General features: G+C 68.7%; 45 protein-coding genes. 25 read left to right on the top strand and 20 right to left on the bottom strand.

Going from position 1 to position 43,654, the window contains the following annotated elements; translation table 11 throughout:
• Positions 1–89: 89 nt before the first annotated feature.
• The 5 genes from ACZ5IK_RS40530 to ACZ5IK_RS40510 form a co-directional block, all read right to left on the bottom strand.
• On the bottom strand, positions 90–1,337 hold the full coding sequence (locus tag ACZ5IK_RS40530; RefSeq protein ID WP_465492555.1) for an ATP-grasp domain-containing protein: 1,248 nt from the start codon (positions 1,335–1,337) through the stop codon (positions 90–92).
• Positions 1,330–2,595 (bottom strand): acyl-CoA dehydrogenase family protein, encoded by a 1,266-nt coding sequence (locus tag ACZ5IK_RS40525; protein WP_101609038.1) that lies wholly within the window; start codon positions 2,593–2,595, stop codon positions 1,330–1,332. The genes ACZ5IK_RS40530 and ACZ5IK_RS40525 overlap by 8 nt, the downstream gene beginning before the upstream one ends.
• The gene (locus ACZ5IK_RS40520; RefSeq protein WP_465492554.1) at positions 2,592–3,917 is read right to left on the bottom strand and encodes an ATP-grasp domain-containing protein; all 1,326 of its coding nucleotides are present in this window, start codon (positions 3,915–3,917) and stop codon (positions 2,592–2,594) included. The genes ACZ5IK_RS40525 and ACZ5IK_RS40520 overlap by 4 nt, the downstream gene beginning before the upstream one ends.
• Positions 3,914–5,179, bottom strand: a complete 1,266-nt coding sequence (locus ACZ5IK_RS40515) for an MFS transporter (RefSeq protein ID WP_465492553.1) — start codon at positions 5,177–5,179, stop codon at positions 3,914–3,916. The genes ACZ5IK_RS40520 and ACZ5IK_RS40515 overlap by 4 nt, the downstream gene beginning before the upstream one ends.
• Positions 5,180–5,550: 371 nt before the next feature.
• Positions 5,551–5,925: an ArsR/SmtB family transcription factor gene (locus tag ACZ5IK_RS40510; RefSeq protein WP_233224276.1), complete on the bottom strand. Its 375-nt coding sequence runs from the start codon at positions 5,923–5,925 to the stop codon at positions 5,551–5,553.
• A gap of 108 nt (positions 5,926–6,033) precedes the next feature.
• On the opposite strand from ACZ5IK_RS40510, the gene ACZ5IK_RS40505 reads away from it, so the two are divergent.
• The gene (locus ACZ5IK_RS40505; protein WP_465492552.1) at positions 6,034–6,453 is read left to right on the top strand and encodes an arsenate reductase/protein-tyrosine-phosphatase family protein; all 420 of its coding nucleotides are present in this window, start codon (positions 6,034–6,036) and stop codon (positions 6,451–6,453) included.
• Complete coding sequence (arsB, locus tag ACZ5IK_RS40500; RefSeq protein ID WP_465492551.1) at positions 6,450–7,508, top strand: ACR3 family arsenite efflux transporter; 1,059 nt, start codon at positions 6,450–6,452, stop codon at positions 7,506–7,508. The genes ACZ5IK_RS40505 and arsB overlap by 4 nt, the downstream gene beginning before the upstream one ends.
• On the opposite strand, the gene ACZ5IK_RS40495 is transcribed toward arsB, so the two are convergent.
• On the bottom strand, positions 7,495–8,829 hold the full coding sequence (locus tag ACZ5IK_RS40495) for an FAD-dependent oxidoreductase (protein WP_465492550.1): 1,335 nt from the start codon (positions 8,827–8,829) through the stop codon (positions 7,495–7,497). The two genes, arsB and ACZ5IK_RS40495, sit on opposite strands and share 14 nt — an antisense overlap.
• Before the next feature lie 104 nt (positions 8,830–8,933).
• Between ACZ5IK_RS40495 and ACZ5IK_RS40490 the strand changes: the two genes are divergently transcribed.
• A complete protein-coding gene (locus tag ACZ5IK_RS40490; RefSeq protein WP_465492549.1) occupies positions 8,934–9,743 on the top strand; it encodes a helix-turn-helix domain-containing GNAT family N-acetyltransferase in 810 nt (269 codons plus the stop codon).
• A 208-nt stretch (positions 9,744–9,951) separates the two neighbouring features.
• Here the strand turns inward: ACZ5IK_RS40490 and ACZ5IK_RS40485 are convergent, their stop codons facing one another.
• Positions 9,952–10,557 carry a MarR family transcriptional regulator gene (locus tag ACZ5IK_RS40485; protein WP_465492548.1) on the bottom strand — a complete coding sequence of 202 codons (606 nt, stop codon included), beginning with the start codon at positions 10,555–10,557 and terminating at the stop codon, positions 9,952–9,954.
• 36 nt (positions 10,558–10,593) lie between these two features.
• On the opposite strand from ACZ5IK_RS40485, the gene ACZ5IK_RS40480 reads away from it, so the two are divergent.
• From ACZ5IK_RS40480 to ACZ5IK_RS40465, 4 genes are all read left to right on the top strand, one after another.
• Entirely contained in the window at positions 10,594–11,991 is a 1,398-nt protein-coding gene (locus ACZ5IK_RS40480) for a hypothetical protein (protein ID WP_465492547.1), read from the top strand.
• 275 nt (positions 11,992–12,266) lie between these two features.
• Entirely contained in the window at positions 12,267–12,635 is a 369-nt protein-coding gene (locus ACZ5IK_RS40475) for a roadblock/LC7 domain-containing protein (protein ID WP_465492588.1), read from the top strand.
• A 37-nt stretch (positions 12,636–12,672) separates the two neighbouring features.
• Positions 12,673–13,044 (top strand): hypothetical protein, encoded by a 372-nt coding sequence (locus tag ACZ5IK_RS40470; protein WP_465492546.1) that lies wholly within the window; start codon positions 12,673–12,675, stop codon positions 13,042–13,044.
• Positions 13,045–13,064: 20 nt separating this feature from the next.
• Positions 13,065–13,772, top strand: coding sequence for a hypothetical protein (locus tag ACZ5IK_RS40465; protein ID WP_465492545.1), 708 nt, complete (start codon positions 13,065–13,067; stop codon positions 13,770–13,772).
• Here the strand turns inward: ACZ5IK_RS40465 and ACZ5IK_RS40460 are convergent.
• Positions 13,766–14,509 (bottom strand): TetR/AcrR family transcriptional regulator, encoded by a 744-nt coding sequence (locus ACZ5IK_RS40460; protein ID WP_465492544.1) that lies wholly within the window; start codon positions 14,507–14,509, stop codon positions 13,766–13,768. The genes ACZ5IK_RS40465 and ACZ5IK_RS40460 overlap by 7 nt on opposite strands.
• Before the next feature lie 78 nt (positions 14,510–14,587).
• Here ACZ5IK_RS40460 and ACZ5IK_RS40455 point away from each other — a divergent pair, with 78 nt between their 5' ends.
• Positions 14,588–15,700, top strand: coding sequence for an FAD-dependent oxidoreductase (locus ACZ5IK_RS40455; RefSeq protein WP_465492543.1), 1,113 nt, complete (start codon positions 14,588–14,590; stop codon positions 15,698–15,700).
• 42 nt (positions 15,701–15,742) lie between these two features.
• Here the strand turns inward: ACZ5IK_RS40455 and ACZ5IK_RS40450 are convergent, their stop codons facing one another.
• On the bottom strand, positions 15,743–16,867 hold the full coding sequence (locus ACZ5IK_RS40450) for a S1 family peptidase (protein ID WP_465492542.1): 1,125 nt from the start codon (positions 16,865–16,867) through the stop codon (positions 15,743–15,745).
• A 366-nt stretch (positions 16,868–17,233) separates the two neighbouring features.
• On the opposite strand from ACZ5IK_RS40450, the gene ACZ5IK_RS40445 reads away from it, so the two are divergent.
• From ACZ5IK_RS40445 to ACZ5IK_RS40420, 6 genes are all read left to right on the top strand, one after another.
• Complete coding sequence (locus tag ACZ5IK_RS40445) at positions 17,234–17,854, top strand: DUF6801 domain-containing protein (protein WP_465492541.1); 621 nt, start codon at positions 17,234–17,236, stop codon at positions 17,852–17,854.
• A 75-nt stretch (positions 17,855–17,929) separates the two neighbouring features.
• A complete protein-coding gene (locus tag ACZ5IK_RS40440) occupies positions 17,930–19,579 on the top strand; it encodes a fatty acyl-AMP ligase (protein ID WP_465492540.1) in 1,650 nt (549 codons plus the stop codon).
• A complete protein-coding gene (locus ACZ5IK_RS40435) occupies positions 19,572–19,835 on the top strand; it encodes an acyl carrier protein (protein WP_168214359.1) in 264 nt (87 codons plus the stop codon). The genes ACZ5IK_RS40440 and ACZ5IK_RS40435 overlap by 8 nt, the downstream gene beginning before the upstream one ends.
• Before the next feature lie 5 nt (positions 19,836–19,840).
• Complete coding sequence (locus ACZ5IK_RS40430) at positions 19,841–20,152, top strand: hypothetical protein (RefSeq protein ID WP_465492539.1); 312 nt, start codon at positions 19,841–19,843, stop codon at positions 20,150–20,152.
• Entirely contained in the window at positions 20,152–23,196 is a 3,045-nt protein-coding gene (locus ACZ5IK_RS40425) for a WXG100 family type VII secretion target (protein WP_465492538.1), read from the top strand. The genes ACZ5IK_RS40430 and ACZ5IK_RS40425 overlap by 1 nt, the downstream gene beginning before the upstream one ends.
• Positions 23,197–23,217: 21 nt before the next feature.
• Positions 23,218–23,619 (top strand): hypothetical protein, encoded by a 402-nt coding sequence (locus ACZ5IK_RS40420; RefSeq protein ID WP_465492537.1) that lies wholly within the window; start codon positions 23,218–23,220, stop codon positions 23,617–23,619.
• A gap of 8 nt (positions 23,620–23,627) precedes the next feature.
• Here ACZ5IK_RS40420 and ACZ5IK_RS40415 read toward each other — a convergent pair whose 3' ends face one another.
• Positions 23,628–23,930: a hypothetical protein gene (locus tag ACZ5IK_RS40415; RefSeq protein WP_465492536.1), complete on the bottom strand. Its 303-nt coding sequence runs from the start codon at positions 23,928–23,930 to the stop codon at positions 23,628–23,630.
• 251 nt (positions 23,931–24,181) lie between these two features.
• Between ACZ5IK_RS40415 and ACZ5IK_RS40410 the strand changes: the two genes are divergently transcribed.
• Positions 24,182–24,763: a hypothetical protein gene (locus ACZ5IK_RS40410; RefSeq protein ID WP_465492535.1), complete on the top strand. Its 582-nt coding sequence runs from the start codon at positions 24,182–24,184 to the stop codon at positions 24,761–24,763.
• On the opposite strand, the gene ACZ5IK_RS40405 is transcribed toward ACZ5IK_RS40410, so the two are convergent.
• Positions 24,717–25,205 carry an ATP-binding cassette domain-containing protein gene (locus ACZ5IK_RS40405; RefSeq protein ID WP_465492534.1) on the bottom strand — a complete coding sequence of 163 codons (489 nt, stop codon included), beginning with the start codon at positions 25,203–25,205 and terminating at the stop codon, positions 24,717–24,719. The two genes, ACZ5IK_RS40410 and ACZ5IK_RS40405, sit on opposite strands and share 47 nt — an antisense overlap.
• A 170-nt stretch (positions 25,206–25,375) precedes the next feature.
• On the opposite strand from ACZ5IK_RS40405, the gene ACZ5IK_RS40400 reads away from it, so the two are divergent.
• Positions 25,376–26,446 carry a tartrate dehydrogenase gene (locus ACZ5IK_RS40400; RefSeq protein WP_465492533.1) on the top strand — a complete coding sequence of 357 codons (1,071 nt, stop codon included), beginning with the start codon at positions 25,376–25,378 and terminating at the stop codon, positions 26,444–26,446.
• A gap of 67 nt (positions 26,447–26,513) precedes the next feature.
• Here ACZ5IK_RS40400 and ACZ5IK_RS40395 read toward each other — a convergent pair whose 3' ends face one another.
• The 3 genes from ACZ5IK_RS40395 to ACZ5IK_RS40385 all read right to left on the bottom strand — a co-directional run bounded on the left by ACZ5IK_RS40395 (position 26,514) and on the right by ACZ5IK_RS40385 (position 28,921).
• Positions 26,514–27,761, bottom strand: a complete 1,248-nt coding sequence (locus ACZ5IK_RS40395; RefSeq protein ID WP_465492532.1) for an HNH endonuclease signature motif containing protein — start codon at positions 27,759–27,761, stop codon at positions 26,514–26,516.
• Positions 27,762–27,956: 195 nt separating this feature from the next.
• Positions 27,957–28,382, bottom strand: a complete 426-nt coding sequence (locus tag ACZ5IK_RS40390; protein WP_465492531.1) for a pyridoxamine 5'-phosphate oxidase family protein — start codon at positions 28,380–28,382, stop codon at positions 27,957–27,959.
• Positions 28,383–28,411: 29 nt separating this feature from the next.
• The gene (locus ACZ5IK_RS40385; RefSeq protein WP_465492530.1) at positions 28,412–28,921 is read right to left on the bottom strand and encodes an arylamine N-acetyltransferase family protein; all 510 of its coding nucleotides are present in this window, start codon (positions 28,919–28,921) and stop codon (positions 28,412–28,414) included.
• Positions 28,922–28,925: 4 nt separating this feature from the next.
• On the opposite strand from ACZ5IK_RS40385, the gene ACZ5IK_RS40380 reads away from it, so the two are divergent.
• Entirely contained in the window at positions 28,926–29,150 is a 225-nt protein-coding gene (locus tag ACZ5IK_RS40380; RefSeq protein ID WP_465492529.1) for a hypothetical protein, read from the top strand.
• Positions 29,151–29,162: 12 nt separating this feature from the next.
• Here the strand turns inward: ACZ5IK_RS40380 and ACZ5IK_RS40375 are convergent, their stop codons facing one another.
• Both ACZ5IK_RS40375 and ACZ5IK_RS40370 read right to left on the bottom strand, forming a co-directional pair.
• Positions 29,163–30,224, bottom strand: a complete 1,062-nt coding sequence (locus tag ACZ5IK_RS40375; protein WP_465492528.1) for a hypothetical protein — start codon at positions 30,222–30,224, stop codon at positions 29,163–29,165.
• 107 nt (positions 30,225–30,331) lie between these two features.
• Positions 30,332–31,288, bottom strand: coding sequence for a zinc-binding dehydrogenase (locus ACZ5IK_RS40370; RefSeq protein WP_465492527.1), 957 nt, complete (start codon positions 31,286–31,288; stop codon positions 30,332–30,334).
• 79 nt (positions 31,289–31,367) lie between these two features.
• Between ACZ5IK_RS40370 and ACZ5IK_RS40365 the strand changes: the two genes are divergently transcribed.
• Positions 31,368–32,030 (top strand): TetR/AcrR family transcriptional regulator, encoded by a 663-nt coding sequence (locus tag ACZ5IK_RS40365; RefSeq protein WP_465492526.1) that lies wholly within the window; start codon positions 31,368–31,370, stop codon positions 32,028–32,030.
• On the opposite strand, the gene ACZ5IK_RS40360 is transcribed toward ACZ5IK_RS40365, so the two are convergent.
• A complete protein-coding gene (locus ACZ5IK_RS40360; protein WP_465492525.1) occupies positions 31,996–32,637 on the bottom strand; it encodes a TetR/AcrR family transcriptional regulator in 642 nt (213 codons plus the stop codon). The two genes, ACZ5IK_RS40365 and ACZ5IK_RS40360, sit on opposite strands and share 35 nt — an antisense overlap.
• A gap of 43 nt (positions 32,638–32,680) precedes the next feature.
• On the opposite strand from ACZ5IK_RS40360, the gene ACZ5IK_RS40355 reads away from it, so the two are divergent.
• From ACZ5IK_RS40355 to ACZ5IK_RS40335, 5 genes are all read left to right on the top strand, one after another.
• A complete protein-coding gene (locus ACZ5IK_RS40355; RefSeq protein ID WP_465492524.1) occupies positions 32,681–33,043 on the top strand; it encodes a nitroreductase/quinone reductase family protein in 363 nt (120 codons plus the stop codon).
• A gap of 99 nt (positions 33,044–33,142) precedes the next feature.
• Positions 33,143–34,312 carry a serine hydrolase domain-containing protein gene (locus ACZ5IK_RS40350; RefSeq protein ID WP_465492523.1) on the top strand — a complete coding sequence of 390 codons (1,170 nt, stop codon included), beginning with the start codon at positions 33,143–33,145 and terminating at the stop codon, positions 34,310–34,312.
• Positions 34,313–34,342: 30 nt separating this feature from the next.
• Positions 34,343–35,152, top strand: coding sequence for a hypothetical protein (locus ACZ5IK_RS40345; protein ID WP_465492522.1), 810 nt, complete (start codon positions 34,343–34,345; stop codon positions 35,150–35,152).
• Between the two features lie 74 nt (positions 35,153–35,226).
• Complete coding sequence (locus ACZ5IK_RS40340) at positions 35,227–35,916, top strand: hypothetical protein (protein WP_465492521.1); 690 nt, start codon at positions 35,227–35,229, stop codon at positions 35,914–35,916.
• A gap of 1 nt (position 35,917) precedes the next feature.
• Complete coding sequence (locus ACZ5IK_RS40335; protein ID WP_465492520.1) at positions 35,918–38,842, top strand: CHAT domain-containing protein; 2,925 nt, start codon at positions 35,918–35,920, stop codon at positions 38,840–38,842.
• A 2-nt stretch (positions 38,843–38,844) separates the two neighbouring features.
• Here the strand turns inward: ACZ5IK_RS40335 and ACZ5IK_RS40330 are convergent, their stop codons facing one another.
• Positions 38,845–39,759: a LysR family transcriptional regulator gene (locus ACZ5IK_RS40330; protein ID WP_465492519.1), complete on the bottom strand. Its 915-nt coding sequence runs from the start codon at positions 39,757–39,759 to the stop codon at positions 38,845–38,847.
• A gap of 72 nt (positions 39,760–39,831) precedes the next feature.
• On the opposite strand from ACZ5IK_RS40330, the gene ACZ5IK_RS40325 reads away from it, so the two are divergent.
• The gene (locus tag ACZ5IK_RS40325; protein WP_465492518.1) at positions 39,832–40,800 is read left to right on the top strand and encodes a DMT family transporter; all 969 of its coding nucleotides are present in this window, start codon (positions 39,832–39,834) and stop codon (positions 40,798–40,800) included.
• On the opposite strand, the gene ACZ5IK_RS40320 is transcribed toward ACZ5IK_RS40325, so the two are convergent.
• Both ACZ5IK_RS40320 and ACZ5IK_RS40315 read right to left on the bottom strand, forming a co-directional pair.
• Positions 40,714–41,193: a universal stress protein gene (locus ACZ5IK_RS40320; protein WP_465492517.1), complete on the bottom strand. Its 480-nt coding sequence runs from the start codon at positions 41,191–41,193 to the stop codon at positions 40,714–40,716. The two genes, ACZ5IK_RS40325 and ACZ5IK_RS40320, sit on opposite strands and share 87 nt — an antisense overlap.
• Positions 41,190–42,767 carry an MDR family MFS transporter gene (locus tag ACZ5IK_RS40315; RefSeq protein ID WP_465492516.1) on the bottom strand — a complete coding sequence of 526 codons (1,578 nt, stop codon included), beginning with the start codon at positions 42,765–42,767 and terminating at the stop codon, positions 41,190–41,192. Before ACZ5IK_RS40315 ends, ACZ5IK_RS40320 begins: the two co-directional genes overlap by 4 nt.
• A gap of 87 nt (positions 42,768–42,854) precedes the next feature.
• Here ACZ5IK_RS40315 and ACZ5IK_RS40310 point away from each other — a divergent pair, with 87 nt between their 5' ends.
• Positions 42,855–43,436 carry a TetR/AcrR family transcriptional regulator gene (locus ACZ5IK_RS40310; RefSeq protein ID WP_465492515.1) on the top strand — a complete coding sequence of 194 codons (582 nt, stop codon included), beginning with the start codon at positions 42,855–42,857 and terminating at the stop codon, positions 43,434–43,436.
• Positions 43,437–43,654 lie beyond the last annotated feature (218 nt).

Genomic DNA, 43,654 nt, shown 5'->3' with positions numbered 1-43,654 from the left:
CCTGTTTCATGAAAGGCACGCCGAGCGCGTGAAGGCCCCCTTCCCTCGGCTGAACCGAGGGAAGGGGGCCTTCACGCGCTAGAGCAACGTTACGGACGGACCTCGATGCGGATCAGGCCCGCGGCCTTCTCCGCGCGCCGCAACGCTTCGGCCGGGCTGTCCGCGACGGCCATCACCAGCCCCGTCCGGTCCCACGAGCTGCGCAGCCCGGTGAACCGGTGCCCGGGTTTGACCTGGATGTCCACCAGGAACACGCCTTCCGCCTGACGGGCCTCCTCGAGTCCCAGCACGGCGTCGATCACCCCCGGCTCCATCGGGACGAACCGGACGGCGGCTCCGCCCGTGGCGCGGCGAGGCAGCTCGGGCAGCGGTTCGCCGCGCATCATCATGAAGTACGAGCGCAGCAGTTCCATCGAATAGGCGCGGTCGATGACCTCCATGATGCCGTCCCCGGCGATCCGGCCCGCGCATTCCACCAGATACGGCACACCGTCGGAGACGATCCACTCGCAGTGCAGGATGCCGTCGGCGAACCCGACGGCCGCGACGACCCGATCGGTCTGCTCCGCCAGTGTCTCGGCGAGGTCGCCGGGAATGTCGGCCGGGACGATATGCGCCAGCTCCACCGGCCGCGGGCCGGGGTAGAGCTGCTTTCCGGTGACATTGGCGAACAGCCGCCGTCCACCGCGGACGAGCATCTCGACGCTGTACTCGGGCCCGGGCACGTACCGCTCGACCAGCATGGACAGTTCCATCGGCCGGTCGGGTACGAAGATGCCCTCGTCCTGCTCGACACAGCTCGTCCAGGCCTGCTCGGCTTCGGCCGGGTCACGGACGATCTGCGTGCCGACCGCGGCCTGCCGGTTCGCCGGTTTGAGCACCACCGGGCCCGGATGGGCGGCCATGAACGCCAGCACTTCCTCCGGGCCGGTCACCGTTGCGCACTCCGGATTGGCCAGCCCGGCGGCCGCGCTGACCTTGCGCAGCAAGGCTTTGTCCCGCAGGATCTGCGCGGCGCCGAGGCTCGCGCCCGGCAGGCCGTAGCGTTCGGCGAGCCGGGCGGCGAACGGGGTGGCGTACTCGATCAGCGGCACCACCGCGACCGGGTCGAGGTCGCGGTGGGTGGCGTAGAACTCGTCGGCCGTACCGGGACTGGCGTATTCCCAGCCGATCAGTTCACGGACCAGCGGGGACCCGTCCAGTCTCGCGCGCAGATCCCGTTTCCGGATCACGTCCGGCTCTTCGACGAGGATGACCGAACCGTCGGGTTCGGCGCCGGTGAGTGCCATCAGCACCGGCGTCACGAACCCGACGATCAGGATGGGTCGCTCACGCATCGAGCTCGGACTCGGTCTTGGGCTTGTCCACGATGCCGAGCATGAACCGCATGGAAGGCTTGGCACCGACCAGATGCGCGCCGACCGTCTGGGTGACCCGGTCCCTCGCGGTCGGGTGCATGGCCATCGTCATCGAGTCCCGGAGCCACCGGTTCATCGGGTCGCCCGACCTGATCGCCGCGGTGCCGAGCAGATCGCAGAGCCGCTGCACGACCCGCTTGGACATCTGGAACGCCTGCCAGCCGGTCAGTGCCGGCGCGACCCGCTCGTCGGGCGTGAGATCGTCCAGCGTGCCGATCCCGTCGGCGGTGACCTCCCACTGCCGTTCCAGCGCCCGGTAGACCCCGGCGCGCGTCGTGCTGTAGTCGGCTTCGCATTCGGCCAGCGTGATCTGGATGTGCTCGTTGTCCTTCCAGGCGACGCCGCTCATCCGCCAGGGCGAGCCCTTCAGCATGTCGACCCGTTCCATGGTGAGGCCGCGGACGTAGTCCAGCGCGGCCCTCGCCACGCCGAGCGGCACCCCGCACATGCTGCGCTGGATCACGTCCGGCTGCACGTGCGGTCCGTTGGGGACCTTGGGGTTGTCGAAGGTCAGGGTGTGGTTCTCCGGGACGAACACGTCGGTGATCTTGTAGTCACTGCTGCCGGAACCGCACAGGCCGAGGGTGTACCAGTTGTCGACCGATTCGATCTGGTCGCCCGGCACCATGAACAGGCGCGACTCGTGCGGGTTGCTGCCGTCCGGGCTGGCGTAGGGCTCGCCGTTCTCGAACACCATGGCGCCGGAGGCGACCCATTCGGCGTGGGTCGAACCGCTGCCGAAGCCCCACCGGCCGGTGAGCCGGTAGCCGCCGGGAACGCGCTCCGCGTGCCCCGTCACCGGCAGCACCCCCGCGGAGTGCATGTCGATGCTGGTGAACATCCGGCGCGCCTCCTCCTGGTCGAGGAAGTTGGCGTGCAAGCCGATGTCCGAGCCGAGCTTGGCGCACCAGCCGACGGACGCGTCGCCCCAGGAAAGGGCTTCGATCACCTCGGTCTGCTCCATCGAGGTCATGTGCGGGCCGCCCCATTCCCGGGTGAAGCCGATCCGGAACGCGCCGGAGTCGCGCAGCAGCTCGACCACGTCCGCGGGCAGGCTCCGGTTCTTCTCGATCTCCGCGGCCCGCTCACGCAGGATCGGCGCGAGCGCTTTCGCGTTCGCGAGGATCTGCGCGCCGGTCAGCGGCACATCGGTGCGGACGGGCTCGGTCATGGTCATGCGGAAACTCCCTCGTGTTCGTCGACGTCGAGCAGCCCGGCGGGCATCTCGAACGCGGTACCGGGTTCTGGTGGGTCCACCGGATCGGCGTCGACCCGCACCAGGGCGGCGGCCGTATCCAGTCGCTGGGCACAGGTTTCACGGTCTTCGGCCTCGCACACCACGAACGAGTGCCGGGCGAGGTAGCCGCCGGGTGGCAGCCGCAGGGTGGTGCCCGGATCGATCATCGGTGACGCGAAGACCAGGCCCGGCACCGTTTCCCGATCGGACGGGACGGTGACCTCGTTGACAAGGCAGTCGTGGTCCGGGTAGCCGAACCGGATACCGGCGACCACGTCCCGGGTGGGGGCGATGACCGGCCGGTGCCCGGTCGCCACGGCGAACAGGATCTCGCCGGGGTCGAGACCGGTGGCCGTCCTGCCGAGGAACGGGATCAGGTCGCCGCCGAGGCGGCCGTTGATCTCGATGATCAGCGGGCCGCGGTCGGTCAGCCGGACCTCGGAATGGGTGATGCCGTCCTCCACGCCGAGCGCGCGGTGCGCCTTGGCCAGGACGTCCATCAGGACGGTGTCGTGCAGCAGCGGATCGCCCGCGTCGACGACGTGCCCGATCTCCTCGAAGTACGGCTGGTCGCCGGTTTCCTTGCGGGCCACGAACATCGGCAGGTACTCGCCCTTGTACACGGCGGCGTCGATGCTGATCTCCGGCCCGGAGACGTAACCCTCCACGATCGCGCCGCCGCCGTAGCGGCTCTGGTCGACGGTGGCCGCGCCCATCGCGACACCGAACGCGGCGTCCACTTCGGACTCGTCGGCGGCGTACACCACGCCGATGCTCGCGCCCATCGCCCTCGGTTTGAGCACCACCGGGTACCCGATCCGGGCGGCCGCCGCACGTGCCTCTTCGAGGCCGGTGGTCAAGGCGTAGCCCGGTTGCAGCAGCCCTTCGGCGGTCAGCACGGCGCGGGTGCGGTTCTTGTCGCGGCAACCGCGGACGCCGTCCACGCTCAACCCGGGTACCCCGAGTTCGGCGGCGAGTTCGCCCGCGGCGAGCACGACCGGCTCGTCCCAGCACATCAGGCCGACGATCCGGTGCCGTCCGGCGACCTCACGGGCGGCGGCGAGCATCTCGTCCGCGTCGAACACGTCGGTGTGGACGATCTCGTCGAAGTAGGCGTGCTGCCAGGTGGGTTTGAGATTGTTCAGCAGCACCAAGCCGATTCCGGCCGCGCGGGCGCACCGGTGGATGGACGAGACCAGGTATTCGCGATACAGCTTCAGCCCGCTGCCGATGACCAGCAGCACGCCGTTCGATTCGTTCATGGTCGCTCTCCCACGACTTCCGGCTCGGGTTCGGCCACAGGCTCCGGCACGGGAGGCTGTTTGAGGCCGTAGATGTGCATCGATCCGGCGATGACGGACAGCACCGCGCAGAAGCCCCAGAACGCCGGACCGCCGAACTCGCTCCAGAGGAACAGCCCCAGGATCGGGCCCAAGGTCGCGGCCACGCCGGACAGCGTTTCCTTCGTCGCGATGTACCGGCTTCTCACCTCGACCGGGAACGTGGCGGGATGGGCGGCCGTGCTCGGTCCGTGGATCATCAGCCCGGACACCGCCAGCAGGGCGCCGGCGACCACGAAGAACGGATGCTGCGCGATCAGCCCGTAGAGGGTGAACGCCACCGCGCTGACCAGGTTGCCGAACAGTCCGGCGAGGTATTTCGGGATCCGGACGATATAGGTGGTGATCTTCAGTTCACAGGTGATCAGCACGACCGAGGAGATCACCAGGACCGTGCTGTACAGGCCGACCGGATGGCCGGCGGCGACGATGTTCAACGGCAGCACCGCGACCGACCCGGCGTAGATCATCATGCCGAACACGCCTGCCACCAGGTAACATAGGAACCGGGTGTCCCGGACCAGCTTCCCGTACACCTCGCGGGCGCTCAGGGCCGGAACCGGTGTGCCGCCGGGCTCGGCGTCGTGGCGGGCCGCGGTTTGCTTCGGCAGCAACACGAACGCCAGCAGCGCCCACAGCGCCGCGGTCGCTCCGTCCAGCCAGAACAGCAGGTCCCAGTTCACCTGGATGACCACGGCGGCGATCAGCGGTGCCACGGCCGCGCCCATGTTCAGCGCGATGCGCATCATCGAGAAGCCCATGACCTTGTGCTCTTCCGGCATGAGCTCGGCGAGCAGCACCGCCGCCGCCGGCCGGTACGCCTGGATCGACAGCCCGGACAACGCGATCACCGCGAGCAGCAGCGGAGGCGTGCCCGAGACCAGCGGGATCGACGCGACGAGCGGTGCCGCGCACGTCATCACCGTCACGATCGTCGCGCGGCCGCCGAACCGGTGGGTCAGCTCGCCACCGAGCATGGCGCCGAAGATGGCTCCCACGCTGTACGCGGCGAGGCAGACGCCGGCGAAGCCGACCGAGGTGCCCCGGAAGGTCAGATACAGGATCAAGAACGTCTGGACGAACGCGCCCAGCTGGTTGACCAGCATGCCGCCGAGCAGATACCTGACCGGGGCGGGGGTGGACCGCAGCACCGCGAAGACGCCGGTCCTCGTGTCGCCGGTCATGCCGCCGTGCCCGTCATCGAACGCTCGGCCTGGCCACGGCCGCATCGGCCGACCGGCGCCGCGCCGATCGCCGGTACGCCGATTCCTTGGTCAGTCACACAGCCACCTCCATTTGTCCGATACCCGCGGTGGTTCACGAAACGCACCGGCGCGGGCCCAGTCCATGGGAGGGACAGCGAGCGTTGCCGAGATGGCCGACCGGTGCCCAAAGGCTAGGTTCGGATCTTTCCCGGCAGGTAGGGGAACTCTTCCCGACGGCTGGGGAAATACGGGGCGGGTGGCTGTGTCGCGAAAGCCACTTTCGGGACATCAGACGTCGCGAAAGTGGCTTTCGCGACATCCAGGGTGGCGGTCAGCGCTGGGCCGGTTGTTCAGCACCCCGCGTCGGTGAGGCGGGCCGGCCGGTCGGCGAGCGGGCCGCCCGCGCGGAGCAGGGTTCCCAGGGTTTCGAGCGGTTCGGGGACGACGGTGTACCAGCTCCAGGTCCCGCGTCGTTCCCGCACGAGGATTCCGGCGGAGACCAGCACGCGCAGGTGATGGCTGAGCGAGGGCTGGGGCATGTCGAATTCTTCGGCCAGGTCGCAGAAACACGCCTCGCCGCCAGGGGAGTGCCGCACCAGTGACAGCAGCCGGATCCGCACGGGATCCGACAACGCCTTGAACAGCTTCGCGGCCGTCTCGGCGTCGCCGGGATCGACGACCGCGGCGGGGGCGGCCATCAGCAGGGTCAGTTTCTCGCTCGTCACGACCCTCCCTTCACACCTGGCATCCCACCATACCCGTTGAATTGACAAATCTCGATCCAGTCTCCTAGGTTGGATCGGCGAACTTCGATCCAGTCTCGAGGAGATGACATGACCCGCACGCCTGAAGTGCTGTTCGTGTGCGTGCACAACGCCGGAAGGTCGCAGTTGGCCGCCGCGCTGGTGCGGCACTACTCGCTCGGCCGGATCGCCGTCCGGTCCGCGGGTTCCGAACCCGCCGAAGCGGTGAACCCCGCCGCTGCGGCCGCGCTCGCGGAGTGGGGTTTGGACATCACCGCCGAGATCCCGGTCAAACTGTCCACTGAGGACGTCGAAGCCTCCGACGTGGTGATCACCATGGGCTGCGGCGACACCTGCCCGGTGTTCCCCGGCAAGCGCTACCTCGACTGGCCGCTCGAAGACCCGGCGGGGCGGGGAGTGGACGCCGTCCGCCCGATCCGCGACGAGATCGACCGCCGCGTCCGCCGGCTGATCGCCGAAATCCTCGACACTCCCCAGGATCCCGCGTGACCCAAACCACCGACGTCGTGCGCAAACTGTCCTTTCTGGACCGTTATCTGCCGGTGTGGATCGTCGCCGCCATGGTGGCCGGACTGGTGCTGGGCGGCGTGATCCCCGGTCTGCAGGGGATGCTGGACGCGGTGAAGATCGGGCAGGTGTCGCTGCCGATCGCGCTCGGCCTGCTGCTGATGATGTACCCGGTGCTCGCGAAGGTCCGCTACGACAAGCTGCACACCGTCACCCGTGACCGGCGCACCATGGTGCTTTCCTTGGTGCTCAACTGGATTCTCGGGCCGGCGCTGATGTTCGCGCTCGCCTGGCTGATGCTGCCGGACCTGCCGGAGTACCGGACCGGGCTGATCATCGTCGGTCTCGCCCGCTGTATCGCGATGGTGATCATCTGGAACGACCTCGCCCGCGGTGATCGCGAGGCCGCGGCGGTGCTGGTCGCGCTGAACTCGGTCTTCCAGGTGATCATGTTCGGCGTGCTCGGCTGGTTCTACCTCGACCTGCTGCCCGGCTGGCTGGGCTTGGACACGACGACGCTGGACTTCTCGCCGTGGGAGATAGCGCTCAGCGTGATCATCTTCCTCGGCATCCCGCTCGCCGCAGGCTACCTGTCCCGACGCGCCGGGGAGCGCGCCAAGGGCCGTGAGTGGTACGAAGGGAAGTTCCTGCCCAAGATCGGCCCGGTCGCGCTGTACGGCCTGCTGTTCACCATCGTGATCCTTTTCGCGCTGCAAGGCGAGAACATCACCTCGCGACCGCTCGACGTCGCCCGGATCGCGCTGCCGCTGCTGGTGTACTTCGCGGTCATGTGGGTCGGCGGCTATGCGCTGGGCAAGGCTTCGGGCCTGTCTTACGAGCGAACGACGACACTGGCGTTCACCGCCGCGGGCAACAACTTCGAACTCGCGATCGCCGTCGCGATCGGTGTCTTCGGCGTGACCTCCGGGCAGGCTCTCGCCGGTGTCGTCGGCCCGCTGATCGAAGTGCCGGTGCTGGTCGGCCTGGTCTACGTCAGCCTGTGGCTGCGGAAACGCTGGCCTGTCAGCGGTTCGTGACCCCGAGCGAGAGGGCCACCGGCTCCGGGGCCGCGCAACAACCTCCGGTGGCCGGTGCGTCGTCCGGCTCGTCGAACAGGCCCGCGCCGCCGCAGACTCCGGTTTCGGCCATCCGGAGCTCCACGCGGGCGGCGGCTTCGTGGTCGCCGGCGAGCTCGGCGGCGATGCTGCGCACCTGTTCGTAGCCGGTCATGGCGAGGAAGGTCGGCGCCCGGCCGTAACTCTTCATGCCCGCGAGGTAGAAGTCCTTCTCCGGATGGGCGAGTTCCTTGGCGCCGTGCGGGTACACGGTTCCGCACGAGTGCACGTTCGGATCGATCAGCGGCGCGAGCGCGACCGGCGCCTGCAGGGTCGGGTCCAGGTCCAGCCGGATCTCCGAGAGCCAGGTCAGATCGGGGCGGAACCCGGACAGGGCCACCACTTCGTCGACCTGGCCGAGCCGCTGCCCGGCGGAGGAGAGCAGCGACAGCCGCCCGTCGCCGTCGCGTTCGACCGCCTCGGTGCGGAACCCGGTCACGACCGTGATCAGTCCCGCGTCCACCGCGGCCCGGGCGCGCAGGCCGAGAGCGCCCCGGGCGGGAAGCTGGTCGGCGTCGCCGCCGCCGAAGGTGTCGCCGACCGAACCGCGGCGCAGCACCCAGCTGATCCGCGTGCTCGCCGAGTCCTTCGCCAGGCCGGACAACGCGACCAGCGCGGTCAGCGCCGAATGCCCGCTGCCCGCGACCACCACGTGCTTGCCCGCGTAGCGCGCCCGCGCGGTCTCGTCGCCCAGATCCGGGACCCGGTAGCCGATCCGGTCCGTCGCGGTTCGCTCTCCGGCGGCGGGAAGTCCTTCCCCGCCCAGGGGATTCGGGGTCGTCCAGGTCCCCGACGCGTCGATCACCGCCCGCGCCGCGGTCCGCTCCTCCGAACCGTCGGCGGAGCGGACGTGCACGGTGAACGGCTCGTCGTCCCGGCCGCTGTCCACCACCCGGTCCCGGCCGCGGCGTGCCACTCCGATCACCTCGGCGCCGAACCGCGCCCGGTGGGACAGCGCTTCCGCCAGTGGCCGCAGATACGACTCCGCCCAGTCCGCGCCCGTCGGATAAGCCTCAGGGGCGGGCCTCGTCCAGCCGGTCGTCTCCAGCAGCCGCCCGGCCGCCGGAGCGACGAGCTCGGACCAGGAGGAGAACAGCCGGACGTGATTCCACGCCGCCACCGCCGCGCCCGCTCGCGGGCCGCGTTCCAGTACGAGTGGCTCAAGACCCCGTTCCACCAGCTCGGCGGCCGCGGCCAGCCCCACCGGTCCCGCTCCGACCACCACGACAGGAAGCTCGTTCATCCCCATGTCCCTTTCATCGATCACGCTCGATTGAGCCGATGCGGAGGACTGTATCGATGGCCATCGATTGACGCAACCATCGATTCGGGTCGATACTGTGCGGTATGACCTCGGTGGTGCCCGTTCCCCTCGCCGGCCTCCTGCCCGAACAGGAAGCCACGACCTACGCCGGCTGGTTCGCCTGCCTGGCCGAGCCGATGCGCGTGAAACTTCTGCACGCGGTCGCGACCTCGCCCCGCGGCCTGACCGTCGGAGCCCTGACCGAGATCCTCGGGAGCAGCCAGTCGACGTGCTCGCATCACGTCCGGAAGCTCGCGGAGGTCGGCTTCCTGCACCTGCGCAAGGAGGGCACCGCGACCGTCGTCACGATCAACCAGGCCTGCTGCAGCGGTCTCCCGCACGCGGCCGACGCCGTCATGGGCCTGCTCGCCCCGCGGCCCTGCTGCCCGGACAACGTGCCTGACGACGTCACCGTGCGCCCGATGATCGACGACGACGCGGAGACGTTACGACGGATTTCCGGAGAAGATGTCGCCGCCGAATTCGACGTTCAAGGATTGCCGGATCACCAATGGGTCGCGGAAAGCGATGGTGAAGTCGTCGGCTGGGCCGTCGCGGCCCCGATCTCGTCGCGTGCTCGTCATCAAGGTGTCGCCGAGACCATCGTCCATGTCGCCGAAAGCCACCGCGGTCGCGGCGTCGGAAAGGCCCTGATTCGCAAACAGGTCACCGAAGCCGACGCCGCCGGGATCCGGACGTTGCAAACCTCGGTCTTCACCGACGACCGCGCGAGCATCGCCCTGTATCGCAGCGCCGGTTACCGCACCGTCGGCATCCGCGAACGCATCGCCCGGCGTGGCGATGTCTGGCACGACACCGTTTTCCTCGAACGTCGCAGTGAGGTCGACTGTTGAGCGGGAAGAGAATGGTGCGGGGACTTCGCATCCCACACTTTCGAACTTCCTCTCAAAGGAAGCGTCGAATCGCGTATCGCAGGTATTGCTGCGCGTAACCATTCACGGCCTGCCTGCGACTAGTTCAGGAACGGCGGCCGGAGGGTGGGATGAAAATCGCCATTCGCGACAACGGCGGGGAACGGCGATCGGGGTCGTCGGAGCGCGACTATTCGTCCCCTCGCTCCGCGAGCTGTTCGGCCACGGCTTCGCCCCGGGGAGTGGCGTACCAGCCCTTCGACCGGCCGAGCCGGGTTTTGACGACCAGGCCGCGCTCAAGGAGCATCTTTCCGCTGCGGCTGATCTGCGCTTCGTGGACCTTGAGCCGATCGCAGACGTCAGAACTGGTGATGTGTGGTTCGCGGTGCACCAGCACGAGCATCTTGGCCGCCCAGGACTTCGGGTCCAGGGTGTCGGCCAGCGCCGCCTGCTCGGCCCGGTCGAGCGCGGCTTGTGCCACCTCGGCCAATCCCATGACGACGGCCTCGAGTCGCATGGTGTGGCCGCCCGGTTGCAGCCGCATCCCCGCGTCCTGGAAGGCGCGCAACGCCGAGTTCAGTGACGGAATGTCCGCGAGTAGGGCGGCGTCGACCAGCCATCTGCCCACCGCGGCCGCCCAGCGGTCCACTGCCGCGTGGTCGCCGAGCACCTTTCCTTCGCCGGTCTCTTCTTTCAGTTTCGTCGCCCAGGCCTCGAAGCCTCGGGATACCCCCTCGGCGGTGGGCCTCAGGCTCGCCGGTGTCGTGTCCAGTGCGGCTGTCGCAGTCGAGGGCATGGGCTCTCCACCTCCAGAATCAAGGAAGTGTTAAGTATGGATCCTGCCGACGAGTTCGTCAACCTCTACGACGAGCTCAAGAAAGTGCACGGGGACACGCTCAGCGAGTGGTCGGTGCGCGACAGCGTCCGGCTCGTCAAGGAAGCCGTGCGAAACGAGGTGCGGACGACGGGCTTCCTTGCCGCGGAGTGGATCTCCGACTCACCGGACGATCCGACGAGTTTCGGCATTCTGCTCGGTCTCGACCTCGCGCTCCTCGACGCCAACGCCGACACGTCCTACCTGGGTTTCCGGGCACTCGACTACCTTCAGGTGCGGCTGGAGATGAACGGCAGACTCAACGACCAGACCGGGGGCATCCTGCTGCCCCGCCGCACTTCCCCGTGCCGTCCGAACGAGGACGCGGAAGATCTCGACGATTTCCTCCAGCTGTTGCGGATCCCGCCTTATGTCAGCGCCAACCTGCAGATTTCCCGGGTCCCTGCCGTCCGCGACCTGCCTCGGCCGGACGGGCGCGGCCTGCTCAAGATCGCGCAGCTGCCCCTGCTGGCCGACCCGGCGGACCTGCGCTGGGAGCCCGATCATCCCGACGGTGGGTTCTACACCGTCGGGCCCGTCAGCACGCGACTCGACGACCGGATCGCGAGGGCGCTGAACGTTCTCGACAAGAGCGGGGCGGTATTGGCGATCCTTCCGGAGGGTTGCCTGGACGACAGCCTCCTCGAACGATGGCGTGAGCTGCTCCGGGCCACGCCGCGGCCCGAAGGAAGCTCGCTCACCTGGCTCCTGCTGGGAACCGGTCCGGTGATCAGTGTGGGACCTCGTCCGGCCAGCAGCCGTCCGCCGAACCGCGCCGTCCTCGTCCATCGCAACGGCTGGGTCGAGCCGATGCTCACCCAGGACAAGATGTCGGGATTCTGCTTCACGGTGGGGAAGCAGAAGGAGTACGAGGTCGAGCTCGGCGGGGTCAAACGCGACGAACGCATCTCCCACGATTCCCTGATCACCGTCCTCGACTCCCGTGCGGGGCGGTTCGCCGTCCAGGTGTGCGAGGACTTCACCCGCCCGGCGCGGCGCCTGCACCTCGTCGCGGCCGGGGTCACCCACCTTCTCGTCCCGGTCCTCGCGGCCCCGATGTGGAAGCAGGGATGGCAGGCGGGGGCGGGTCAAGTGCTGACCGTGCACCTCGGGGCGAAAGCGGCGGTGAGCAACGGACTGGCGATCACGCGCTTCTACCGAGAGAAGAAAAGCGGGACGTACGGCCCTTTCGAAATCGAGTATCCGGCGACCACGTTGCTGACCACCGCCGGCCCGTCGGGCCGGCCTGACGAATATCTGACGACCGACGACATGGTCAAGGAGTACCGGAACCCGGAAGCCAGGCGGCAGCAGGCACTCGAGGACGCTTTGACGCCGCGGCTGGCCGATTGGTAATCCTGCCGCTGCCTTTCCCGGATCGTCGGGAAATCGCGTACCGGCCCGGAATCGGGTGGTATCGCGACGACAGCGGAGCGACCTGGTGCGTACACGGAAAGTGTTTGAGCCGATCGCGTGACAGCCATGCCGAATTCGGATGACGGACAGAGGATGGCCAATGCCGATGGTACGGTCCATCGCGGTCGAGAAAAGCCCGTCAAGTGATCGTTTCCCGTATCGGCTTCGGTTGTTCGTCCGGTCCGTTCATGCCTCTGAAACAGGAAGTAAGAGTAGTGGATTTCGATGCACTGATCGCCGAGTTGCGGACCCTGCGGGACAACGTCGCGGGAGTGACCGACACGGTGATAGCCGCGGTCGACGGAATACCCATCGTCGCCGACGCGGCGAAGAGTATCGATCCCGCGGAGGTCTCCGCGCTCGCGGCGGCGAACCTCGGGATCGCGCGCCAGGCGGCCGAGGTGACCGGAAAGGGCACGCTCAAGCAGACCGTGGTGTTCAGCAGTGACGGCTACATGGCCGTTTACGCCATCGACCGGATGGCGCTCATGGTCATCATGGGGGATCGGGAGCTGAATGTCGGCCGCCTTCTCTTCGAATGCCGCCCGGTCATCGACCGGATCAGCTCGATTCTTGCCGCCTAGCGTTCGATCGCCGATCGGACCGGAGAAGTGGAGTTCGATGAACATCGAAAACGCCCTGAAGGAATCCATGTCGATCGCCGGAGCCGTCGGTGTCGCGCTGGTCGATTACGAAAGCGGGATGTCGCTCGGCACCAGCGGGGGCGGTGAATGGCTCAACCTGGAGGTCGCGGCGGCGGGGAACACCGATGTCGTCAGGTCGAAACTTCGGGTGATGTCCGCGCTCGCCCTCAACGACAGTATCGAGGACATCCTCATCACGTTGCACCGCCAATACCACCTGATCCGTTTGCTGGATTCCGTGAACGCCCGGAATTCCCTGTTCCTGTATCTGGTGCTGGACCGGGAACAGGCGAATCTGGCGCTGGCCCGGCACTATCTGAAGCGGATCGAATCGGAGTTGCACGTCTGACGACGAGCGCGGCCGCGACGATGACCCCAGGCGCGTCCAGTCACCACGCACTCGTCGCCGGTTCGGCGCTCATGGGCGGTCTCGGCCCGCTGTTCCCGGCAGGGGTGAAGCTCACCGGCGATCGACTCGAGTTCGTGCTCGTCCTGCCGGACGGCCGTCACGGAACGGATCCCGAACCGTCGGACGATCCGTTCGTGGCGGTGAAGGAGCGGATCCGGCTCGGCACCGTGGTTCCGCCGCCGCGGTTCTTCCTCGACACCGGCGGCCGGTGGACGCGGCTGCACGTGGAGCTCACCGGAATCGCGGTCCGGGCGGCGATCGTGCTGCCGGACGAACTCACGGCGCGGTCGCTGAACGCGCCGTTCCTCGGGAGCTGGCAGGGCCACGTCCCCGGCGCGGTCCGGCTGGCGCTGGACGAGATCGCGCGGATCCTCGCGCGGTGTCACCATCGGGCCGGGGGAGCGGAACCCTTGATAGACCTGGAACTGAGCTATGTGCCGGACCGGAACTTCCAGGCCTTGTCCGACCGCGCCCACGAACCGGTCCGGCCGTTCATCGCACCGGTGCGCCCCGCCTTCAAGTTGCGCTGGCATTCGGCGACATCGTTGCAGCGCAAAGCCTTCACCGTCGATTTGATCGACGTCACGACCACCGGCTGGTGGCCCCGCCGCAAGCCGACCGCGACGATCATGGGGCTCGAAGTGGAACTCCCGGCCGGGTTCTACTGAGATCCGGCGCTCGACCGGGTGAGGTTGTCCATGATCAGGCCGAGGGTGAAGTCGAACCGGTCGTGCCCGGTGCCGGAGGTCAACGCGTCAGCGTGGCGCCGGGTCTGCGGAAACGCGTCGGCCGGCAGGGCGGCGAACCGGCGTAGCAGCTCCTCGCGGCTGAGAACCCACTCCTGCTCCGGGTCTTTCCGCCGCTGCTGGACGAGTGACTGCTCCAAGGCGTAGGCGCTGACGTAGAGGGAAAGGGCGTCGAGTGCCCAGGCGGCGGTCTGCGGTTCGATGCCCCCGGCGAGCAGGATCGTCAGGAGCCCTTCGCGTACCTGCAGCGTGTGAAGGTTGGTGGGGACCGTGCCCAGCGCGGCACGGGAGACGCCGGGGTACTTCAGGTACTGGTCGCGGATCTGCGTGTAGACGTCGCGGATCTGCTGCCGCCACCGCGCCGGATCCGGTTCGGGGAGCACGACCCCGGCGTAGAGCCGCCCGACCAGCAGATCGTCGATGTCGTCCTTGTTGACGATGTGCGCGTACAGCGACGACGGCCCGGCGCCGAGCACCGCGGCGACCCGGCGGATGGTCAGGGCGTCGTAGCCCTCGGTGGCCACGACCTGCAGTGCGGCGTCGGTGATCCGTTCGACCGTGATGGGCTTCTTGCGCGGCGGCGACGTCGCGGAATCTCCGGTGGGCTGGGCGTGACGAGCTGCTCGGCGTTGCCGGGGATCGGAGGGCATGCCGGTCACTCTAGCTTGACACGAACTTAGTTCGCCGAGTAGAACTTAGTTCGTTGGTGACGAACTAAGTTCGATCGGAGGTGTGTGATGCGAGTTTCAGTTGCCGGAGCCGGTCTGGGAGGTCTCTGCCTGGCGCAGGGTCTGCGCGGCGCCGGCATCGAGACCGAGGTCTACGAGCGGGATCCGGCGATCACCGCGCGGTTCCAGGGCTACCGGCTCGTGCTGAACCCGGCGGGGTTCGAAGCGGTGCGCGCCTGCCTGCCGCCGCGCTGGCATCCGCTACTGGACGCGATCGTCGGTGACGCCTACGGCGAGCGGCTGATCCTGGACCGGCACCTGAACAAGATCGGCGAGCTCGGCCCCGGCAGGACCGGCACCGTGGTCGACCGGCACGTGCTCCGGCATCTGCTGCTGACCGGGCTCCAGGTGCGGACCGGTGCCGGGGTGACCGGTTACGACGTACTGCCCGACGGCAAGGTCACCGCCCGCCTCGCGCACGGTGACCCGGTGACCGCCGATCTGCTGGTCGGGGCGGACGGGGTCGGCTCCGCCGTCCGCGCGGCGCTGGCACCGCGGATCACCCCGACCGACACAGGTGTCCGGTTCGTCATCGGCCGCACGCCGCTGACCGAACGCTTTGCCGGACTCTCGCGGGCTTTCGGCTCGAAGATCGCCGGGGACGGGGTGAGCCTGCTGCTCGGGGCGATGCGGTTCCGCACCCCGCCGAAGGAGGCGGCCGAGCGGCTGGCGCCCGAGGTGACCCTTCCCGATGTCCGTGACTACGTGCGCTGGGCGATGATCCTGCCGACCGGTCCGCTCGGCGCCGCGACCCCGCAGGACGCCGCTCTGTCCAGGATGGACGGTTGGCATCCGGAACTCCGGGCGCTCGTCGAGCAGTCCGATCCGGACAACAGCACTCTCCTGTCCATCCGTGTGGTCGAGCCCCGCGAGCGCTGGGCGCCGGGTCCGGTCACCCTGCTCGGTGACGCGATCCACGCCACCTCGCCGACCGGCGGCAACGGCGCGAACACCGCCCTGCGCGACGCCGATCTGCTGCGCCGCTGCCTGATCGAGGCTGCGGAGGGTCGACAGGACCCTCTCGGCGCTGTCGGTGACTACGAGCGGCAGATGTTCGCTTATGGTGCCGAGGCCGTGCGCCACAGCCTGGACGCGCTTCCTGCCTATGTCCCGAACTCGTGAGTGGTAAGGACGGTTAGAACCGCCCTTACCACTCACGAGCGGTCACGCGGTGACGAGCGACAAACCGTAGGTCTGCAGGATCTCGTTCACCGGCTGGAACCAGGTTTCGCCGCCGGAGCCACAGTTGCCCCAGCCGCCGGAGGTGACGCCCTGCGCCTGGTCGCCGGTGATGAAGGAGCCGCCGGAGTCGCCGGGTTCCGCGCAGACGTTGGTGCGGGTCATCTGGTGGACCGCGCCTTGCGAGTAGTTGACGGTCTCGTTGTGCCCCAGCACGGTGCCGCAGTGCCAGTGCGTCGTCGAGCCCGACCGGCACACCGAGGTGCCGACGGGGGCGACCCAGGATCCCCGGACGAGTGCGTCGCTCACCGTGCCCCAGCCGAGGACGACCGGTGCGGTCCACCAGCCGTTGCCGATCCGGATGAACGCATAGTCGTTGCCGGGGAAGGAAGAACCGGCGAAGTTGCCCATCGCCGAGCCGTCCCAGCCGACGACCGAGCTGCCGTTGCCGCCGCAGTGGCCGGCGCTGACGAATCCGCCGTGGACGGAGAAGCCGATCGAGCAGCGGGTGTTGCCGTTGATGTAGTACGGGTCGCCGCCGACGGTGCCCGCCGCGAACGGTTCGGCCTTCGGCGCGGTGGCCACCGTGACCGGACCGGCCTTCCTGGCCCTGGCCAGGAAGTCATCGATGTCAGAGCCGTGCGCGCCTGGCCGGACGGCGACCACGACACTGCCGCTGCGGGGGTCGGCACGCCAGCCGCTGACCGCCGCGGGGGCGGGCCGGCCCTGGGCCGACAAGTCGATTTCGGCCTTCGCCGCGTCGAGTTTCGCGGCGCTGATGGTGGCGGTGGCGGGTTCGGCACCGGCCTGCCGGACAGCGGAAGCCGCCGCGGGGTCGGTCACCCCGACGACGAGTTTGCCGCGGGCCGGATCGAACCAGGCGCCGCCGAACGCCGCACCGGCGGCCTGCTGGGCGGCGGGCATCACGCGAGAGGCGGTCATTTCCTGGGCGAGCCGGGTTTCGGCTTGTGCGGCGGTGAGCCCCAGATCCCGCTGCATGGCGGTGATCAGTCCGGGGGAAGCCAGCGCGACGGGGGCGAGGGCGGCGGAAGTGAGGCTCGCGGTCAGGACGGCGGCTCCGCCGAGTGCCAGGGCGATTCTTCGACGCATGGGGATCCTCCAAGACCGGGGGAAAGAAACACACTGCTCGCAGAGTGTGCGGCCGAGGACTGCGGAAGGGCGAGAAATGTCCGGTCTTCTGTCCGAAATTCGCCGAAGCGAACGGCCAGTCGGAGTAACGAGTGGCCGTGTCCGGTGCCTCGTGCGGCGCACGCGCGTCGAGAGGGAGGAGCCGGGCGGCGTACCCGCCTGGCAAGAATGCGTTCCGGGAATCGTCCTCGAATGACAAGAACAATCGGAACCCGGTTTCCTGAATCGATACGAATACGTTGGTGTGTTGTTGACCGGTTCGGGTCGCCGTAACGTTTTCCCGGATTTCGTCATTCCTTTTCCCGAATTCCCGACCGGAGGATTTCCATGACGCGCGTTTCGTCCGTAAGACCTTTTGCCAGGATCGCCGCCGTTCTCGTCTTCGCCGGAGCCGTGGTCACTTTGCCCGCCGTTTCCGCGAGCGCCGCCCCGCTCGCCGGACCGGTGACCAAGGATCTGACTTTCACCTGCGAAATGCCGCTCATCGGAGCGCAGCCGGTCGCCGCGAAGGTGACAGCGACCTTTCCCGAGGCGGTGACCGCGGGCTCCCCGATCGACGTCACCGGCTTTTCGGTGGCCGTTTCCCTCGACGGGGACAGCGTCACCGCGCTGAATCTGATCGGCGCGGCGACGATCGAAGGAACGGCGTCGGCCAATGTCGACGTCGACTACAACGGCACTGAACTCGGTGTCACGCTCAACGGCCTGGGTTTCCCGGTCACCGCCGTACCGCAGGACGGCCCGCTGGCACTCGGCATCACCGGCCCGATCCCCGGGCTCACCGTGAAGAAGCCCGGTTCGGTCGCCTTCGCCGTGGGCGGCGCCTTCACCGGGAAGGTCACGCCGAGGCACGCGGACGGGACGCCGACGGACCTCGGCACGTTCGACCTGCCGTGCGGCATCGCCCCCGGCCAGGACGCCTCGCTCGCGACCGTGACGGTGAACTGACCCGGTACCCGGCGCCCCTGCGGACCCCGCAGGGGCGCTAAGCGGATGATCACCGGCTCCAGTAAGTTGCCGGACATGACCGCGTCGCCGGTGGAAGTCCCGGAGCAGGTGCTGCGCACCTCGATCGTCGAGCGGTTGTTCGCTCGCGAGACCGACCCGCGCCCGCTGTTCACGCATCAGGATCACAGTGCGGGCGTGGACACCACGGTCACCTGGGCGGAGTTCGTCTCCCGGGTAAGGGAAGTCGCGGGGGAGCTGGGCCGGGTCACGCGTCCGGGTGATCGCGTCGCCGTGCTGACCGGCCAAGACCTGAACTATCCGCTCGCCTTCTTCGGAGCACTCGCCGCGGGCCTGGTGGCCGTGCCGTTGATGGCGCCGGGCAGCCCCTCGCAGCGAGGCAGGCTCGCCGGTGTGCTGGAGGATTGCGGTGCCCGGGTCTGGCTGACGTCGTCGGCCGCCGCCACGAAGACGCGGGAGGCCGGGACACCCGAACATCTTCTCGTGGTCGACGAGCTTTCCGGACCGGGCGCGGATCCGCTCCCGGTCACGCCCGAGAGCCCCGCCTACCTCCAGTACACGTCCGGGTCGACGCGGGAGCCCGCCGGTGCCGTGATCCCGCATCGGGCGGTCACCGCGGCCTGCTGGCAGGCGAGTCAGGCCTACGCGGTCGACGAGGGGACCACCTGCGCGGGCTGGATCCCGTTCTTCCACGACATGGGCCTGATCCAGCTTCTTTGCCTGCCGGTCTTCGCCGGCGCGCGGTCGGTGTTCATGTCCCCGGCCGAGTTCGTGCACCGGCCCGTGAGGTGGCTGCGTCAGCTCGCCGATCACCCGGCCGTGTTCACCGCCGCGCCGAACTTCGCGTTCGACCTGGCCGCCGACGCCGCGGAAGACGCCGGGGACGATCTGGACCTTTCCGACGTGCGGATCGCGCTCAACGGCGCCGAACCGATCCAGCCGCGCACGGTCGCGCGCTTCCGGGAGGTGTTCGGCCCGCGCGGGTTCCGGCCCGAAGCCCACCGCCCGTCCTACGGCCTGGCCGAGGCCACCGTGTACGTGGCGAGCGCGGGCGCGGAAGGACCGCGGGGCGCGGTGTTCGACAGGGAGGCCCTCGCGCAGGGCCGCGCGGTCGAGGTGCCGGACGGTCAGGAGCTCGTCTCGGTCGGCCGTCCGCTCGGGCAGCGGGTGCGGATCGTCCGCGACGGCGTCGTGCAGCCCGACGGCCTGGCCGGGGAGATCTGGATCCACGGCCCGAACGTCGCGGCCGGTTACTGGGGCCGTGGCGACGCCGCCGCGTTCGGCGGCGAACTCGACGGTGCCGTCGGCTGGCTGCGCACCGGCGACCTCGGCGTCGTCCACCGCGGCGACCTCTACATCACCGGCAGGCTCAAGGACCTCATCGTCATCGACGGCCGCAACTTCCACCCGCAGGACATCGAAGCGGTGGCGGGTGAAGCGCATCCGGCGATCCGCCGCGACCGCGTCGCCGCATTCGGGGTGTCGGACGAAATGGGTGAAGGGGCGATGTTGGTAGCCGAATGGGCAAAGAACGCCGAAGCCGATGTCAAAGAAGTCACCCGGGTGGTATTGCGCGCGGTGTCACGTGAACATGATCTGACGTTGCGATCGGTACGTCTGGTTCCCTCCGGTGACCTTCCGCGCACTTCCAGTGGCAAGGTTGCGCGGGCGGCGGCCAAGGCGCGTTATAGTCGGCGCCGTGGGTGATCACCGCGCGGAGGTCGTGAAGGTCGTCAGCGAGACTTTTCGGCTTGATCCCGCCGAAATCGAGCCGGACGCACCGCTCGAAGAGCTGGGCATCGACTCCAAGGGACGGATAAAACTCCTGTCGGCGCTGGAGATCTACCACGACGTGAGGATTGATCTGGACCAGCTCGACCGGTTCACCGACATCGGGTCGGTGGCCGAAGTGCTCACAGAGGCACTCGGCGATAAAGCCGACGGATCCGACGAAAGGCGCTGAAAAGAATGAGCGGGGGCTTCACCGCGGCGACCGATGCGCTTTCAACGGCATCGAAGGACATCGGCAAGCTGACGGAACAGTTGCTCGAAGACAATCCTGATCTGTCGAGCACACCGGTGAACGCGGCGGGCTTCGGCCAGGCTCACGGCGACCATTCGAAGAAGTACACCGACGGCGTGGCCGCGTTGTGGGCCTCGGTCCAGGGGTACAGCACCACTCTCGGCTCGTTCGGCACGAACCTCGGCACCGCAGGCACCACTTACGGTGCCAACGAGGACGAGACGAAGAACAAGATCACCAAGACGGGGACGCGCTAGTGGCCGACGAACTCACCTGGACCGACGTCAAGGCCGTCCTCGACGACCCGAGCGTGCCGAACGCCAACAAGACCGCGCTCATCGGCTCGTGGATCAAGACGCATCCGGCGCCGCCCCCGTGGGGCGGGGTCGAGGAGCCGGAAGAGATCAAGCAGAAGCGCAAAGAAGCCGAAAAGTACGCGCAGACCTTCAACGCCCTGCCGTTCATGCCGTACGACGACGACACCAAAAAGATCTACGGTGGCGCGAAGGCGGCCGGCGATCAGGCCAGCTTCACTCAGAAGGAAGAGACGAAGGCCGTCAACGACGGCGACAAGAAGCTGGACGGCACGAAGGAACCCACGCCGGAAGGTGGCGGGACCAAGACGTCGGACGAGATCTTCGACGCCGCCGTACCCGCGCTCAAGGTCTTCCAGACCTTCGGTTCACTGCTGGCGAAGCTCCCGGAGGACTGCCGGGGGACCAGCCGCGCGCTCGACTTCGAGAAGGACATCAAGAAGCCGTTCGACGAGCAGCGTGGCATCAACTTCAAGAATTTCGTCGACGACGCCGCGCACTTCAAGACGGGCTCGAAGACCGTCGAGAAGGCCATCGACGACACCGGATCCCAGCTGAACACCCTGTACGGGACCTGGACCGGAAAGGCCGCGGACGCTTCGTCGGAGAACTACAACGAGAAGATCCTTCCCAAGGCCAAGAAACTCGCCCAGACGCTGAACACCGCCGGCGAAGCGACGTTGCACACCACCACCACGGTGTTCAAGCTCTGCAAGGAGAAGGCCGACCAGGTCGTCAAGGGTTACAAAGAGGTGGTGGGCAAGGCCGACTTCGCGATGGCGCAGAAGGTCGTCGCCATCGCCGCCGGTGAGAAGAGCGGCAAAGAGGACCTCGGTGCGATCGCGGGCTGGATGGACGCCAACTTCGGCTCCAACCTCGTTCAGCAGCTGAACAACGACGGCTGCTGCGACGACGACGAGTTCAAGAAAGCGGGCCAGAACCTCGCCAAGCAGTGGATCCAGCGGCAGTTCATCCCGGAGATGTGGACCGCCATCTATCTGGGCTTCGAGAAGAACTGCAAGGAGACCAAAGACTTCGTCAACCAGGCCTATGACGAGCTCGACAAGGTCATGGGCAAGGTCAAGAACGAGTTCGAAGGCGCGGGCGCGGACGGCAAGGGTGGTGCGGGCGGCCCCGGCGGCGGCAAGGGTGGCGGACCCGGCGGCCAGGGCACCGGCGGACCGGACTTCACCGGTGGTTCCGGTGACGGCAAGGGTGGCTCTGGCGATGGCAAGGGCGGTTCGGGCGACGGCAAGGGTGGTTCAGGCAGCGGAGGCCCCGGCGGCGGTCCTGGTGGCGGCTCCGGCGATGGCACCGGCTCATCGGGTCAGAAGCCGCCGCCGGTTCCGGATGTGAAGATCCCCGAAGGTGGTTCCGGCGGTGGCCCGGGAGGCGGTCCGGAGGGTTCGGGCGGCGGCACGGGTGGCGGCTCGGGCACCGGCGGTTCCGGCTCCGGTTCGGGTGGCGGCAACGGCCCTGCGGACCCACCCAAGCCTCCGCCGATCCCGGACGTGAAGATCCCCGACAGCGGAGCCGGCGGAGGATCGCCGGGTGGCGGTTCCAGTGGTGGCTCCGGTGGCGGTCCGGAAGGCAAGGACGAGACGTCCCCCTCGGGTTCCGCTCCGCCGCCGAATTCGGGCGACGAGCAGCGGGCCGCGGCCGAAGAGGCCAAGAAGCAGGCCGCCGCGGCGGCCGAGAACGCGAAGAAGCAGGCTTCCGAGGCACTGGGCAAGCTGGGCGACGGTCCCACCGGCGCGGATCTCGGCGGTTCCGGCGGATCCGGTCCCGGTGGTTCCGGTCCGGGCGGTGGCACCGGCGGCGGTGGCGGCTCGGACGCCGCGTCCGAAGCCAAGGCAGCGGCCGAGAAGGCGACCGAAGAAGCGAAGAAGCAAGCCTCCGAAGCGCTCGACAAACTCGGTGACGCTCCTGGTGGTACGGGCGAAACCGACTCCAAGGAAGCCGCCGAGAAGGCCGCCGAGGACGCGAAGAAGAAGGCTTCCGAAACGCTGGACAAGCTCGGCGACGACATGCCGGGTGCGGACGGCGACAAGCTGACCGATGACAAGACCAAGGACGGCGAGAAGGCCGAAGACGGCGAACGCGAAACCCTCAAGGTCAAGCAGGGCGACAAGACCTTCGAGATGACCGAGCCGGACAAAGACGGCGAGATGGAGATCAAGGTCGGCGACGGTTCGGGGTCTGCCAAGGACTTCAAGCTCGACTGGACCGGCGACGAGTCCAAGCTGGGCGACGCTCCCGACGGCGACGGCAAGAAGGACGACGTCCATCGCCCCGGGGCGGACGGCAAGATCCACATCCAGGACGGCGATGTGAAGATCACCGCCGAACGTCCCGACGGCCCGTCCGGGCCGACGGTCGTCACCGTCGACGACGGCACCGGGAAACCGACCACGTACACCCTCGGCGAGGACAAGGATCCCTCGGACACGCACAAGCCCTCATCCGAGGCCAAGCCCGTCACCGGGACGACGCAGCCCGAGCACCGTGCGCCGCTCACCCCGCACCAGGGTGGCGGGGGAACCGTCCCCGACGGTATTCGCGCCGGTGACCTCGACGGCGGTGGCGGTGGCAGCCACGGCGGTGGCGGAGGCGGTGGCCACGCCGGTGGTGGTGGCGCGGGGATCACGGCCCCGTTCGAAACCGCGACCCCCGTGAGCGGGCAGCCGTCGTCGTTGACCGAAGGCGTGCACACCGGCGGCGGGGCGCATCAGCCGCAACCCGTGCCCGCGGGCGCCCCGTCCGCCCCGGTGAGCGGATCACCGACCGGCCAGTCGTTCGGCGGCGGCGCGATGCCGCCGATGGGTGGCATGGGCGGCGGTGGCCAGGGCGGCGGCGGTGACCAGGAACGGTCCAACCGGGCGTACCGGATCGAGGGCGAGGTGTTCGACCAGATCAACGAACCCACCGGCCGGATCACCGGTTCGCTGCTGGACGATGAGGATCAGCCGGTCACCCGCAGGCGGTAATCCGAGGCAGGAGAGAAACAGATGAGCGCCGATGACACCGCCGGGATGAAGGCGACCCTGGACGGTCTGGTCCGCGAGCAGTCGGAGCGCCGGGTCCTGCGGGACCAGAAGGCCGACGAGATCAAGGCGAGCTCGCAGGAGTTCATGACCAAGCAGGTCCAGACCGCCCAGCGCTACGTCGAGCATCGGCGTGAGCTGGGGGAGCGCAAGACGAAGTCCGGTTGGAGCACCGACCGGTCGCACGCGCAGCCCGGGAACGCGTCGGCGTTCGACGGCGCCCCTGCCTTCGAGGACCCCGCGGCTCCGTTCACCTCGGAGCCGCCCGCCCGCGTGGGACGGGACACTCCTCGGCGCGCTCCTCGTCGTCCGGCTCCGGTGGACGACGAGGACGACGCCTTCCTCAACAACCGCTGGCGCGAGTGACTTCGCTGTCAGACCACGAGGCCTAGCGCCAGCACGATCAGGAGCGAGATCACCGAGGCCAGTGACATGGCGACGGTGTGGGTTTTGAACGTGCCCACCGGCAGCCGGTTCGTGGTCGAGGTGAAACATCGGGAGGCCGTCCTGCCCCTCGTTCTCGCCGGGGTGGGCATCGCGGTGGTCAGCGACTCCTGGCGCGCACTGGCGAAATCGGCGGGCGCCGCCGTGCGGGCACTGGACTGCGCCGATTCCCTGGAGGTGTCCCTGGTGTCCCGGCCGGGGCGGTTGAGCCCTGCGGCGGCGGGGCCTTCCACGGTCAGGTGGAGTCCGGACGCGGGTAGGCGTCAGGCGTCTCGTCTGCTGATGGCTGCCAGCCCGAGCCAGATCGCCGCTGCCACCCACCCGGCCATCGCGAGGAGCGCGCCCACCGTGGACAGAGCGGTTTCCGCCGCCGCTGAGCTGGGCCGCCAGTTCCGAAGGCAGCACCGAAGCGATCCGGCCGTCCCACGGCGCGGACAGCAGCATCCGCGGCAGCATCGGCAACGCGAAGAGCAGCACCGCCATCGTGACCAGCGTGCCCGCGGTGGACCTGATCAGCGTGGCGAGGCCGAGTGCGATGACGGCGATGACCATCATGAGCAGGCCCTCGGCCAGTATCACCGGGAGCCCGGTGTCCACTGTGGTCAGTGACCCGATCGGCCGGTCGCCGATCAGCAGCCTGCTCAGGAAGAACGTCGCCACCGCGATCACCTCGCCCGCGATCAGCGTGATCGCCGCGACGACGGGAACCTTGGCCAGCAAGAGTTTCCGCCGAGCCGGGACGGCGACCAGGCTGGTGCGGATCATCCCGGTGGAGTATTCGGACGTCGCGGTGAGGATGCCGAACGTCATCAGACACAGCTGCACCACGGTCAGGACGGACGTTCCGTCGCCGAGACCGCCGAAATGGGCGCGCTCGCCGGGAGCGGAGGCGTCCCAGGTCCTGGCTGGGATCAGGGCCATCAGGCCGCCGACGAGGATGGCCGCGAACGAGAAGCCCAGCAGGATGTGCGTCGAGCGGACGGATCTCGCCTTGACGGTTTCCGAAGCGATGACGTCGATCACGGGGCTGTCCTTTCGGCACGGTATTCGAGGCTGTCGTTGGTGAGCTTGAGGTAGGCGCCCTCGAGCGAGTCGCTCCGCTCGGCGCTGTCCGGCGTGCGCACCAGCACGTCGCGTTTGAACCGCTCGGCGAGTTCGGCGATCGATGCCTCCGCGATCAGCCTGCCCCGCCCGACGACCACGATGTGGTCCGCGGTCAGCTCCATTTCGCTCATGAGATGGCTGGAGACGAGCACGGTCCTGCCTTCGGCCGCCAGCGACCGCATGAGGTCGCGGATCCAGCGGATGCCCTCCGGGTCGAGACTGTTGATCACCGCGTCGCCGGAGGTCGGGATGTCCAGGCCGAGAACGGCGCGCATCGTGGTGGACTTGCCCGCGCCGTTGGGACCGAGAAAGCCGGTCACACAACCGGGTTCGACCCGGAAGGAGAGGCGGTCCACGGCGAGCGTCGGGCCATAGCGTTTGGTCAGTCCCCTGATCTCAATCATGGCGACAATGCTTTCCCGCCACCGCGATCGGCGAGTCAGACCGCGGGATCGAAAGCCTCCGACCCGGGTATGACCGCCTCTGGCGGAAGCCGGTTGATAGGCGCAGCCTTTCACTGCGGCAAGAACTGGGTCTTGGACGCGGCGGCAAGGCCCGGCGTCCACTGGACCCCATGGCCAGCTACCGCATCGCGCTGATCCCCGGCGACGGCATCGGCACCGAAGTGCTGCCCCCGGCCCAGGCGGTGCTCGCCGCCGTCGGCAAACGCCACGGGATCGAATTCACCTACGACTCCTTCGACTGGTCATGCGAGCGCTACCTCGCCGAGGGCGCGATGATGCCGTCGGACGGCCTCGACCGGATCCGGCGGCACGACGCCGTCCTGCTGGGCGCGGTCGGCTGGCCGGGCGTGCCGGACCACGTGTCGCTGTGGGGTCTGCTGATCCCCATCCGCCGCGGCTTCCGGCAGTACGTCAACCTGCGGCCGGTCAAAGTGCTCGCCGGCGTGCCCAGCCCGCTGCGCGCCGCGGGCGCCGGGGACGTCGACCTCGTCGTGGTGCGGGAGAACGTCGAGGGCGAGTATTCCGAGATCGGCGGGCGGCTCGGCCGGGGCACCGAAGACGAACTGGCCGTGCAGGAGGCGGTGTTCACCCGCAAGGGAGTCACCCGCGTCGTCGAGTACGCCTACACGCTGGCCGGGAGCCGCCGGAAGCACGTGACCTCGGCGACGAAGAGCAACGGGATCGTCCACACGATGCCGTTCTGGGAAGAATTGGTCGAAGAAGTGGCGGCGCGGCACCACGACGTGCGCAGCGCCAAGGAACACATCGACGCGCTCGCCGCGAAACTCGTGTTGGCGCCGGAGCGGTTCGACGTGATCGTCGGCTCCAACCTCTTCGGTGACATCCTCAGCGACCTGGCCGCCGCCGTGGCCGGGAGCATCGGCGTCGCCCCGGCGGCGAACCTCAACCCCGAGCGGGAATTCCCGTCGATGTTCGAGCCGTTGCACGGTTCCGCTCCCGACATCGCCGGGCAGGGCAAGGCCAACGCGCTGGGCGCCTTATGGTCCGCGGCCATGATGCTCGACCACCTGGGACACCCCGAGGCGAGCGAGGAACTGCTGGCCGCCGCTTTCGGCGCGCTGGCCGACGGCGTCAGTACCGCCGATCTCGGCGGGACCGCGGACACCGCCGGGTACACGCGCGCGGTGCTGGACCGGGTCGGCGGACATGGTCGTGGCTAGGACTGCTCTTTCGACCTGCGGGCATGCCGAGGGGCCCGTCGCCGGTGTGGCTGGCGGGCTCCTCGAATCAAGCGTGGGTGTTACGCCGCGATCTTCGTAACGGATCCAAATACTGGGGTGGGATGAACTCCGGTAGCCCATCCCCGGCCATCCGCACTTCCCAATCCCCGTGGTGGATCAGCCGGTGATGAAAACCGCACAGCAGCACGAGGTTGCGGAGATCGGTGGGTCCCCCGTCTGCCCAGTGAAGAATGTGATGGGCGTGACAGTTCTTCGGCCTGCGATGACACCCCGGGAACGCGCAGCCCCCGTCACGAATGTTGAGCGCCCGTCTTTGCCCTGGGGTGACGAACCGTCTCAGCCGTCCCACATCGAGGGGTTCACCAGCGGCGTTCATCACGACGGGGAGCATGAGGCAGTCGCAGGCTGCCATCCGTGCTTCGCGCGCGGTCATGGTTCCGACGAAGTCCACACACGCCGTGCCCAGACCCGACTTCAACTCGTCGAGACCGATGGTGACATGAATCAACGTCCGATAGCCGCTGGTCCCAGGCTGGTCCGGGCACGCGATCGCCAAATCCACTAGCTCGGCCCAGGCGTCACCCTGACGCTCAGCCTTCGAGCGCAGATCGGCTTGGCCGAACTCGTCCACCGGACGCGGCTTCGCATACGCCTCAAGCACAGCCGCGGTGCGGGCACCCAACTCGTCATCCAGCAGACCATTCAGCTTCCAGAACCCGTCTTTGCGGCGCTCCAAGGTCAACTCGCGGCGAGGCTGAGCGGGTTCGGGATCCTTCGGTTCTTTGCCGTCCGGATCCAACCAGCCCAGCAGTTGGTCCCCGAGATCCGACACCTGCCGCGGCCCCGCCTTCCGGGCGAGATCGACAAGGGTTGTCTCCGCGTGCTCCCGATCCTCCACCGACACCCCAGCCGGGATCTTCCGCAGAATCTCCACGATCTGCTTGATCCGCTCCTCACCGACCACACCCTCCTCCGCCGCAACAGCGGTCGCCGGTGCGAAAGCCGGGATCTCGGTGCCGTCCAGGGCACGCGTGGAGTTCAGATCGACAGCACGCTTCACATACGGGCGGGCTTCACCCTGACTCAGCCCCGCGACCTCGGCGAACCACGCCAACGTCGTCCCATAACCGTACAAGTCTTTCGCGCCACGAGAATCAATCTCCGCCAAATACCGCCCCAACCCGGCGGACGCCACTCGCATCACCTGTAAGAACTGCTGCACGCCGTGGGCAAGCTCCAGCTTGCCGGCGCGCCACAACTCCTGCGGCAACTCGGGAAGGATCGTCTCGGACACACCTCAATAATACCGAAATAAGTCGAACAAATGTTCGTAATTTTAAGCAACAATGAAACCGAGCAAACGCCACTGAAGGGTGATTGCGACGAGAGTGAGTCCGCGTCCGCGTGACGGAATGCGCTGGGGTCGTGAGTGGCGTTTCGGGTTAGAACCCGAAACGTCACTCACGACCACCTGTACCAACGCCTCACTTCAGCCGGACCGCGGAAGCTCGACCTCCCGCATTTCCGGTGTCTCAGCACGGAAATCGCCGTACCTCGCCCAGTGGAGCGCGACGCGCAGGACGACCACGCCGCCGCCGATCGAGTCCGCGAACTCCGGGAACGTCGCGAGATAGGCGACCTCGCATCGCTCTAGCTCGCCTCCGGTCGGGGCGTCGGCGACACCTTCGCATTGGAGTGTCGTGCCGTCCGCGCCGCCGATGACGATCGCGATCCGCCCGTCGCGGCGCAGGTTCGCGACCTTGCGGGAGTCCGGCTTCGCGTCGAACACGAGCTCGCCGCGATCGGTCACCGCGAGCGGGAGATAGCCGGCTTGGGGTGCGCCGCCGGGACCGAGCGTCGACACGACGCCCGTCCGCTGCGCGCGCACGTACTCGATCATCTCGTTGTGGTCCATCGCGCCAGGTTAAGGCGGGGTGCCGCTGGCTAACGCGCGGCGTCGGCCTGGATGGCCAGCCAGGCTTCGTGTTGCTCCTCCGTCCTGTCCCAGAGCGCGGCCAGTTCGCCGGCGTCGATGTCCTCCAATGGGACGCGGAATTCCGTCAGCGCCCTCGCGAATTCGTCCAGGGTGGACAGTGTGCGGCGATCGGCGCCGTCACGCGTCACCGTGCGCGCTCGGAGAGCCAGTTCGTGACCGTCGCGATGGTGTTGCGCCACAAGCACTCTGACGAACGGGGAGGCCGGGTCCCTGGTCAGGGCCCGGTCGGCGAATTCGGTGAGTTCGCGGGGTGCAGTGCGGAAGTCGCAGGAGGCGATCGTGCCGTTCGGATGATGGTGCATTCGCCAGGTGCCGGTGTCGGCGAGCCAGGACACGCCGTCGAGGTCGATCAGCAGGGCGACGTGGTTGCCCCATTGACCGTCGCTGCTTGCCGAGGCGGGGACCGGGATCCGCGATCCGGCGGCAGAGCCGGAGCGGATCCGGCTGGACCTGATCACGTCGGTGCCGTCGTTGCGCGCGACGATGCTGCAGCGGGCGTTCGACGCTCAGCAGCGGCTTTCGGCCGCGCTCCGTCAGGCCTGCGACGGCGAGCTGGACGAGATCGACGCCGCGGCGATCGTCGGCGCCGTCACCGGTGCCGTCTTCGCCGCCGGGCAAACCGCCGTGCGCGAGGGGATTCCACTCGACGACGCGATGCGGCGGGCGATCGATTTCGCGACGGCCTGACGAGCCGCCGGTTCACGAGCGGAGCCAGGCGATCCCGCGATAAGTGGAGCTGTCCGTGGCGAAGCCGTAGCCGATGATGACGGCGCCGACCGAATTGATGTGCTGGGCCACGATCGCCGTGAGCTCGCGGGGCGACGGGAGCGGGATGGGTGTCGCGTCGGCGTCCCAGCGGACGGGCCGCACCGTTCCCTGGCTCACGGACTCGCCGACGACCGTCCCCGCGTCGTCGAGGTCGAAGCACGTGCTGGCGACGTCCGAGGGCAGGGGCCGGAGCACGGTGGGCCGTCCGTCGCGATCCCAGCGCGCGCAGGTGCCGTGCCGGTCCGGTGTCACGCCCCAGCCGATCGCGACGCCGGGGCCGGCGATCCGGACGACCTGTCCCGCGGTGAACTCCGGTTCTCCGGTCAGCAGGACGGTGCCGCCGTCGCGGTTCCACACCACCCCGTCGCCGAGGATGGCGCCGGAATCGGTGATACCGCAGGCGGTCGCGCGGCGGGGAGGCGGCAGCTTGCCGATCTTGCCCGACGGGGTCCAGCGCACCGCGGTCCGGACGCCCGTGCCGTCCTTGGCGGATCCGACGACCTCGTCCAGCCCGTTCAGGTCGTGGCCCTGGGTGTCGCCACCGCCGGGCAGGGTGCCGAGTTCCACCGCCTCGCCGCCGGGTTCCCAGCGCAGCGCCCGCCACCGGTAACCCGGCCGCATCGCGTTCCCCAGGATCGACCCGCGTTCGTTCACCCGGCACGCCGTGCCGGAGACCATGCCGGAGGGGAGTTCGAGCACCCGCACCCGTCCGCCGGGTTCCCAGCACACGGGCCGGAGATTCTCGCCGGTGTAGAGCGCGCCGGCGACGAGGCCCGCGGTGTTCGCGCTGACGGCGCGGCCGCCGGAATAGCCGTCGAGGATCGGCAACGGAGACGGACGTCCGTCTCCATCCCAGCACACCGGCCGCGAGCCCGATTCGCCCACGATCATCCCGGTGTCGTTCACGCAGTAGGCGCCGGTACCCTCTCCGGCGGAGAGCGGACGCAGGTCGACCGCCGTGAAGCCGGGTCCCTCGGGTGTCGGATCGGGCACGACTGCGCAGCCTAGTGCGAAGAACGCTTGCGGTGGCGAAAATTGCACTGACCGGGTGACGCGGGTGTCCTCATCGGATCCGGACGCCGCACTCCACAAAGGACAGGCTACGGCGTCAGCACGATCCTGCCGAACACTTCGCCGTCGTCCATCTTCCGGTGCGCCAGAACGGCTTTCTCCAGCGGCAGCAGCTCGTGGACCACCGGGCGCAGTTCACCGCGGGCCGCGGCTTCGAACTGGGCCGCTCCCACCGCCCGCTGATCGGGACGGGGCACCGTGTCCGCGCTGAGGGTGGCGAACGACAGGGACTTCCGGAACGCCGCGATGAGCTTGGTGCCGAAGTCCGCGGGCGGCATGCCCGCGACGACGCCGACCGCCACCATGCGGCCGTTCGGTTCGAGCCTGTCGAAGAAGGAAGGCATGTCCACACCGGACACGACGTCGATGATGACGTCGTACCCCGCGGGGCCGTCCCCGTCACCGGAACGGCCGAGGACGTGGGTCGCGCCCAGTTCGCGCAGACGCTCGCCGCGTTCGGCCGACGACGTCGTGACCGCCACGGCGCTCGCGCCACCGGCCGCCGCGAGCTGCACCGTCATGATCCCGATGCTGCCCGCCGCCCCGCGCACCAGCACCGACTCACCGGGGGCGAACCGCGCGCGGGCGAGCGCGAAATGGGCCACCACGCCGGAAGTCCCGAGGGCGACCGCGTCGGTGGTGGCGAGGTTCCCGGGGAGAGGCACGATCCGCTCGACGGGGACGGCCGTGTGCTCGACGTAGCCGCCGCCCTCGCCGGTGAACGCCCAGACGCGCCGCCCGATCCAGGACGGGTCGACGCCGTCGCCCGCCGAGGTGACGGTCCCGGCCACCTCGTTGCCGAGTACATGCCCTTCTCGGAAGCCGAATCCGGAAAGAGCCCCGCTCCGGATCACGGTGTCGACGCCGCCGACGCCGATCGCTTCGACACCGATCAGCACTTCTCCCGCGGCGGGAACGGGGGTGGGGAGGTCGATGACCGCCAGGCCTTCGGGGCCGCCGAACGCCCGGATCTCGACTGCTCGCATTTCGTCTCCTCGTCCTTTCGTCTTCGGTCAGGCGGAAAGCTAACGGACGCCCCCGTCCGTTTTCGCTAAAGTGAGAGTGGTGACCAGTCGTTTGCCTCGGATCCCGCGCTCCGACGCCCTGGACAACCGTGATCGCATCCTCGAAGCGGCTCGCGCGCTGTTCGCCACCGAAGGGCTGAACGTGCCGTTGCGGGAGGTCGCACGCCGCGCCGATGTCGGCCCGGCCACGCTGTATCGCCATTTCCCGACCAAGGAGATCCTGGCGACGGAGGCCTTCGCCGATCAGATGCGCCTGTGTCACCTCGTCGTCGACGAAGGGCTCGCCGACCCGGATCCGTGGCGTGGCTTCTGTTTCGTGATCGAGAAGATCTGCGAGCTGCACGCGCGCGACAGGGGCTTCACCGCGGCCTTCGTTTCGGCCTTCCCCAAGGCGATCGACTTCACCACGGACCGCGACTACGCGCTCAAGGCGATCGCCGAACTGGCGGGCCGGGCCAAGGACGCCGGGAATCTGCGGCGCGATTTCGTCCTCGACGACCTGATCCTCATGCTCATGGCCAACAACGGGATCCAGGCCGTTTCGCCCGCCGCGCAGGTCGTGGCGTCCCGGCGGTTCGCGGCGCTGGTGATCCAGGCTTTCCGGGCCGCGCCGGAACAGGCGCCGCTGCCGCCGGTGGCGCGGCTGGCCCTCGTGGCGCCGCCGGGAGTCACTTCCGGCGGGCTTCGAGGCCTTCCAGGATGAGATCCAGACCGTAGGCGAACTCGTTCGTGTGGTCGTACTCCGGCTGCCGGGCGTGCTCGGCGACCACCTCGGTGAGATAAGGGAACTCGTCCGGCGGAAGCTGTTCGAGAAGGTCGCCCGCCACCTGATCGACGTCGCCGCTCACGGGCAGGTTCGACTCCTGGAGGACGAAGCCGCCGATGTAGCTGTCGATGAGCGAGACGGCGTGCACGGCCATCAGGAGCGTGAATCCCGCTCGCCGCAAAACACCCAGGACGGCGTCGTGGTGGCGTAGCGTCGCTGTTCCCGGATTGCGGCGGGAGTCCATGAGACCGAGAGCCCAGCTGTGCCGTGACAGGACCTCGCGAGCGGACGAAGCGCGTGCGCGGATCGCCTCGCGCCAGTCATCGATTCCGGCGTCGGGCAGTGCGATCGCCGCGAAGACCGCGTCGATGACGCCGTCGAGGATCGCGTCCTTGTTCGGCACGTGGTGGTACAGGGACATGGCCTCCACGCCCAGGTGCTGCGCCACCCGCCGCATCGTCATCGCTTCCACGCCACCACTGTCCGCGACCTCGATCGCGGCTCGCAGTACGCGTTCCCTGGTGAGCGATCGGCGAGGCGGCACGTTGACAACCTTACAGGTGTAAGGCCATTGAAAGGAGAGTCCGATGCCGTTACCGAGATGGTGGGGACGCGTCAACAAACGGGTCTTCAACCCGCGCGCGATCGCCGGAGGGAAGTATCCGGTGCTGATCCACGTCGGCCGTACCTCGGGAAAGATCCATCGCACGCCGCTCGACGCGCATCCGGTCGACGGCGGCTATCTGTTCATCCTGGTGTACGGCGCGGATTCGGACTGGGTGCGCAACGCCATGGAGGCACGGGGAGCACGGCTGCGGATCGACGGGCGGGAGGTGGAACTCACCGCTCCGAGGCTCGTCGGGGAGGACGAGCTCCCCGCCGGGGTGAGCCGTCCGCCGAAGTTGCTCCGCGTCACCGAATTCCTCCGGATGGACCTGGTCTCCGGCTGAACCCTGAGACGACCCTGCCCCGGGTTAGTACCGTGGTGGTAGGCGGCATCGTCCTCGCAGCCGATGCAGGGTGCGGTGATGCTTCGTAGTTTTACCGGTATGAAACGAACTTCAGTGATGATCGCCGCACTTTGCGCGGCTACGCTCGTTTCCCCGGCGGTCGCGTCCGCGACGCCGCAGGCGAAAGACCCGTTGCAGCGGATTCTGCAGCGTGACGCCGACGCGCTCGTGGCGGGCGGTTCTCCGGGTGCCCTGGTGGAAGTGAGCACGGCCAAGGGCAGCGTCAAGGTGCGCAGCGGCCACGGTGATCTCCGGGCCGAGACCCCGGTTCCGTGGAACGCGCACTTCCGGATCGCCAGTTTCAGCAAGACGTTCCTGTCCGCGACGATGCTCCAGCTCGTCGGCGAGGGCCGCCTTTCCTTGGAGGACAAGGTCGACCGGTGGCTTCCCGGTGTGGTGAGCGGGAACGGCAACGACGGCCGCGTCATCACCGTCCGGCAACTGCTTCAGCACACCAGCGGTCTGCACGACTATCTGGCGGAGCTCGATCTCTTCACCGAAGAAGGCTTCCTGCGCCACCGGTTCGACAAACTCAGCGCTTCCGAGGCGGTGAAGCTGGCCGTCGGCAAGCCGCCTGAGTTCGCGCCCGGGTCGAGCTGGGGGTACTCCAACACCAACTACGTGCTCGCCGGGATGGTGACCGAGAAGGTGACCGGCCGGGACTGGCGGAAGGAGATCACCGAGCGGATTATCCGGCCGCTGGACCTGCGGGAAACCTCCCACCCCTACACATCGCCGTTCCTTCCCGCGCCGCACGCGCGGGGCTACGACCGGTTCGTCGAGGAGGGCTCGAACCCGCCGCGGCTCGGACGGCGGGTGGACGTGACGCTGATGAATCCGTCGGCGGGCGGGGGAGCGGACGGTTCGATCAACAGCACCACCGAGGACGGCAACAAGTTCCTCCGGGCGCTGCTGGGCGGCGAGGTGCTCGAACCCGCGTTGCTGACCGAAATGAAGAAGACCGTGCCCGCGCCGGGACTCGGCGCGTACGGGCTGGGGCTCATGAAGCTCACCGGCTCTTGCGGTGACTACTGGGGCCACGGTGGCGCGCTGCCCGGCTACCTGACGGGCAACGGCGTGACCGAGGACGGCAAGCGCAGCGTGATGGTGTCGCTCAACACCCTCACGCCCTACAACCCCGATGCCGAACTGCTGGAAGGAAACCCGCTGGATCCCGTGATCGACCACGCCCTCTGCGGTCGCGGCTGACGGGGTGGCCCGTGACGTACGCTGTGCGCCGTGATCGAGTCCATCGTCGCCCCTGATCTGGTGCTGGCTCTGCACGAAGCCGTACGGCACGGCTCGGCGGCCGAGCGGACCGGCATCCGGCTGACAGCGCGCGGCTGGGCGGTCGGAAGCTGGACCGGCGAGTCCGTGTACCCCGTCGCGCTGACCGGTGCCGATCTGCCGGGCGAGGTGGATTTCGCGGTGGCGAACGCGCTGTGCGTCCCGAAGGACACGGGGCGATCCCACTACGGCATCCCGGACGAGCACGGCGATCCCTTCCCCGGCCCGGACGGTGAGGCCGTGTTCGTGACCGGCCGTCTGCCGTGGACCGGGGCATGGTGGTTCGACCCGGCCACGGCGCGACGGGTCGTGCGTGAGGTGCGGTGCGACGAGGGGGTGGAGTCTCTCTGGACGACCGCGGGCGGTGTCTATGTCGCCGAACGCGCGGGGGCCGAGGTGGTGTGGACGGAACTGAACGCCGACCAGGCTGTCCGCCGTGTGTACGCGGCGGGCGCCGAGCATGACGAGGACGGCTCGACCGATCTGATCCGCGCGGTCCGGCACGCGCGGGACGCCGTGTCGGCACTGACCGGTGCGATCGCCGACCTGCCGGGGGCGGTCGCGACCGCAGAGACCGCCGCGGCCCTGTCCGGCCTGGTACGCACCACCATGGTCACCGACCTCCGCGCCGCCCGTGCCCGTGCGGCTCGCCAGGTCTACGAGTTCACCGATCGCGACATGGGCCGCGCCGCCCCCTTCCTGCGGTTGGGCCGCAAAGCCGCCGAAAACCTCATCAAGGAAGGGCTCCGGGAAGGTACCTGAGCCGTCGTCGCCGCGGGTGCCATGTGCGGTTCGGACCGTTAGCCTGGACAGCGCGAGGATCCCGGGGAGGGCGTATGCAGGCTGACCTGCCAGTGGCTGAACTGTCCGAGGTCGAGGTCGACCTGGTACGCAGAAGGACACTCGGTGGTCCCGGCGACCTTGTGGTTCCGGGTCAGTTCAGTCTCGGAAGGACGGACGCGGTCCGGCTCCGCCGGGAGACCCCGGGTGTGCCGGCGGAACTGGCAGCCCTGCTGGACGCAGAAGCGGAAGACCACCACTACTACCTCGTGCAGTTGAGCTGCACTTTCCGTCCGGGTGACGCACCGATCGTCAGCGCGTCGCTGTCCGTGGAACTGCAGCAGGCACGGGTCGCCGGCGTCCCCGATCCGGTGGTGTGGTCGATGGAGCCCCTGCGTGTGGCAACACCGGTGCGCCGAAAGCGGGTCGTGACGCTCGGCCCCGCGGGGAAGTTCGCCCCAGTGGACGGCGGTCTGGAACGTGTCACCGAGTACGAGACGGACGTACAGCACCTGGTCGCGCAAGGTGAGGGGGAGAGCCAGAGTGAATGGTTGTTCACCGCCACCGCGGCCGTGAATCTCGTCGGCGTGCACCACTTGAGGCTGGTGGCGCGCACATCCGCCCGGGTGGCATGCCGTGCGGACCTCGCGCTGGCCGCGACACGACGGGAGCGCCGGTTCGGCCTTGTCCCGTATCGAGCGGACATCCCGGCGTCGGTGCGGACCGTCCGGTTGTCGGCGAATTGAGATGCGAGACGCCGGGGTCGGGCGCCTGATCGCGCTGCCGCGACTCGTCCGGATCGGGTCGATCAGCGAAGGCGAGGCTCGACGGCGGGTGCGGGAGGATCCCGGCTGGCTTGCCGAGGACGACCTGCCGAGCCTGGCGTCGGCGGTCCTGCGCGTCGCGTGGGACGACCGGCATCTGGGTTGCCTGCTGAGCGAACTCGTCCACGAGTGGGCGGCCGCGCACGCCCTGGATCCGGTGGCGACCCGATTGACCGGCCAGGCTTTCGTCCGGGCGGCGACCGAGGTTTTGACGTTCCGGGACGACGTCCGGCTGTACCGGCGTGCCGTGGTGGTGGCGGACAAGATCGGGCGCGCCCAAAGCCACGACCACTACTGGGGCGGGATGCTGCGGCTGGCTCCCTACGCCCTGGATCCGGTCGACGTCGAGTACAAGGTCCACCGCGGTTTCCGTCACCAGCAGGCACGGTGGCGGGTTCGGCGCCTGTCGTCGGCCGGCGCCGCCGATCCGGATATGCCGGACGCGGCGATCGAGCTGGCCGCCGCCGTTACCGATCTTCGGAAAGCCTGCGCTGAAGCGAAAGGAGCCCACCGGGGCGCGATCCTCGCTCAGATGGCTTTCGCTGAGTACAGCAGGCATGAAGCGGGCGGCGACGTCGATTTGTCTATTGTGGACGCTTGGTGCACCGAAGCGATGACACTCCTTCCGATCGCCGGTGACGAGCTGGCGTGCAATCGCCTGTTCTGGTTGTTGTGCCTGCGAGGACGCGAAAGCGACATGCGATCGCGAAATGTGGTGGCGCCGCGCGTGGACACCATGCCGGGCGGACTCGCGAGTACGGTCACCGCCGGTACGACCGCCTTGCGGGTGCTCGGAATGCTGGGCCTCTCGCAGGAGCTCGAGCAGGTGATCAGGATGCTGATTCCGCTCCTCGAGGACCTGGAGATGGAGAATCAGCGTCGGTTCGCCGAAGTCGTGATCGCCCATTGCGTCCCCGGTGATCTCCCGAGCTGCCACGACCTGGAGCGGGCGGGCCCGCCCACGGACGAGGACGAGGAAGGCCTGTCCGGCTGGGAAGTGGCCTTGGGGCGGATCCACGCGCTCATCCACTCCTACGACGCCTCCGATGGCCGGGCCGCTGAAGCCGTCCGGGAGTACGCCCCGGAACTGACGGACAGGCTCGCTCGGGTCTTGATGCACGTAGCCGCTTTTCGGTCACGTATGGAGCTGCACCACTCACCGGCTCGGTCGGTGCCCGCTCTCATCGCCGCGGCCGGTGCGCTCGCCGAGCGGTCGCATACGGACTGGGCGACCTTCTCCCTCGACGCCGTCGCGCAGTTGCTGGCGACCACGTCGGCCGAGGACCTCGCGGACCTGGATCGTGGAGTGGTGGACGACCTGACGGGATTCGGCCGCGAAGTCCTGCCGTATCTGCCCGAGGCGGCGTGGTTGATCATGGACGACTGCCTCACCGCCCTGCTTGGCATCTGGGTCGCCGACCGCACGATCACCCTCGATGCCGTGCTGAGCGTTTTCCAAATGGTCAAAGGCCGGGGCTTGAGTGTGGCCCTGGCGGCGCCTGGTCCGGTGACGCTGGATCCGCAGAGCGAACTGCTGCTGACGGACCTGCCTTCGTCGGAGATCGAGCGGGACCGCCCGCTCACCGAGTTCATCGACGACGAGACGTTGCTCGGTTCCTACCTGCAACCGGGAGAACGCGAGCCCGGCAGGACACCGGCCGAGCAACAGCGGAATCTGCGTCGCCGGATCCAAAACCTCGACACCGACCAGCTTCTGCTGTCCTCCGCCGGAGCACCTGTCCGATCGCTCCAGGAGATTCAGCGAGCGCTGCCGAAGGACGCGGTACTGCTCGCCTTGCTGGTCGGGGCCGCCGGGGTCAAGCTGACCCGCGGGTATCACGGAATGATCATCACCTCCGAAAGGGCCATGGTCGCGGGGCTGTACGACCCGGTCAAACCCGGACGGACACTGAGCAGTCTCGTGTTTCCTGGGGAAGACCTCGGAATCGGCCAGACGGTCTTCTCGGACTTCGGCCGCACGGTCGAGTCGTTGCGCCGGGCACTGATCGACGAGCCGCTGCATCGGGTGGCCACCCGAGCGGCGAGTGCCGAGTTGCGGGATATCGCCGGCTACCTGCATGAGCCCTTTCTCCGCGCACTCGACGAGATCGCGGGACCTGACCGGCGCCGACTGATCCTGTGGCCACACGAGTCGACGTACTTCCTGCCGTTGCATCTGGTCCCGTTCGGAGACGGGATCTTCGCCGATCGATTCGCGATCAGCGTCATCCCGTCCACGGAATGTCTCTTCCGCCCGGCCTCGAACCTGCCCGGCGGCGTACTCGCGATCGCTTCGGCTACCGGTGGTGTCCCGGTGGGGCTGGCCGAAGAGCCTTCACTTGACGAACAAGCACGGGACATAGCGGCACTGTTCGACTCCACCGCTCTTGTCGGCGCGGACGCCACTCCCGCCGCCGTTTTCGACCAGCCGGCCGGTCGGAGATACCTCCATATCGCCGCCCACGGCCGTCAGGACGCGGACGCGCCGGTGTTCGCCCGGGTCTACCTGGAAGGTGGGCCGCTCCATGCCATCGACATCCTCCGGCAGGATCTGCGGGACGTCGAATTGGTGACCTTGAGTGCTTGCGAGTCCGCCCTCCTGCGTTACGACTTCCACGACAACTTGCACGGACTGGCCGCCGCGTTCCTGCGGTCAGGCGCGCACGCGGTGGTCGGTGCGCTGTGGCCGGTCGCACCGGACGTGGCCCACACCTTTTTCCTCCGGCTCTACACGAATCTGCGCGACGACGTCGCGCCCGTGTCCGCCTTTCACGAGGCTCAGCGGCATACCCGCGAGCATCATCCCGGTTACCGGGACTGGGGTGCGTTCCTCTATTTGGGCGGCTGAGCTCAGCCGCCCCAGGCGCGGGCCGCGTCGACCAGAGCCGTGACGCATTCGGCGACGGCCGGCCGCGTCTCGCCCTGGGGCTGCACGGCGTAGAGCTGCCGGTGCAGCGCGGGTTCGAGCGCGGCGCACACCACGGTCGGCGGCGCGATCGTGAGGGCCATGCTCGGCATCAGCGTGACAGCGCCGAGTCCGGCGACGACGGCGAACTGGGTGCCGAAGCCGCTGACCGTGTGCCGCACCGTCGGTTCGATGCCGCGCTCGCGCAGGGTGTGGCGGAGCCAGGTGTTCGCCAGGGTCGGGCGGGCCCAGGCGACCCAGATCTCGTCCGCGAGGTCTTCGGCGGGAACCGAGTCCGCGCCTGCCAGCGGATGCCCTGCCGGGAGCACGATCATCGCCGAGTCGTCGCGCAGGACGGTCCAGCGCGTGTCCGGCGGCCGGGTGAGCGGCAGGTTCTCCCAGCTCTCGACGACCACGACGTCGAACACGCCGTCGGCGAGCGCGGGCAGGGCCACTTCCGGTTCGACCTCGTGCAGCCGGGCCTCGATACCGGGATGGCGGACGGCGAGGCCGGTGAGCGCGGGGGTGATGAACGTGTGCACCCCGGACGGGATGGCGCCGATCTCGACGACGCCGGTCATCGCGCCGGTGAGCGAGTCCAGATCGGCGCGGGCGGCCCGGAGTTCGGCGAGGATCCGGTCCGAACGCTGCGCGAGCAGTAGTCCCGCCGGGGTGAGCCGGACGCCGCGCCCGTGCCGGACGAGCAGCCGGGTGCCCGCCTCCCGCTCCAGTTTGGTCAGCTGCTGGGAGATCGCCGACGGTGTCACGTGCAGCAGTTCGGCCGCCGCGGCGAGCGAACCCCGCCGCCACACCGCGTGCAGCATCCGGAGCCGCTCCACATTGGACAGATCGCCACTCATTAGCCGAGCTTAACCCTCGCGGTAAGAGGATCTCGCTGGTCCTCCCCGGCGTCGTACGGTCGAATCGAATCCATGCCCCACCAGAGAGTTCTCGCCGATCCGCGCGCACAAGGAGTACTCGGTGCCCTCGCGATCGCCCTGTCCGCCCCGCTCGTCGCGCTGTCCGGCGCGAGTTCGACGACGGCGACGTTCTTCCGTTGCCTGCTGGCGTTGCCGATCCTCGTGCTCTTGGCGTTCTCGCGAGAGCGAGGGCACCGGCCCGCCCCGGCGGCGCGGCGACGGCACGTGCTGGCCGGTGTCCTGCTCGGGATCGACATGGTGCTGTGGAGCGAGGCGATCCTCTCCGTCGGCGCCGGCGTCGCGACGGCACTGGTCAACGTCCAGGTCGTCCTCGTTCCCCTGGCCGGGATGCTGTGGTTCGGCGAGCGGCCGTCGCGGCTGTTCTGGCTGTCGATCCCGCTGATGCTGACGGGCACGGCACTGGCCGGGGGACTGGCGGACGGCGGCGCCGCGGGCAGCGATCCCTGGTACGGCACCGTCATGGCACTGCTCGCGGGCGTGGCCTACGCCGGTTACCTCGTCCTGCTGCGCCGTGCCGGTACCGAGAGCGGCGGCCGGACGACGATGCTCGCCACGGCGACCGCGGCCTCCGCGAGTGTGGGCGGTCTTTCGGGGCTGGTGGCGGGAAACCTCGACGTGACGCCGCCGCCTTCGGCGCTGCTGTGGCTGCTCGTGCTGGCCGTGACGGGGCAGGTGATCGGCTGGCTGCTGATCGGCAAGGCCCTGTCCGCGCTCCCGGCGAGCGGCGGGTCCGCCGTGCTCATGCTGCAACCCGCCGCCGCGATCCTCTTCGGGGCCGCCCTGCTCGGCCAGTGGCCGACCCCGCTGCAGCTGGCGGGGTGCGCGCTCGTCGTCGTGGTGGTCGGAGCCGTCTCGTTCCTGGGCGGCCGGTCCTCACGGGACCACGAGCACCGGCCAGTGCCCGGTCTTGATGAGCTTCGTCGCGACGGAGCCCGCGAACCGGTGGCCCGCCTTCTGTGAGGCGCCGACCACCACCGTGTCGACCTGGCCGCGGTCGGCGGTGTCGCGGAGCGCGGTGTACGGATCGCCGTAGGTCTTCAGGAAACTGACCGGCACTTCCAGTTCTTCGGCGGCCTCGCGGATCTGTTCGCGGAGTTCGGCGTACAACTGCAGTGTCGTGTCGTGCTCCACCGTCGACGCGACAGCCGGTCCGAGGTTCGTCAGCACCGTGCGGCTGACGACGAAGGCGACGATCAGCCTGCCGCCCTCGCGCCGGGCCATGCCGAAGGCGAAGGCGGCCGCCCGCATCGCCGTGTCGGAGCCGTCGACCCCGGCCAGGATGGCCCGCCCCGAATTCCTCCGGGGCGGGCCGAAACGCTCCACAGTGGACTCGAAAGCCCCCGGCGTGCTCATCCCGCGACCGGGTCGGACGCCGGGGATTCCGTCTTCGGCTCCAGGTCGATGGTGGTGCGCAGGGTGAGCGGCTTGAGCAGCAGCGCCGCGATCACGCCCACGACGCCGACCGCCGCGGAGATCAGGAAGATGTGCGCGGTCGCGTCGCCGTACACGGTGTGCACGATCGTCTGGACCTCCGGCGGCAGCGCCTTGAGGTTCAGCGCGCTGACGTTTCCCGTCGACGCCTGCCCCGCCGGCACGTGCAGTGCGGTGGACAGGTCGGCGGTGACCCGGTTCGCGAGTACCGCGCCCAGTACCGACACCCCGATGGTGCCGCCGAGCGACCGGAAGAACGTGACCGAGGCGCTCGCCGCGCCGAGATCCCGCAGCGGCACGGTGTTCTGCACGGCCAGCACGAGGTTCTGCATCGTCATGCCGACCCCGATGCCGACGATCGCCATCGCGACGCCGACCAGCCACAGCGGCGAGGCGTGGTCGACCGTGCCCAGCCCGAGGAACCCGATCACCAGGGTGATCGTGCCCGCCACGATGTACGGCTTGATCCGCCCGGTACGGCTGATCAGGCGCCCGGACACGGTCGAGGACACGAGCACACCCGCCATCAGCGGGATGGTCAGCAGACCGGCCTCGGTGGGGGAGTAGCCGCGGCCGACCTGGAAGTACTGGCCGAGGAACACCGCGCCGCCGAACATCGCCATGCCGACCGCGAGGCTCGCGACGATCGCCAGCGCGGGGGTGCGCTGGGTGATGATGTGCAGCGGCACGACGGGTTCGCGGACCTTCCGTTCCACCATCAGCGCGAGCGCGAGGAGTACGACACCGCCGCCCACCATGAGGGCCGTCTGCCACGAAAGCCAGTCGAAGGTGTTGCCGACGAACGAGACCCAGATCAGCAGGACGCTCACGCCCGCGGCGATGAGACCGGCGCCGAGGTAGTCGACGCGCACGTTCTCGCGGCGCACGGTTTCCAGCTTCAGGGTCCGCTGCAGGACGGCGAACGCGAGCACCGCGATCGGGACGCCGACGAAGAAGCACCAGCGCCAGCCCAGCCACGGCACGTCCACGATCAGGCCGCCGAGGAGCGGTCCGCCGACCGTGGCGACCGCCATGACCGCGCCGAGGTAGCCGTTGTAGCGGCCGCGTTCACGCGGCGGGATGATCGCCGCGATCACGACCTGGACCAGCGCCTGAAGGCCGCCGACGCCGATGCCCTGGAACGCGCGGGCGGCGATCAGCTGGCCGGTGTTCTGGCTGAACCCGCTGATCATCGAGCCGATCACGAAGATCACGATCGCGATCTGCACCAGCGTCTTCTTGTTGAACAGGTCGGCGAGTTTGCCCCAGATCGGGGTGGTGGCCGTCGCCGCCAGCAGGGTGGCCGTGACCACCCACGTGTACTGCGTCTGCGTGCCGTTCAGCGAGCCGATGATCAACGGCAGGGCGGTCGACACGACCGTCGAGCTGATCATCGCCACGAGCAGCGCGAGCAGCAGCCCGGACAGCGACTCGAGCACCTGACGGTGCCCCATCGCGCCGGACGGCGCCGCCACCGTCGTTCCATCGGTCTTCATGGCGTCCTTTCGAGCGTTCGGGGCAATTATTGCCCACTGTGCAAACTTGCACAGTGGGAACTTTATTCCCCTCGCTACGCTGTCCTGGTGGACACCCTCGACACGCTCCGCACCCGCAAGAAGGCGGCGACGCGGCACTCGCTGCACGAGGCCGCCCTGCGCCTGGCGATGGAGCACGGCCTCGACGGGGTGACCGTCGAGGACATCGCCGACGCGGTGGGGGTGTCCCGGCGGACGTTCTCGAACTACTTCGCGAACAAGGAAGACGCGATCCTGCACGCCGACCGGGAGCGGACCGGGCTGCTGGTGTCGCTGGTCGAAGGCAGGCCGCCGGGTGAGAAACCGTGGCCCGCGCTGCGCGCGGCGTGCCGGGAGCTGTACCGGGCGCACCCCGTGCCGGACCGTGAATGGGTGGCTCAGCTACGGCTGCTGCGGCGGCACCCGTCGCTGCTCGCGCGGCAGGCGGGCGATCAGATCGCCCTCGAACGCGACCTGATCGCGGTGCTGCTCGACCGGGGGCACGGCCTCGACCAGGAATTGGCCCGGCTCACGGCGGCGACGTTCCTCGCCACGTTGCGGACCGGGAACGTGCTGTGGCTGGAAGGCCCGGACGATCAGCCGCTTCCCGAGGTCGTGGACCGGGTGCTGAGCCGCGTTCAGCTCCGGTGACCGAGCGCGAAGGCCGTCTGGGCTTCTCGTGAGTGGTAAGGACGGTTATTGAGGGGTAAGGCAAAGGTGGCGTCTTCGCGGGCGGATCGGTAGTGGGCTGAAGGCTCCTTTGCCGCGTCCGATTCCGAGCGGTCGTGGGGGGGGGGGGGGGGGGGGGGGGGGGGGGGGGGGGGGGAGGGGGGGGGGGGGGGGGGAGGGGGGGGGGGGGGGGGGGGGAT

This window comes from Amycolatopsis sp. NPDC031561 (assembly GCF_055580625.1).
This window is presented reverse-complemented; position numbering and strand designations above follow the sequence as displayed.

Excerpts from the sequence above, each read along its gene's own strand:
- ACZ5IK_RS40530 (WP_465492555.1), bottom strand. The coding sequence starts at position 1,337 with ATGCGTGAGCGACCCATCCTGATCGTCGGGTTCGTGACGCCGGTGCTG.
- ACZ5IK_RS40525 (WP_101609038.1), bottom strand. The coding sequence starts at position 2,595 with ATGACCATGACCGAGCCCGTCCGCACCGATGTGCCGCTGACCGGCGCG.
- ACZ5IK_RS40520 (WP_465492554.1), bottom strand. The coding sequence starts at position 3,917 with ATGAACGAATCGAACGGCGTGCTGCTGGTCATCGGCAGCGGGCTGAAG.
- ACZ5IK_RS40515 (WP_465492553.1), bottom strand. The coding sequence starts at position 5,179 with ATGACCGGCGACACGAGGACCGGCGTCTTCGCGGTGCTGCGGTCCACC.
- ACZ5IK_RS40505 (WP_465492552.1), top strand. The coding sequence starts at position 6,034 with ATGACCCGCACGCCTGAAGTGCTGTTCGTGTGCGTGCACAACGCCGGA.
- ACZ5IK_RS40495 (WP_465492550.1), bottom strand. The coding sequence starts at position 8,829 with ATGAACGAGCTTCCTGTCGTGGTGGTCGGAGCGGGACCGGTGGGGCTG.
- ACZ5IK_RS40490 (WP_465492549.1), top strand. The coding sequence starts at position 8,934 with ATGACCTCGGTGGTGCCCGTTCCCCTCGCCGGCCTCCTGCCCGAACAG.
- ACZ5IK_RS40485 (WP_465492548.1), bottom strand. The coding sequence starts at position 10,557 with ATGCCCTCGACTGCGACAGCCGCACTGGACACGACACCGGCGAGCCTG.
- ACZ5IK_RS40480 (WP_465492547.1), top strand. The coding sequence starts at position 10,594 with ATGGATCCTGCCGACGAGTTCGTCAACCTCTACGACGAGCTCAAGAAA.
- ACZ5IK_RS40470 (WP_465492546.1), top strand. The coding sequence starts at position 12,673 with ATGAACATCGAAAACGCCCTGAAGGAATCCATGTCGATCGCCGGAGCC.
- ACZ5IK_RS40465 (WP_465492545.1), top strand. The coding sequence starts at position 13,065 with ATGACCCCAGGCGCGTCCAGTCACCACGCACTCGTCGCCGGTTCGGCG.
- ACZ5IK_RS40455 (WP_465492543.1), top strand. The coding sequence starts at position 14,588 with ATGCGAGTTTCAGTTGCCGGAGCCGGTCTGGGAGGTCTCTGCCTGGCG.
- ACZ5IK_RS40450 (WP_465492542.1), bottom strand. The coding sequence starts at position 16,867 with ATGCGTCGAAGAATCGCCCTGGCACTCGGCGGAGCCGCCGTCCTGACC.
- ACZ5IK_RS40445 (WP_465492541.1), top strand. The coding sequence starts at position 17,234 with ATGACGCGCGTTTCGTCCGTAAGACCTTTTGCCAGGATCGCCGCCGTT.
- ACZ5IK_RS40440 (WP_465492540.1), top strand. The coding sequence starts at position 17,930 with ATGACCGCGTCGCCGGTGGAAGTCCCGGAGCAGGTGCTGCGCACCTCG.
- ACZ5IK_RS40430 (WP_465492539.1), top strand. The coding sequence starts at position 19,841 with ATGAGCGGGGGCTTCACCGCGGCGACCGATGCGCTTTCAACGGCATCG.
- ACZ5IK_RS40420 (WP_465492537.1), top strand. The coding sequence starts at position 23,218 with ATGAGCGCCGATGACACCGCCGGGATGAAGGCGACCCTGGACGGTCTG.
- ACZ5IK_RS40405 (WP_465492534.1), bottom strand. The coding sequence starts at position 25,205 with ATGATTGAGATCAGGGGACTGACCAAACGCTATGGCCCGACGCTCGCC.
- ACZ5IK_RS40400 (WP_465492533.1), top strand. The coding sequence starts at position 25,376 with ATGGCCAGCTACCGCATCGCGCTGATCCCCGGCGACGGCATCGGCACC.
- ACZ5IK_RS40390 (WP_465492531.1), bottom strand. The coding sequence starts at position 28,382 with ATGGACCACAACGAGATGATCGAGTACGTGCGCGCGCAGCGGACGGGC.
- ACZ5IK_RS40370 (WP_465492527.1), bottom strand. The coding sequence starts at position 31,288 with ATGCGAGCAGTCGAGATCCGGGCGTTCGGCGGCCCCGAAGGCCTGGCG.
- ACZ5IK_RS40355 (WP_465492524.1), top strand. The coding sequence starts at position 32,681 with ATGCCGTTACCGAGATGGTGGGGACGCGTCAACAAACGGGTCTTCAAC.
- ACZ5IK_RS40350 (WP_465492523.1), top strand. The coding sequence starts at position 33,143 with ATGAAACGAACTTCAGTGATGATCGCCGCACTTTGCGCGGCTACGCTC.
- ACZ5IK_RS40340 (WP_465492521.1), top strand. The coding sequence starts at position 35,227 with ATGCAGGCTGACCTGCCAGTGGCTGAACTGTCCGAGGTCGAGGTCGAC.
- ACZ5IK_RS40335 (WP_465492520.1), top strand. The coding sequence starts at position 35,918 with ATGCGAGACGCCGGGGTCGGGCGCCTGATCGCGCTGCCGCGACTCGTC.
- ACZ5IK_RS40330 (WP_465492519.1), bottom strand. The coding sequence starts at position 39,759 with ATGAGTGGCGATCTGTCCAATGTGGAGCGGCTCCGGATGCTGCACGCG.
- ACZ5IK_RS40325 (WP_465492518.1), top strand. The coding sequence starts at position 39,832 with ATGCCCCACCAGAGAGTTCTCGCCGATCCGCGCGCACAAGGAGTACTC.
- ACZ5IK_RS40320 (WP_465492517.1), bottom strand. The coding sequence starts at position 41,193 with ATGAGCACGCCGGGGGCTTTCGAGTCCACTGTGGAGCGTTTCGGCCCG.
- ACZ5IK_RS40315 (WP_465492516.1), bottom strand. The coding sequence starts at position 42,767 with ATGAAGACCGATGGAACGACGGTGGCGGCGCCGTCCGGCGCGATGGGG.